We start from the raw sequence: 57671 nt of genomic DNA, 5'->3' as shown, positions 1-57671 counted from the left end.
AAAATACAAGCACGACAACATTTCTACAAAGAGCTGCCCAGATTGTGGAAAACCAATGCTTGAAGTGAATGGGAAAAAGGGCAAGATGCTCGTATGCCAGGATAGGGAATGTGGCCATCGAAAAAATGTCGCACGCGTAACGAATGCACGCTGCCCGCAATGTAAGAAGAAGCTAGAGCTCCGAGGGGAAGGCGAAGGCCAAATTTTCGCATGTAAATGTGGCTATCGTGAAAAACTATCGGCTTTCGAGGCACGCCGTAAAAAGGAATCAAAGGGGAAGGTAGATAAGCGTACTGTACAAAAGTATTTAAAGGAACAAAATAAACAAGAAGAACCAATCAATAATGCATTAGCAGAGGCGTTAAAGGGATTAAAATTTGATTAAGTGGTTCATTTCTCTTTAATGTTGGTACTTTTCTAAAAGAGAGTTGTTTGAATACTGTTTGCTAAAAAGCCTAATCTTTTAAAAACACTTTACTCTGCTAACAATCTAACTTGTTAAAATTTTACAATTATTCATTGACAATAAATCCGCTCTGATCGTAAAATTAATTATATTCGGAAAATTTTCGATTGGAATGATTGCTATGACTTGTCAATTAGTAGCTCGTTCATACAAAAAGGCTGTATTTCAAACGCTTGTTTGAAGTACAGCCTTTTCTTTATCTCACTAATGTATTGAGGAGGAAGGAAATGGTTATTTTATCTGGAAACACATTAACTTTAGAGGAAGTAAAAAAGGTTTTATTCAATAATGAACAGGTTTCCGCATCTGAGGAAAGCATGGATCAGGTGAGGAAGAGTCATGACGCTGTTAAGAAGATCGTAAATGAGGAAAGAGTAGTTTATGGAATTAATACCGGATTTGGAAAATTTAGCGATGTTCTCATTGATCCGAATGATGTGAACGATCTTCAGCTTAATCTTATTCGTTCTCATGCATGTGGAGTTGGGGAGCCATTTCCTGAGCTTGTGTCACGTGCCATGGTGCTTTTACGGGCTAATGCGTTACTGAAAGGATTTTCAGGGGCACGCCCTATTATTATTGAGCGTCTGATTGAATTAGTTAATAAAGAAATCCATCCAGTGATTCCGCAGCAAGGATCCCTTGGTGCTAGCGGGGATCTTGCACCACTTTCCCATCTAGCACTCGTTCTAGTAGGAGAGGGAGAGGTTTATTATAAGGGGGAAAAGAGAGCATCTAATGAGGTTCTTATGGAAGAAGGAATAGAGCCTCTTACTTTAGAAGCAAAAGAAGGACTAGCATTAATTAATGGTACACAGGCAATGACAGCGATGGGGGTTGTCGGCTATTTGGAAGCAGAGAAGCTTGCCTATCAAAGTGAATTAATTGCTGCGGTAACGATGGAAGGCTTGAACGGCATTATTGATGCATTTGATGAGAAAATTCATCTAGCAAGAGGCTATAAACAGCAAGTAGATACGGCTAGGAGAATACGAGAATATTTATCAGGAAGTGCTTTAATTACTAAACAGGGAGATATTCGTGTTCAGGATGCATACTCCATTCGCTGTATTCCGCAAGTACATGGGGCTTCATGGCAGGCTCTTGATTATGTAAAGGAAAAGCTAGAAATCGAAATAAATGCTGCAACCGATAATCCGTTAATTTTTGATGATGGGAATCATGTCATTTCAGGCGGAAACTTCCATGGACAGCCAATTGCTTTTGCTATGGATTTTATGAAGATAGCTGTTGCGGAGCTTGCAAATATTTCGGAGCGTAGAATTGAGCGTTTAGTTAATCCGCAGTTAAGTGACTTGCCGCCATTCTTAAGCCCAGAACCTGGTCTTCAATCAGGTGCAATGATTCTTCAATATGCTGCCGCTGCACTTGTATCTGAAAATAAAACATTGGCCCATCCGGCAAGTGTGGATTCAATTCCGTCCTCGGCAAATCAAGAGGATCATGTGAGCATGGGTACAATTGGTTCAAGACATGCGTATCAAATTGTGCAGAATGTAAATAATGTCCTTGCGATTGAGCTAATTTGTGCACTTCAGGCAGTAGAATACAGAGGAATTGAGAAAATGGCAGATAAAACAAAGCAGTTTTATGAAGCGGCACGTAAGATTATTCCTTCCATAACTAAGGATCGTGTCTTTTCTAAGGATATTGCAGCATGCTCCGCATGGCTTAAGAATGGAAACGTAGACATATTATAAAATGAAATGAAAGAGGGTCTAAATGAATTAGACCCTCTTTTTTCCTGCTATTATCTATCTTCATCTTCCTCTAAACGATTTTTGAAGGCTTCCTGCACAACAAGAAATTCTTCATCCTCCTGTGCTTCTGTTGCTGCACGTTTTTGTGTTTCGGTAATGTCTGGGAAATTACCTGGATGATTTTTCTTTTTGTGATTAAAATGTTCACCGCGAGCGATAATAAACACCCCTTTCCTATCTCTTCAAGTATCTTCCCCTTATTCATAAAAACCTATGTAGATTAAATTTAAGAGGCTTTCTTTTAAAAGGAGTGCTAGGTGAATGCTTATTTTTAAGGAATATGTCATTTCTTGGCATGTTTGTCCATTCGATTATTTATTGATTACATATTCTATAGTAATTGAGATGGAAGGAGGGGGAAATTTATGTGTAGTAATTGGGATAACGATAATAACAGACATCATAACAACAATAGACGAGTAATAAATGCTGATCAAGTTATTATTCGAGCAAACAGAGTGTTCGTTATGGGCGCGGAAGATGAAAATAGACACAACCATCATTGCAGAAGAGGAAATGTTGCTGGTGCAGAAGACCATAATAGACATCGCTGCAGAAGAAGATGCTGCTGGTTCTAATGAATGAAAGGCGGAAGCAGGGATGAACGATCCCTGCTTTCTACTATATTGACCTCTTCATTAAATACATAAAAAAATGAAAATAAATTAAAAATGTTAATTTCACCTAAAGCTTATAAGAATTTTGTCGAAATAAGAAATAAGAAATCATTTAATATTATCCTGAATTAAGTAAGGCAATATTGTGCGGAAAAATCATTCATAGATTAATAGAGATAGGTGAGGATATATGGATAAAACATCGTTAATTGGGTTAATACTAGGATTCGTTGCAGTTGGGGTTGGGATGGTTTTAAAAGGGGTAGATTTGGTTGCATTAGCAAACCCGGCAGCAATCTTGATCATCCTTGCAGGTACAGCAGCAACTGTAATTATTGCGTTCCCGACTAGTGAAATCAAGCGGGTTCCCAAGTTATTCGGAGTCATTTTTAAGGAAAGAAAGCAAATGGATCCGATTGATCTAATCAAAATGATTTCTGAGTGGGCGCAATTAGCTAGAAAAGAAGGACTGCTTGCTCTTGAAGCTAAAACGAGCGAAATAGATGATCCCTTTTTAAAGAATGGTTTGTCACTTGCGGTTGATGGACAGAGTGCTGATTACATACGTGACGTTTTAAGTGAAGAAATTGAAGCGATGGAAGAAAGACATTCTGCTGGTGCGCTAATTTTCACACAAGCTGGAACATATGCTCCAACACTGGGAGTTTTAGGTGCAGTAGTAGGATTGATTGCAGCATTAAAAGACATGAGTGATACAGATGCTTTAGGACATGCAATCAGTGCTGCCTTCGTTGCAACGCTACTAGGAATATTCACTGGATATGTACTTTGGCATCCGTTCGCTAATAAGCTAAAACGTAAATCAAAACAAGAAGTGAAGCTTAAATCAATGATGATTGAAGGTGTATTATCTGTCTTAGAAGGTGAAGCACCAAGAGTGATTGAGCAAAAATTAGCTTCTTATTTACCTGTTGGTGATAGAAAGAAATTTCTTGAAGAAAGCAGTGTGAAAAAGGATGAGTAAACGAAAAAAGAAAAAGGGTCATGACGAAGGACATGTGGATGAATCTTGGCTTCTTCCCTATTCTGATTTGCTCACTTTATTGCTAGCCTTATTTATTGTTCTATTTGCTTCCAGTTCTATTGATGCTGTGAAGTTTCAAGCGATTTCAAAAGCGTTCAGCAGTGCACTTACAGGGGGGACGGGGATGATGGAGTTCCCAAGTCCGCTGCCTGAAGGACAAATGCAGGCTGATGAAGAGACAGAGGATACAGAAGCAGACGATCCGAATGGATTGAAGATTGATAAGAAGTTACTTCAAAAGGTTGATCAGAAGGAATTGGAAGCTATCCAAGTGAAAGTTAATAAATTTATTGAGGACAATCAGTTAACAGGGAAACTGCAAACATCATTAACTGGTGAGGGATTAATGGTTTCCATTAGAGATAATGTATTATTTGCACCAGGAAGTGCAGATGTAAGACCAGAGGATTTAAAGATAGCAAACGAAATTGCTGAACTCCTTGTTATGGATCCGCCAAGAAATATTATTATTAGCGGGCATACAGATAATGTCCCAATTGGAAATGCTCCATTTGATTCAAACTGGGAACTAAGTGTTATGCGGGCAATTAACTTTATGAAGATTATTTTAAAGAATCATGAGCTCGATCCTAGAATGTTCAGTGCTAAAGGTTTTGGAGAGTTCCAGCCTGTGGCTTCAAATGATACTGTTGAAGGAAAAGCTAAAAATAGAAGAGTTGAAATTTTAATCTTACCAAGAACAGAAGCTAAACCTGAATAGGTTTAGCTTTTTTTGTAATTGTATATACATTGTCCTGAAAAAACTGCTGAACTCCTTTGGAAAGAGAATCATATCCTTTTTTACAAAAAAAGAGCCCTTAAATGGGCTCTTTTTCTACAATGAAATATCAGCTTCCGTATGCAGCATATTCTGGTTATTTGATTTTTTGCCGTGAAGAAGATAATACGCAAGAAAGGCAAGAAGGACCACCCCTGCAAGAACTAAATACAGGGTGGACAGATTCGTATATACGGCGATCACACCTAGTGCATAGGAACCGATTCCAATCCCTGAATCGAAAAATGTAAAGAATGTAGATGTAGCTAATCCCCTCTTGGAAGGGGCTGAATTGTTAATGGCAACAGTTTGTAAACTTGGTGATAGACTTCCATAGCCCAGTCCGATAATAGCTGCTGAAAATAGGAATAGGAAGGTGCTATTTGCCTGACTTAACATGATCATTCCGATAGCAAACAAAATAATAGAAGGATACACGATTTTATTTTCCCCATAGAGATCAAACCATCTTCCTGTAAATGGTCTAGATATCACAATGGCAACTGCATAAACAACAAAGAAAAAGCTGGCTGCTTTAAATAAACCTAATTCTTTTGCGTAAACGGAAATAAATGAAAGGATTCCTGAATAAGCAAGTGCTAATATTCCCCCTACAATGGATACTGAAATAGCATTCTTCTCGAAAAAGCTGCCAATCGAAAATGTGGAATGTCCTGTTTCTTCAGGGATTGATGCCTCTGGAATACGAACAATAAGAGATAATAGGAGTGCAAAGAAAGCTAAAACAGTGCACAAAATAAAGAGAAGTTTAAAGCTTGTTATTTGGATAATCGTTAGTCCTGCAAAGGGACCAATTACCATGGCTAAATTCATAAATAAAGCATAATAGCCGAGTCCTTCCCCTTTTCTTTCATTCGGAACAATATCAGCTATTATTGCCCCAGTTGCGGTTGTTGCCATTCCAAAACCGATCCCATGTAAGAACCTGAGTCCAAGCAGCAGAGGAATAGAATCTGTCCATGCATATAAAAAACTGGCGAAGGAAAATATGATTACGGAAGAAAGCAGGATTTTTTTTCTTCCAATTGTATCAATCCATTTTCCAGTAAATGGACGGCATAGAACGGCAGCAATTAAAAATACCGCAACAATTAATCCTACCTGGGTTTCATTTCCATGCAACTCGTCTAATACATAAATTGGCAATGTCGTAAGCAAAATATAAAATACAAGAAATAAAAATAAACTTATAAAGGATATTCCCAGAAAATCCTTTGTCCATAATGGCTGTTTCTTCATGATGACCTCCGTTAAATCGTAAGTATGTTAACTAGATGTTTTTTGAGTGTGAATGTTAGCTTGAAGTCTGGAGTTTGACGAAGACAAAGAAGCAATCGGCAGGGCACCGATTGCATAGATCATACTAGAGCTAAGCATATTCAAAACAGTTTGTATTCAAAGGTTTCTATTCATTTTTTCAATGATATCCATTGTTGTGGTAATTTCTTCGTCACTAACATTTGTTAATATATTTTTCTCACATGACCGAACCGCTTCAAGCCAAACTTCATATTTTTGAATGGAAGCGTCAGTCAGAATGATCTTTTTTTCCCGTTTATCCGTGCCGGTTATTTTTGAAATCCAGCCTGCCAACTCTAATCTTGCTAAAGTACGAGTCATTGTTGGTGCTTCCACTCCTAAATAAAGAGATAGTTCCTTTTGTGATGCGGGTCCTCTTGTTTTTAGAAGATAGATAATGGTCCATTGAGCGGAATATAAGCCTAGAGGGACGAGAGCCTCATTTAATGACTTGGAAAAATGACGAGTGAATTGGTTTATCGAATGAAAGAATTTACTTTGATTTTCGCTCATAAAATCACCTAGTTTAAATTAGTTACCTAGCTAAGTATATTCTTCTCCATTAAATTTGTCTAGTTTTTTTATGGAAAACGCTGTGATGTTTGAAGAAATAAAAACATTGCTTATTAACAAAACATATGTTTATAATATAGACATAAGTTTAAAAATGATAGGGCTGAGCTACGATGAATGAAAAAGAATCACTAATACTGCAGCTTATTAAAGCGAACCCATTTATCTCACAAATTGAAATAGCTGAGAAAACACAGCTTTCAAGATCTGCTGTTGCAGGATATATTTCCTCTTTAACAAAAGAAGGAAAACTGCTTGGCAGAGCCTATGTTCTTCCAAAGAGAAAAGATATTGTCTCTATTGGGGGATCGAATATCGATAGAAAAATCCAAACGCTGAGTAACCTTCAGTTAGGAACATCTAATCCTGCTGAAAGCTCCCAATCTTGTGGCGGGGTAGCAAGAAATATTGCCGAGAACCTAGGAAGACTTGGCTGTGATGTGGCACTTATGACAATTGTCGGAGAGGATCATGAGGGTGAATGGCTGCTTGAATATACGAAGTCATTTGTTGATATCAGCCCTTCTCAAGTATCACCGAATGCGGCGACTGGCACATATACAGCTATATTGGATAATGAAGGAGAAATGGCTGTTGCCTTAGCGGATATGGCAATTTATGACTCCATCGATACAGATTTTATTGAAAAAAGATGGGGATACATTGCATCATCAGCAATGGTTGTCATGGATACGAATTTTCCAGATAAGGTGCTGAAACAGGTGATTAGCAGATGCGAGGAGGAAAATATTCCACTTTGTATTACACCTGTATCTTCTCCAAAGGTTAAAAAGCTTCCGCCTAATCTTCAAGGCGTCACATGGCTAATTGCAAATAAAGATGAGGCTGAGGCTTTGTCCGATATGAAGATAAAAGATGAGGGAGATTTTTTCAAGTCTGCAGAGAAAATCATGGAAAAAGGGGTAGAAAAGGTCGTTATTACTCGCGGTGACAAAGGCTTAATCTATTTTACTAAAAAGGGTGAAGCGGGTGTTGTGCTTCCGCCAAAGGTTAGTGTAGTAGACGTTACTGGTGCAGGAGATTCACTCGTTGCGGGCATAATGTTCGCTCATTTAAAAGGGTTAAACACAGAAGATGCTTGTAAGATTGGGGTCGCATGTTCCATCTTGACTCTCGAGTCACATGAAACAGTAAATCCCACATTAAATCATATTCGTCTGCAAGAAACATTTAAAAAATTCTTTAAATAAGGGAGATAACACATCATGATGGAAAATTATTTAGAATATTCTGCTGAGGTACAAGAAGCTAAGAAAGCAAACAAACCCATAGTAGCATTAGAATCAACCATTATTTCACACGGGATGCCTTATCCGCAAAATGTTGAAACGGCAAAGGAAGTAGAAGAAATTATCCGTAAAAATGGTGCAGTACCAGCAACAATTGCGATTATAAATGGAAAAATAAAAATTGGTCTTTCAGATGAGGATCTTGAGTTTCTAGGAACTAGCAAAGATATCGAAAAAGCAAGCCGCAGAGACCTGCCTTATTTAATCGCCAATAAGAAAAACGGAGCGACAACGGTTGCCTCTACAATGATTTGTGCACAGCTTGCAGGCATTGAGGTTTTCGTTACAGGAGGAATCGGCGGTGTTCACCGTGAAGCGGAAACGACAATGGATATTTCTGCTGACCTACAGGAGCTTGCTCAAACAAATGTAGCGGTTATTTGTGCAGGCGCCAAGTCAATCCTCGATCTTGGACTAACATTAGAATACCTAGAAACACATGGTGTGCCTGTTGTTGGATTTGAAACAGATGCACTTCCTGCTTTCTTTACACGTACAAGTCCTTTCAATGTTAATTACCGTGTGGATACTGCAGAAGAAGCAGCAGCGATGATTCGTACAAAATGGGAATTAGGGTTAAATGGCGGTGTTGTGATTGCTAATCCAATTCCAGAAGCGGATGCGTTGGACGAAGCATTTATTACAAATGTCATAGAATCTGCATTGAGGGAAGCAAAGGAAAACAATATTGAAGGCAAGAAAGTGACGCCATTCCTTTTAAGCAAAGTAAAAGAATTAACAGAAGGAAAGAGCTTGATTGCAAATATCGCTTTAGTGAAGCATAATGCTGAGGTAGGTTCAAGAATAGCTGTGAGTTTGCAGAAATAAAGAATAGGATTATTTTAAAATTAAGGCTAGTCTAATCTTCAAAGCAAAGGTTAGACTAGTCTTTTTATGTTCGATGGTCGGGTTTATTAATTTTAAAATTAAGAATATTCGTTATAATGAAATTTATATTAGAGAAAAATTCTGATTAAATATTGAGAATTTAGAGTTATTCAATGTTTTTAGTCCTTTATAACGAAAATTGTTTTAACATTTGTGATATTTGGATTACAAATATAATATAATTCCGTAAAAAGGGCTAATAAATTGGGGAGGAATTCATGAAAAAATATTAAAAAAGAACATTTTTCTGTTGAAATGTTCTTTATAATGAACTAAAATGAACGTACAACTAAGTGATTATTTTGGTTGAGTTGATCTTTATTAAGAACTTACCGAATCATTCAATTATTTAAGTATATGAATATATTTTTTACTATTTTCGTTCTTTATTGGGAACGAAACGTTCTTTTATATGCTTTTGAGGTGATGTCTCTTTACCGTTATCAATGGAGGCACTCGGCTATATTGTGGGTTGAAATAACCTTAGACGCGAGTCGTCAAAAGTATGGTGTGAGGACGGGTTAGATGCCCACTTTTTTAAAGTTTTTAATTATGAGGTTTTTACTTAAGACCTTATAGATAAGGACTTTAATAATTTGAAAGGAGTATTTGAATGGATTATAGAAATAGATTTTATTTTTTATTTTTATCTGATTCATTTGTTGTACTTATAGCTATTTTCCTGGGTATTTTTTTATCAAATAATTATCTCGAAATCACGACTAAGGAATTATTATTTAGTTCATTTATATTAGTAATCACTCACCACCTTTTTGGATATCTTTACAAGCTTTACAAAAAATCTTGGGAGTATGCGAGCATTGGCGAACTTATTATTATTTTTAAAATTATTACTTTATCAGTCCTAACGACTGGAGTAATCCAGATAATTATATTTCAAGACGCATACATTCGTTTGCTAATGATAACCTGGATGCTTCATATATTATTAATTGGAGGTCCACGTTTTTGTTGGAGGGTAGTAAGGAACAGAAAAACTAAAGAGTTTCATAATAAAAAAAGAACGTTGATAGTTGGTGCAGGATCAGCAGGGATGATGGTAGTTAGGCAGCTTTTACAAAATGTGGATGCTGAATTATTACCCATTGTATTTATTGATGATGATGTTAAAAAACATCAACTAGAAATACTTGGGATACCAGTAATTGGAGGAAGAAGGCAAATTGAAAGAGTTGTTAGGGAATACAATATTGAAAATATTGTTATTGCAATCCCATCTCTTAGGGGAAAAGAATTAAATGAAATTTTCCAATTGTGTGTGGAAACCAAAAGGAAAACACAAACAATACCGATGCTTGAAGATTTAATGACTGGAAAGATTTCTATAAATCAATTTCTTGATGTTCAGGAAGAAGACTTGTTAGGGAGAGAACCTGTTGTATTAGATGTTGATGGGGTATCTGAATTTATCAAGGATAAAGTCGTTTTAATTACAGGAGCTGGAGGGTCAATTGGTTCAGAAATATGTCGGCAAGTTTCATTATTTGATCCAAAAAAACTCATTTTGTTAGGTCATGGTGAAAATAGCATATATTCTATAAAAATGGACTTGGAAGAGGAATATTGTCACAAAAAAATTGAATTTTGTACTGAAATAGCAGATATCCAAGATTACGAAAAAATGATGTTTGTTATGAATAAGTATCGTCCACATATTGTATACCATGCAGCAGCGCATAAACATGTTCCTTTAATGGAATGCAATCCAGAAGAGGCAGTAAAGAATAATGTGATAGGAACTTTGAATGTTGCAAATGCAGCAAGCTGGAATCATATTGAGAATTTTGTGATGGTTTCTACAGATAAAGCTGTTAATCCAACAAGTGTTATGGGTGCTACTAAACGCTTAGCGGAGATACTTATTCAAAATATGAATAGTAAAAGTAACACAAAATTTGTGACCGTCAGATTTGGCAATGTACTTGGAAGTAGAGGGAGTGTCATTCCATTATTTAAAAGGCAAATTCAAAAAGGAGGCCCTGTTACTGTTACCCACCCAGAAATGGTTCGATATTTTATGACCATTCCAGAAGCTTCTCGGCTTGTACTTCAAGCAGGAGCATTGGCTAATGGTGGTGAAATTTTTGTTTTAGATATGGGAGAACCGGTAAAGATAATTGATCTCGCAAAAAACTTAATTCGGCTTTCAGGAAAATCTATTGAAGAAATTGGTATTAAATTTACAGGAGTAAGGCCTGGGGAGAAATTATTTGAAGAGTTATTGAAAGTAGATGAGGTACACGAGGAACAGGTGTATCCAAAAATTCATATTGGAAAATCAATCGGTCAAGATGTTGAATCTATTATGCAGCTATTAGAGGAATTTACACAAATGGATAGTGAAATGTTAAAAACAAGATTGCTTTTTCTCAGCAATACTCACGTTGGTAATAGAAGGCTAGCGGTACTCTAGAAGAAAACTTGGTCCTATTACCGTTTAACCGATTGTTGATAAGCCAGCCATCCAATATATTGTGGAAGGAGCAACAGAATCAGGAACTTAAAAATATATGAAAATGATGTTTTAGTTTATTTTTTTGAAAGGATTGTTGGATTACAAAAGAACTTATTTAGTTCATTTTTGTTAATAAGTGATTACTAATTCTATTTTTTTAGGAGGTGATTATAGTGGCAATCCTCATAACTGGAGGTGCTGGCTACATAGGAAGTCACACATGTGTCGAACTAATTCAGGCGGGTTATGACATTATAATAGTGGATAATCTTTCAAATAGCAGTAGAGAATCTGTCAAACGAATAGAATTAATTTCAGGAAAAAAAATCCTATTTTACCAGATTAATTTACTCCACCAAACTGACATTGAAATCGTATTTCTAGAAAATAGAATTGAAGCAGTTATTCATTTTGCTGGGGTAAAAGCAGTAGGAAACTCTGTAAAAGAACCTCTTCAATACTACCAAAACAATGTAACAGGAACAATTATTCTATGCGAAGTAATGAAGAAATTTAACGTAAATAAAATGGTTTTTAGTTCATCGGCTACTGTATATGGTATACCTGAATTTTTGCCAATTCGGGAAAACTGTAAAACAAACCCGACCAATCCATATGGCCGTACAAAATTAATGATAGAAGAAATGTTAAGAGATTTATATATATCAAATAACGAATGGAGTATAACTATTCTACGCTACTTTAATCCAATTGGTGCCCATAAAAGCGGGCGCATAGGTGAAGATGCAAATGGAATTCCAAATAATCTCATGCCTTTTATTACAAAGGTTGCGGCAGGAAAGTTACAAACCCTTCAAATTTATGGGGATTGTTATCCGACTATAGATGGCACTGGTGTGAGGGACTATATCCATGTTGTTGATCTCGCCAAAGGCCATTTAAAAGCATTAGAAAAAACACTTAGTACTTCGAGTGTAGAGACATATAACATCGGCACAGGTGAAGGAAATAGTGTATTTGAATTAATTACTGCTTTTGAATCAGCTACTGGAGTTAGAATACCTTACAAAATAACAAATCCAAGACCTGGTGATATAGCGATCAGTTATGCAGATCCATCTAAAGCGAAGCAGGAATTAGGATGGCAGGCAGAAATGGGAATTGAAGAAATGTGTGAGGATGCATGGAGATGGCAATCTAATAATCCTGATGGTTATCTTAGTAATGCAGCAGAATTAATTTCTGGCAAAAAATCCTAGCATAATGAATCGCGAGGATTTTTTTTGTTGAACAGATTCAAAAAGGGTGAATTGAGATTGAAAGTGGGTAAATTCAATCAAGAATACTTCGAGAAAATATGATCAGATGATTATAATCGTGGAAATGCAGAAGACAATTATTAATAGAAATTAAGCAGTACTTGCTGTAAGTCAACGTTAGAAAATGAAATTTAAAATTATCGTAAAAGGAATCCTCCTTTATACAGATGAGTTGGGTGTGAAGAGATGAAGAGATTAATGGATTTTATGATTGCATTAATAGGATTAATCATTTTGTTTCCCTTTATGTTATTGATAACCATTTTGGTCAAATGGAAACTCGGCTCTCCAATCCTTTATAAACAACAGCGACCTGGCTTGAATGGAGCCCCTTTTTTTCTGTATAAATTCCGGAGCATGAGTAATGAAAAGGATAGTACAGGAAGATTATTGCCCGATCATATACGCTTGACTCCCTTTGGTTCCTTTCTTAGACAATATAGCCTTGATGAACTGCCTCAATTAATTAATGTAATAAAAGGTGACTTAAGCTTAGTTGGACCACGTCCATTATTAATGGAGTATCTTCCATTATATTCAAAGGAACAAGCAAGAAGGCATTTAGTTAGACCAGGCATAACTGGATGGGCCCAGGTAAATGGCAGAAATTCGATAACGTGGGAAGAAAAGTTTGCACTAGATGTTTGGTATGTGAACAATCAATCGCTTTTCCTAGATATAAAAATATTATTGTTAACCATAATAAGGGTACTTCGATCAGATAACGTCCATATCAATGAGCATGATTTTGAAGGAACAATGAGAAAAGAGAGTCATGGGTAATTTATATAATGGGATTGGAGCCATTTGGCTCTTTCTTTATTTTGTTTGAAAAATAAGCTGATTCTAAAATTAGAACTGGAACTTTTATGAAGAAGTATTGAAGTGATTGGATAGTAGACTCCAAAAAGAGTAGAGGTAAATAGATGATCGGAAAAAATATAGCGAGGATTCGAAAAAAGAGAGGATACACACTCTCAGAGTTTGCAGAGCTAGCGAATATATCTAAGTCTTACTTAAGTAATATAGAAAGGGATATTAATAAGAACCCATCACTTGAGGTTATGCAAAAAATGGCAAAGGTATTAAATGTAGATCTAATTACACTATTGAAACCAAGCAAGGACTTTGACAAACATCTTTATATCGAAAAAGAATGGGTGAATTTTTTTAAAGAACTAAAAGAATTAGGAATAGAAAAAGAAGAGATACAGCAATATAAACTGTTAATTGAATTTATTAAATGGAGAAACGAAAGATCCGAATAATTTTCTTCTTGTGACTTTACTATTCAATTTATCAAAGTAAGAACGAAGGTTTAAATGACACATGCTCATGAGATGGGCAAAATTTTGTTTCATTTTAATATACAATCTTATGAGCAGTGTGAATAAAAAGAAACATGGAATTATTGTTGAGGCATCACCTCGTGAAGCCTGATTAAGTTATGCTATTACTGGAAAATGCAATTAGTATATAGCTGGGAGGGCAGGCCTGTCATTTCCCAGATAAAGCAACACTTGAATTAGATACAGTTTTCAAGGGATGTTTGTTTTTTATTTGTAAATGTATTGATTGAAGAACCCATACATCTAAAGTTAAATATTAGAGAGAAAGTAAGCAAAGCTATGTAAGAACAGATTAGTATAAGGAAGTAGAAATGAATGCATTCTAAATTAATAAAATCGATACAGGCAAATTCAAATTCTCTAGGCATCAAAATAAGGCGTGGGATCCCCCTATTTCTATTTTTTTTAGTTTTGGCTTTTTACACTATCTACGACAACAACCGCATCATCAGCATAAAACAAACCATTCAAATTGAAAATCTGCCAAAGGAATTTGAAGGATTCACCATACTTCAAATTTCGGACTTGCATGAAAGGGTATTTGGGGATAAACAAGAAAAGTTATTAAACGCAATTAATTCACATGACTATGATGCAATCGTTTTTACAGGGGACATACTTGATAAACCTTCAAGTACAAATTACGAGCCATTTTATACATTATTAGAAGGTATATCGAATAAGGAGGTTGCCCTTTTTGTACCTGGGAATAGAGATCCCCAAAGTTTTATCCTGGATGAAGGAGCCACATTAGAAAAAGGTGAATTTATCAAAGGAATGGAGGAAAGGGGAGTTAATCTATTAAACTCTGTTCAGAAAGTTGAAAAAGGGAATTCAATGTTATATTTTACATACTTTGAAAACTCTATTTTAAAAGGTCAAATAAAAAGTAGGAAGGGATCGATAAATAAACTGCAAAAAGAGTTAACTACCCTAGATACATTAATTGAATCTGATATTTTAATTGCATTAAATCATTACCCGATTCCGGATGAAAGAATTGATTATCTAAGGAGTAAGAAGGAATATAATTTTAGAAAGTATGATTTAATTATCGCTGGTCATTATCATGGGGGGCAATTTCGGGTTCCGCTAATTGGGGCACTCTTCGTTCCTGAACAGTATTATTTATGGGGGGGCATTTTCCCGCCACGTGATCGTGTCAAGGGATTGTGGGACTATAAGGGAATAAAGCAGTATGTTAGTGCTGGACTTGGCAGCAGTGATGCACTCCATTTTATGAAATTCCGATTTTTAAATCCACCTGAAATTAATGTGCTTACAATACAGGGGAAAAACGATTAGATAAATGAAAATGATTTAATAAATATTATTCTGAATAAACATAAGGGCTAAGTCTATTATTTGCTAAATGCATTAATTGGGTTTGTCCCTTTTCTCTTGCGATGGAGGATTTAGGAACAAAGGCGTTGCCGTAATCGCTCTTCATAAAGCATTTGTGAAATAGGAAAGAATTAAGAGGTAATCAACTAAAGAAGAAAAAGTATTATTTTTGCCTAACTCGTGCTGTATAAAGAACATTTGATTTCTTATAAGAAAATGATAATGAAGTCTCCTTACCATTATTAAGGGAGGGTCTCGGTCATCCTGTGGGTTTTATGAACCTTAGACGCATTGTTATCGAAAGGGTGATGTGAGGGCGGGGTAGATGCCCGCTTTTAAATAAAGCTTTTAACGAGATGGTTTTAATAAAGCCTTTTCGTTAAAAGCTTTATTAATTTATTTGTTCTCAAAATAAAGGAGGAACTTGAATGCCATACCTTCAAAGGCTGCTATTATTATTATCACTTGATTCATTTTTAATAGTTGCAGCAATTATGGGGAGTCAGTTTTTACTTAGTCCGTATACGGCGGAAACAAACGTTATGGCAAGTGCAATCATTTTGCAAATAATATTCTACAAATTTTTCTCTATGAAATATAAACTTTATAAAAAAGTTTGGGAGTATGCAAGCATTGAGGAATTAATAGCTATTTTAAAAGTGGTTACTTTTTCTTTTGGTCTCGTTTTAGTAATTGAGTCGATAATCTTACAAGAATTATTGTTTCGTTCATTTTTTGTGAGTTGGCTTTTGCTATTAAGTTTTGTAGGCGGATCAAGATTTTATTGGAGAATGTCAAGGCATAAACTAATTGGAGGCAAGGAAAGTAGAAAAAAAGTGTTAATAATCGGAGCGGGTTCGGCTGGTATCATGGTTGTCAGACAACTGCAAAACAATAAAGACGCAAGCCTATTCCCTATTGCATTCATTGATGACGACAGAAAGAAACATCATCGTCAAATACTGGGTGTTCCTGTTGTTGGAGATAGAGAATTGATCGAACATACCGTAAAGGAATTAGGGGTTGAGCATATTATCATTGCCATCCCTTCCCTTGATAAAAAAGATCTGAACACGATTTTTCAAGAATGTATGAAAACAAATGTGAAGACGCAAATTTTGCCTTTGCTAGAGGATTTAGTGACAGGGAAATTATCTGTAAATCAATTTCGTGATGTACAAGTGGAAGATTTGTTAGGAAGAGAAGAGGTTGAGATAGATATAGAGAGCATCTCCGGCTACATAACGAATAAAGTTGTTCTTGTGACTGGTGCAGGGGGGTCAATTGGATCTGAAATTTGCCGTCAGATAGTTCAATTCAACCCTGGAAAAATTATTTTATTAGGTCATGGTGAAAACAGCATATATTCAATAGAAATGGAACTTAGAAAGCTTTGTGAAAAAAGTGCTATTCAAATTGCGACCGTTATAGCCGACATTCAAGATGAACGGAAAATGAATAGAGTGATGGGCCAGCATTCACCGGATGTTGTCTATCATGCAGCTGCACATAAGCATGTACCTCTAATGGAACAAAACCCAGAAGAGTCGGTAAAGAATAATATGATTGGAACATTGAATGTTGCAATGGCAGCGAGTATTCATCATGTTTCCACCTTTGTGATGGTTTCATCAGATAAGGCAGTCAATCCGACAAGTGTGATGGGAGCAACAAAGAGATTAGCCGAAATGATTATTCAGGATATGAACCAAAAAAGCCAGACTAAATTTCTCACTGTCCGCTTTGGAAATGTATTAGGAAGCAGAGGCAGTGTCATACCATTATTTAAAAAACAAATCAAAGAAGGCGGACCAGTAACAGTGACTCATCCAGATATGGTTCGCTATTTTATGACCATCCCAGAGGCATCGAGACTTGTTATTCAAGCGGGGAGGCTTGCTAATGGAGGAGAGACCTTTGTGTTAGATATGGGTTCTCCGATTAAAATTGTCGATTTAGCTAAGAGTCTTATAATCCAATCGGGAAAATCAATTGGAGATATTGGGATTGTTTTTTCGGGTATGAGGCATGGAGAAAAGCTATATGAAGAATTATTTTATAAGGATGAAATCCACGAACAGCAAGTGTATCCGAAAATTTACACTGGGAAATTGTCAGCCAATGCATTCATGCCTGATATTGAAGAATTGCTTTTAACTTTCTCGACTATGCATAAAGATCAGCTAAGAGAGGCTTTACTGAGATTAGCGAATAAAGAAGTTGTGGAAGAAAAGATTTTGTCAGTGACCCATTAATAGATGAGGAGTAAAAAAGTGTTCCGCGCAGAAAGGGTCTTTCATTGGAATATCAATTTGCTGCCTGATGAATACACTTAACACCATTTGGGTTTTCCGTCAGAAAGTTCAGCCTCAGATAAGGATACTCGGAATTTCATTAAATGAGCCTAGGAGTTGATTAGATTGATAAAAACAATACAAAAAAACAGGATTGCACTTTCTGTTCCGCATATGAGCGGGAATGAAATGAAATATATTCAGGAAGCTTTCAATTCCAATTGGATTGCCCCTCTTGGATCCAATGTTGATGCTTTTGAAAAAGAGATGGCGGACTATGTAGGAGCTAATGGAGCTGTCGCAGTGAACTCGGGAACTGCGGCGATCCATTTAGCTCTTATTTTATTGAATGTAAAAAAGGGAGACACTGTATTCTGCTCAAGTCTGACATTTGTTGCATCAGCAAACCCTATTTTATATGAGGGAGCAGAACCGGTATTTATTGATTCAGAGCCAGAAACATGGAATATGTCACCAAATGCGTTGGAAAGAGCATTTCAGGAAGCGTGCGAAAACAACCAGCTTCCAAAAGCAGTCATTATCGTAAACCTTTTTGGGCAATCAGCAAAAATGGATGAACTGGCTTTGATTTGTAAGAGGTACGGCGTCCCAATCATTGAAGATTCAGCGGAGTCATTAGGGTCTGCTTATAAAGGAAAAGCAAGTGGCACCTTTGGGGAATTTGGTATCTTCTCCTTCAACGGAAATAAAATTATTACGACATCCGGCGGTGGAATGCTTGTCTCTGATAATGTAGAGGCGTTAGAGAAGGCACGCTTTCTAATAACACAAGCTAAAGACAAAGCTCCATATTATCAGCATAGTGAGAGAGGGTATAATTACCGATTAAGTAATATATCAGCAGGGATTGGCCGTGCACAGCTTGAGGTATTGAATAGCCGAATAGCGGCAAGAAGAAATGTTTATCAACTATACGAACAGGAACTAGGGAACGTGCCGGGTATTACCTTTATGCCCGAATTGGAGAATACATTCTCAAATAGGTGGTTAACAGCCTTGATGATTGATGAAAGGGTTAGAGGAGTGACAGTACGGGAGTTGATTACGGCTTTAGAAGAAGAAAATATTGAAGCACGTCATGTATGGAAACCAATGCATATGCAGCCGCTTTTCGAGGGTTGCAAATATTACAAGCATAACGAGAATGACAACATTTCTGAACAGCTCTTTCGATCAGGAATCTGTTTGCCTTCAAGCTCTAGTTTAACGGTAGAAGAGCAGATGAGAGTCGTTGAATGTATAGGAAATAAACGTAAAATTTTCATGCGGTGAATGAAATTTTTGTGCAAATAAATGGAGGTAGTTATGGAAGAAACCGTTAGTATAAAAGACATTATGAAAATTATGTTGAAGCGATGGAAGCTAATTATATTAATTACGTTACTTTTTACTTCAATAACGGGTGTTATTTCATTCTATTTCATAACACCCATTTACAATGCATCTACACAACTACTTGTAAACCAAAGGAATTCCGAAAACCAACTTGATTTCACTCGTTTGCAGAGTAATGTTGAGTTAATTAATACGTATCGTTTAATCATTAAAAGCCCAATCATTCTTGATAAAGTCATTGAAGAATTAAAGCTTGAGCAGAGTGAAGGAGAGCTATATGAAAGTATTAATGTTAAAAGTTTTGAGGGATCTCAAATCATCCTAATTGAAGTAGAGAATAGTAGTCCTGATAGGGCAGTGGAAATTGCAAATTCAATTGCGAGCAATTTTCAACAAGAAATAAAAAACATTATGAGTGTAGATAATGTCAGTATTTTAACTAAGGCTAAATCGAAGGAAGAACCTTTACCTATTAAACCAAAGCCAATTGTAAATATCGCTATTGGAATAGTAATAGGAATAATGGTAGGTATTGGGTTATCTTGTTTATTTGAATTCTTAGATAAAACGATAAAAACCAGTGATGATATTGATATACATCTTGGAATACCAGTGCTTGGTATAATTCCAAAAATGCCACGTGGGACGGGCAAAGGAAAGGCGTCAAAAAAAAATATTGTGCTCCAAAGAGCAAAGGAGGATTCAGTTGAAATTTAGCAAAGGAAAAAAGAGGAAAAAACTGATACATCTGATTGCGCATATGAATCCAATGCTCCCAATTACTGAACAATACCGGCAAATAAGAACGAGTATTCAATTTTCCTCAGTCGATAAGACAATAAAATCTATTGTGCTTGCTTCAGCACAATCAGGTGAAGGGAAATCTACTACAGCTTCTAATTTGGCCATTGTATTAGCACAACAAGGGAATCAAGTATTACTAGTTGATGCAGATTTAAGAAAACCCTCTATTCATTATGCGTTCAGGGTAAGTAATATAGAAGGATTAACTAATGTTTTAACAAAGGAAGTAGAGTTGGACAGGGCAATAAAACAAACGGCTATTCATAATTTATCTCTGTTAACAAGTGGGTCAAAGCCACCAAATCCATCAGAAATATTAAGCTCAAATTCTATGGAAATATTAATGGGCAAGTTAAAGGAAATGTTTGATTTTGTTATCTATGATACACCACCAGTATTAGCAGTTACAGACTCTCAAGTTCTAGCTAATAAATGTGATGGTGTAATTTTGGTAGTAGCAAGCGGGAAAACTACTAAGGAACTAGCACTTAAATCTTTAGAGGTATTGAAACAAGCAAGAGCCCATATATTGGGTGCTGTTGTGAATGGAATTGAACTTTCAAAAAAAGAATATTACCGTGAATATAAATGATGAACAGCAACGATATTAATCTTGTTTTACAAAGAGGAGGATAAAGTAACTTGATTGATTTACATTGTCATATTCTCCCATTTATTGATGATGGACCCAAAACATGGTCTGATTTTCTAGAAATGGCTAGGCATGCAGGAAAGCAAGGCATCAAGGTTATCTACACGACACCACACCACATGAATGGATACTATATAAACACGAAAAATGACATACTTAAATATGTGGAGCAATGTAATGAACAACTAAAAATGGCAAATATCCATGTTCAACTTTATCCAGGTCAGGAGGTTCAAATTCATAAGGAACTATTTACTGCATTAGAAAAAGATGAAATATTGACGCTTAATAATGGAAAGTACTTAATGTTAGAACTCCCCTCAGCCTATGTGCCAAGTTATACTCATGAAGTGGTTTATGAGTTATTGCTTAAAGAGATTACGCCAATCATTGTACATCCAGAAAGAAATCAGGGTTTTATAGAAAATGGCCAACTGCTATTTGATATTGTTCTAGAAGGTGCACTCGTGCAAATAACATCTGGAAGTATGATTGGATTATTCGGAAGAAAGATAAGATCCTTTACTGAGAAAATAATTGATCACCGTTTAGCTCATTTTATTGCAACAGATGCACATAATACAAGATCACGGACATTCAATCTTAATGAGGCTTATGAAATAATTACTAAGCTTTATGGAATTCAGCAAATGTACTATTTCAGGGAAAATGCAGAATTACTTCATAACGGTAATCAAGTTCAGGTTGAACAGCCTATCCCAATGAGGAAGAAAATTTTAGGTTTGTTCTAACAAGGGGTAATCGGAGGGATATATATTAAACAAGATGGTATAGAAGTATTAGTATCAACAATGAATCAAGTGGACTTTTCTTTAATAGATAAAATGAATATAAAGGGAAATGCGCTTATTATTAATCAATGCCAGGTGAATCAGTATCATGAGATTGCGGACGAAAAACGTACGGTTAAATTCTATTCGTTTAATGAAAGAGGTGTCGGGTTAAGCAGGAATAATGCTTTAATGAGGGCCTCTAGTGATATTTGTTTATTAGCTGATGATGATGTTGTTTATCATGATCAGTATGAACGTTTGATTATTGAAGCTTTTCTTAAAAAACCACAAGCTGATGTGATTATTTTTAATGTACCAAGTTCAAATGAAAAAAGATCTGGGCCAGCAGAAATTTTGAAAAATTCACCAGTTCATTATTTGAATTTTATGAGATATGGGACTTATAGTATTGCTTTTAGAAGAGAAAAAATATTGAAAGCAAATATCTATTTCTCACTATTATTTGGCGGAGGAGCCAAATATAGTGCTGGTGAGGATACTTTATTTCTTTTTGATTGTTTAAATAAGGGACTTAAAGTCTGGACAAATACGGCAGAAATAGGAATTGTACATCATAATCAATCTACATGGTTTAAAGGCTTTAATCAGAAATATTTTTTTGATAAGGGTTTTTTTTACGCAACATTGTCAAAAAGGTTTTCAAGCATCCTAATTTTACAATTCGCGATCAGAAAATACAAAATATTTAAAAATGAAATGGGATTTTTACAAGCGATTAAATATATGCTTGCTGGCAGAAAGCATTGTTTAATAGAAGGAGTATAGAAATGAGCAAGGCAAAAAAGAAAATCCTCATTGTTAATAATAATCTTGCAACTGGCGGAGTCCAGCGTGCCTTTATTAATCTACTACAGCAAATTGAAAAAAAATATGATATAACAGTGTTTGTTTTTAGTAAAACAGGTGACTATGTTAATAAAATTCCATCGAGTGTTAAAGTGCTTGAAGCATCTTCATACCTAAGGGTACTTGGATTATCACAGAGACATACAATGAAACTGGGATTCAAGCATTATATCATCCGGTTTTTATGTGGGGTATATACAAAAATATTTAGCAATCATTTTCCTATTGCATTTTTGCTTACAACTGAAAAACGACTTTCTGGATTTGATGTAGCGATTTCTTTTTGTCATAGTGCGGAAGAAAAAGCACTTTATGGAGGCTGTAATGAATTTGTTCTAAAAAGGGTTGATGCAAAACAAAAGATCACGTTTGTTCATTGTGACTTTTTAAATTATGGAGGAAACACAATAAAAAACCGAAAAATTTATAGGCAGTTTGATAAGATTGCTGCTGTGTCTGAAGGCTGCAAACGCAGTATTATTCAAGCAATCCCAGATGTATCGGAGAAAGTACATTGCGTATATAATTGCCACAACTTCTCGGAATATAGAAAGTACGCAAGGAAGGATCCAAAGAATTATAGCAAAGAAAGTATAAATATTGTCACAATAGCCAGATTGAGCCCTGAAAAAAACTTACTTAAGGGAATAAGGATTATATCTCAACTAATAAAGGATGGATACAGTATTTGTTGGCATATCGTTGGTGATGGAGCGCAAAAGAATGAATTAACCAAGGAGATTGCCAATTATGGATTGCAAAATTATATTAACTTACATGGGAATCAAGAAAACCCTTATAAATATCTACTAAATGCCGATTTATTTCTATTAATTTCCCTACACGAAGCGGCTCCTATGGTTTTTATGGAGGCTAAATCATTACATGTCCCAATTATAACGACAAAAACCATTTCCGCTACTGAATTGGTAAGGGATGGACACGAAGGGATTGTATGTGAGAATAACGAAACAGCCATATATCAAGCAATTAAAGGGATCCTACAGGAGCCTTTTTTTATTGAAAAATATAAGCAAAATTTAAGGAGCGTTTCCTTTACAAATGAGCTTGCAATTAAGCAATTCAACCAATTGATGACAAATAGGAGTAAAGAGGCATGTATAGAATTAAGCAGGGCGAAATAAGACTCTTATTTCTATCGATAGCATGTGTGTTCATTTTATCAGTAGGGCATGCTATTAGTTCAATAACTCTTATCTTAATGGCGATAGCATTATTTATGGGAATGACTTTGTTTATGGATAAAAGGTATTTTTTACCGATTATGCTCTTTTTTCTTCCATGGTCACCTGTTTTAAAATTTTCGCCAGGTACACATTCTTTTTATTCCATGATTGTCCCCTGTTTATTTATGCTATTAATCTTAGAATATTTTATTAAAAATAAAAAATATAAATTGAAATTTATTTTTATACCATTATTTTTAAGTGCTTATACATTAACAATCAAGTTAGTTAATGGAATAATTCCAGGTAATTCTTATTTCTTTTTTATCTTGTTAATTATATTCATTCCTATGTATTTGCATAAATATAAAGATGAAATCAATTTTGAAACATGTGTCCTATTTATCACTGCTGGAGTGCTATCTGCATGCTTTGCTTCAAAAATTCTGATGACTTTTCCACATATGTTTGCCTATATTAATGTTTATACATGGAAGAGAATGGGGTTAACTAGATTAAGTGGCTTTTATGGAGATGCGAACTTTTATTCAGTACACATACTAGTAGCAATTGCCTGCCTGCTAATAACTTTAAAAAACACAAAAAAAACCATATCTATTATGGTTCAATTACTTTCCGTTATTACACTCATTTACTTTGGTATGCTTTCAGTTTCAAAAATGTTCATTTTATGCTTGGTTTTTATGGGCGGAATTTGGTTTTTCTGCTTTCTAATAGATAGACAGAGTTTAAAGTATAAACTAAAGTTCGTATTATTTTCTATTGTTCTCCTAATTGCATTTTTCTCTAGCAGTTTATTTTCTGAACAATTAAATCAATACATGATTCGATTCAGTATGGTTTCAGATGCACAATCCTTGACAACTGGTAGAAGTGAACTAGTAAATATGTACGTTGAATATTTTATGGGAAATGTAAATACATTGTTTTTCGGTATGGGTTTATCCCCAGTTTATGTAAATGGTTATAGTTCACATAACACCATTATACAAATGATTTATCAGCTTGGTATATTGGGAAGCATTTTAATGTTTGGCTGGTGGAGAATGGTTTATAAGGGGGTATCAAATAAAATAAAGTTATCATTTGTTAATAGTACGTATTTATTCATGATTGGATTGGCTTACTTTTTGCCATGGCTTTCACTTGAAATGCTTTATTTTGATGAATTCTTTTATATAACAATACTAGTTTTCGTTTCGAAAAATTATTTATCAAGTTCTCAAGCTGTAAAGGAAATAGAAGGGGGCGCATAGCCACTTCGTTTTTTAATTTTTAATTGTAAGGATGAGTTAAATGAAAGATATTCTAATTGTTGCTCATTTTACACAAACACCTGGGGAGAAAGGAAATGGGAGATTCCATTATATTGCAAATCTGTTAGCACTTGAAGGGCATAAAATTGAAATAGTGACGACAAATTTTTCCCACGATTGCAAGAAGCATAGGGAGTTTCAGCAAGGTTTATTTGAGCAAGTGGATTATAAAATCGCGATGTTAGAAGAGCCAGGTTATAAAAAGAATGTATCGCTTAAAAGGATATATAGTCATTATACTTTTGGGAAAAACCTGAAAAAATATTTAGCCACAAGAGTTAAACCAGATGTGATTTATTGTGCAGTTCCTTCAATAGATGCAGCTTATATGGCGGCAGAATATGCAAAAAGGAATGGAGTTAACTTTATTATCGATGTACAGGATATTTGGCCAGAGGCATTTAAGATGGTACTTAAGCTTCCGTTAATTAGTGATCTGCTTTTTTTTTCAATGATGAAAAAGGCGAATTATGTATATCGTACAGCTAACAAAGTTATTGCCGTTTCCGATACATATGTGAATCGAGCAATGGATGTAAACAGTAAATGCCAAAAGGGTATGAGTGTATTTCTTGGAACAGAACTAACATATTTTGATCATTTAGCAAATAAGTGTAGAAATGTAGTGAAACCGATGAATGAAGTTTGGCTAGCTTATATTGGAACTTTAGGACATAGCTATGATTTAACATCCATTATGGATGCGCTGCAATTGTTAAATGAAAAGGGATATTCAAATTTTAAATTTATTATTATGGGTGAGGGCCCCTTAAAACAGAGATTTATTCAATATGCAAGGGATAAAAAGATTCCCTGTGAGTTCACAGGGATGCTTGATTATTCCGAGATGGTGAGCAAATTAATCCAGTGTGACATTGCTGTTAATCCTATAGCAAAAGGAGCTGCAGGAAGCATAATTAATAAGGTTGGTGATTATGCTGCTGCAGGATTGCCAGTCATTAATACGCAAGAATGTCAGGAGTACCGGGATTTGATTACCAATTATTCAGCAGGGATAAATTGCGAAAATGGAAATCCAGAAGACATTGCAGAAAAAATCTTGTTTCTCTTCCAGAATGAAAACAATCGAAGGGAAATGGGGAGGAATAATCGTGTGTTAGCAGAGGAGAAATTTGATAGGGGAAAAACCTATCCCACTTTAATAGCTGCTATATTAGGAGAGTGAAGATGGACATTCTTGTTAGTGTTAATTGCATTACCTATAATCATGAACGATACATTGGATCAACAATTGAAGGCTTTTTAAGCCAAAAAACGAATTTTGCTTTTGAAATTTTAATTGGCGAAGATTGTAGCAAGGATGGAACGCGAGCAATTATTGAATCATATATGAATAAGTTTCCTGGGAAAATAAGATTAATTACATCTTCTTCAAATGTGGGTGCAAAAAAGAACAGCGAGCGCTTGGTGGAAGCTTCGAATGGGAAGTATATTGCCTTATGTGAAGGGGATGATTTATGGATAAATCCACATAAATTACAAAAACAAATTGACTATTTGGAAAACCACCCAGATTGTGTCCTTTGCTTCCATAGTGCGGAAATTGTAAATGGAATGGGGAAACCATTGAAACAATATATAAGACCTTACAAGAAGACAAGAAATAGTCCGGTAAGAGATATGATTGCAGGCGGTGGGGGATTTTGTCCTACCGCTTCTTTAGTTTTCAGAAGGGAAATAATAGACCCCTTACCGGCACTTTTGAAGGAAGCACATGTAGGTGACTATGCGCTGCAAATGTGGGCAGCAAGCAAAGGAAGTATCCACTATATAGATGAAATGATGTCAGCTTACCGAGTGGGAATTGCTGATTCATGGTCTACTAAGTTAAATTCAGGCTCAAATATGATTGAGAAAAATATTGAAGTAAAAAAGTTAGACATCCAACTGTTAAATCATTTTAATCAAGAAACAAGCTTTCGGTATTCTGATGAAATTGAAGGAGAGGTTTTGAAAAAGGAATTTGAAATCTTGTTATTGCAAAAAAACTTTAAAGTTATGAGGACAAACAAGTATAAAAAGGTAGTTAAGGAATTAAGCAAGATCGATAAAACGAAATTGTATTCAAGGATGTACTTCCCGGGTATTTATCAAAAAGTAGTAGAAATGAAACATTCGCTGAATACAGGAAGAAAATAATATGAAAAGTAGGATTAAATATGTCAGAAATCAGCCCTATTAGAGGAAAAACAATTACAGGGTTAGTATGGAGTTTTATCGACTTATTTGCAAGCCAGGGGATTCAGTTTATTGTGCTGATGATTTTGGCAAGATTATTGGCACCAGAATTTTTTGGATTAATCGGGATGGTTGTTGTCTTTATTGCCATATCTAATTCCCTCATTGATAGTGGATTAACACAGGCGCTTATTCGTGAAAAAGATACAAGTCAGGCTGACTATTCAACTGTCTTCTTTTTTAATCTATTCATTTCAGTTTTATTGACAATGATTCTTTACAGTATTGCACCAACGATCGGTCATTTTTTTGGAAATGATCAGCTATCTATGATATTGAGAGTCTTGTCTTTCACCCTTATTATAAATTCTTTAGGCATTATTCAACGAGTAATGCTAACGAAAAAAATAAATTTTAAAACGCAAACAAAAATAAATTTGGCTTCTACTATCTGTGCGGGAATGGTTGCTTCCGTTTTTGCTTTTTTAGGATTTGGCGTGTGGAGCCTTGTTGCACAAACAATAACAATGCAAACAATGCAAACGTTCCTGCTTTGGATTAGCAACAAATGGGTTCCTAGTCTTGTATTTAGTATGGCTTCATTCAAAAGACTCTTTTCATTTGCATACAAATTATTGATTTCTAGTTTGTTAGACACGGCATATAATAATGTGTTTTCATTGATTATTGGAAAACTTTATTCCGCTGGCCAATTGGGTTTCTATACAAATGCTAACAAATTGAAAGATGTAATTACAAACTCGGTAACAAGTGCCATTCAAAGGGTGACATATCCAGTACTGAGCTCTATACAAGATGACGAAAATCATTTGCAAAGCGCCTTTCGAAAAATTATTCGAACAACAGCATTTATCATGTTTCCAATGATGATGGGACTAATTGCGATTGCTGATACATTAATTCCTATATTACTTGGGCCTGCTTGGACGGAATCTATCGTATTTTTTCAACTCCTATGCGTTATAGGAATGATTTATCCAATCCATGCAATTAATTTAAATATTCTTCAAGTAAAAGGAAGATCAGATTTGTTCCTGAAATTGGAAATTATAAAAAAAGTCCTTATTACAGTTTTAATAGCGATTTCGCTAATTTTTTCTTTAGGAATTCTCGGATTAATAGGTGCTGCAATAATTAGTTCTTATGTGTCCTTGTTAATAAATGCGTTTTATTCTGCAAAAGAAATTGATTATTCTAGTCGTCAGCAGCTTAAGGATATGGCACTTTTTTTCTTATTAGCTAGTGTGATGGGGATATCAGTATATTTTTTGGGAACTATATTGGCACTCAACTTGTTTATTAAATTGGTTATTCAGATACTATTTGGTATGTTGATTTATATAGCTCTTAGCTGGGGGCTGAAAAATCAAGAATTTAAGTTCGTTTTGGAAATCTTGGTTCAGCTTTCGAAGAAAACAAAAAAGAATATCATAAAAGCACATAGTGCATAAGTATATAAATAATTGAGGTTGATACAAAGGGAAAGGTGAGGGAATGAAGGGGATTATTCTTGCTGGCGGCAGTGGAACAAGGCTCTATCCAATTACACAAGCTATTTCCAAGCAGTTACTGCCTATCTATGACAAACCAATGATTTACTATCCTTTATCGGTGCTTATGCTGGCAGAAATTCGGGAGATCTTAATTATAACAACTCCACAAGATGCACCACTATTTAAAAATTTGCTAGGGGACGGATCGGATTTTGGAATTAGCCTTGAATATAAAGTGCAGGAGCATCCGCGGGGATTGGCGGATGCTTTTATTATTGGAGAAGAGTTTATTGGAACTGATCAGGTGTCTCTTATATTAGGGGACAATATTTTCTATGGAACAGGTTTTACTCCGTTATTAAAAATTGCTGCTAGTTTAAAGGAAGGTGCAATTATATTTGGCTATCAGGTAAAAGATCCAGATCGGTTCGGCGTTGTGGAGTTTGATAAGGATCATAATGCGATTTCTATCGAGGAAAAGCCGGCGAATCCAAAATCACCTTATGCAGTTACTGGCTTGTATTTTTATGACAATCATGTAGTTGATATTGCGAAGAGCATTAAACCTTCTTCTAGAGGAGAACTCGAAATTACAGATGTTAATCAGGAATACTTAAGAAGGAACCAGCTGAAGGTTGGTAATCTTGGACGTGGATTTGCCTGGTTAGATACTGGGACAGTTGAAAGCTTTCTAGAGGCTAGTCAGTTTGTAGAAACAATTGAAAAACGTCAAGGATATAAGATTGCTTGTTTAGAGGAAATAAGCTATCGAAATAATTGGATTTCAGCAGAAGATGTAATGAAGAGGGCAAAAAAGTATAAAAATGAGTATGGTGCTTATCTTACAGATTTAGTGTTTGGGAAATTTAGTAATAGTTCCAGCTTAACACCTTTGTCTGTATTGAGTCGTTAAGTAAATAAGGGTGGGAAGAAATTTGAAGGTTAAAATAGGTTGTTTGGAAAAATATCAGGACATTTTCCAACGAGATAATATTAATATTGTTCTCCTTGATAAGGATTTAGATGCTATTGAGAGAGTGAAAAACGTCCTAATTGGAGTAAATTCAAGTTATTTATTTCCGACAGATAACAGAGAGCTGCTTTATCAATATATAAAAAAAATAATTAATAATGGATATAATTTTATTTTGGCAGATGGGGTTCAAGATATCGGCATGATGTCGCTTTATGCCAATGATTTTGTCTCGAAAACGGCTTATACTTCAACGATCGGGTTAACACCTTCACATCGTGGTGGAAGCCTAATCAGAAATCTAGTTGAATTTTCATTTGAATTTGCTAAAGAAAAGGGAATGGAGAAGCATAGGGCTGAGGTTCATAAATCGAATGAAAAATGGTTGAATTTCTTATTGAGATGCAAATTTGAAATTGAGAGTGAAACAGAAAATGATACCTATATAATTGTGAAAGATTTATGAGATGTAAATTCTAGGGGATTTTTATCTATATCAAATTGATCATTTGGAGAGAGTGTAATGAATTTACTTGTTACAGGTGGAGCCGGATTTATAGGCTCTAATTTTATTTTATATATGTTGGAGAAGTATAAGGATTTTAAGATAATAAATATTGATAAATTAACTTATGCAGGGGATCTAAAAAATCTTAATGAGGCAATTAATGATCCACGGCATATTTTTATAAAGGGAGATATTTGTAATCCCTTACTAGTAGAAAGTATTTTTAAGGAATATGAAATTGGAGGTATTGTTCATTTTGCAGCTGAGTCACATGTAGATAATTCCATTAACAATCCAAAGGTCTTCATAGAAACGAATGTGTTAGGTACCTTTACATTGCTTGAGGCGGCCCGGACGTACTGGATGAATGGAGTGAATGCCTATAAGGATTCATACAAAAATGCTAGATTTCATCATATTTCTACTGATGAGGTATATGGGACACTGGGGATGGAGGGTTTTTTTACAGAGAATACAGCATATGCCCCGAACAGTCCATATTCGGCGAGTAAGGCGTCTTCTGATATGCTTGTTCGCAGCTATTATCACACATACGGCATGAATGTTGTGACTACAAATTGCTCAAATAATTTTGGCCCAAGACAGCATCATGAAAAACTAATTCCCACGATCATTCGAAAGGCCATTTCATTGGATGAAATCCCTATTTACGGAAATGGTCAAAATGTTCGTGATTGGCTCTATGTTGAAGAGCATTGTCGTGCAATTGAAAAAGTGTTTCATTCGGGTGAGGCCGGTGAGACATATTTAATTGGCGGACATAATGAAATGACAAATTTGGAGATGGCAGAACTTATATGTACTAGGCTTGATAGATTAATGCCAATAACTAGAAAAACTAGTGGAATAACTAGTTACAGAGAGTTAATTACATTCGTTAATGATAGACCTGGTCATGACTTTAGATATGCCATTGATGATACGAAATTAAGAAAACAGCTAGAATTTCAGCATGAAAGGGTATTTTTACAATGTATTGAGAAAACAATATTGTACTATATTGAGTTAGAATCGGGTGTTTATTTGTAGGTCTGTAAGCTGAAGGGATGACGAGTATTTGAAAATAGCGATTATGCAACCGTATCTATTCCCGTATATTGGATATTTTCAATTGATAAATGCAGTAGATACATTTGTTATATATGATGATGTTCAGTTTGTTAATCGTGGCTGGATAAATCGCAATCATATTTTAGTAAATAATGAAAAATCTATGTTTACATTTAGTTTAAAAAAGGATTCATCAAGGCTAAAAATTAATGAAAGATTTTTTTCAATGCATTTTAAATCGGATAGAGATGCATTTTTAAAGAAATTAAGCAGTAATTATAAAAAGTCACAAAATTTTGTTGATGTCTACAACCTAATTGAGGAAATCTTAGACGCAATGGATCATGCTGAAGATATCTCCAAGCTAATAGTACGGAGTTTGCAAAGGATTTGTGATTACTTAAAAATACACACTCCTTTTGTTGTTGCTTCAGAGTTGGAGATTAATCCCGAAGCAAGAGGAGAAAATAGAATAATTGAAATAAACAAGCATTTAAATTCTACACAATACATAAATCCGATAGGGGGAATAGAATTATATTCTAGTGAACATTTCTTGAACCATAATATTAATTTGCAATTCTTAAAACCTAGGTTAACAAAGTATAGGCAATTAAAAGATGAATTTACACCATGGCTATCTATAATAGATATACTAATGTTTAATTCTAAAGAAGAAATTAGTGAAATGCTAACGGAATTTGATTTGGTACATGGAAGTATGATTCATAGTATTTAAAATAATCAGTGAACAGTCATCTGCATTGGAAAATCCGAATGATTGGATTGAGATTATTGTTGAATGGGACAAATAAAAGCAACGCTATCAAAAAAAATGTCTATAGTTTCCTGTTCATTCTTTCTATTTTGGTTTCAGTATGGCTTGGATTAAGCCAAATCAATGGACCAGATGTGGTAGAACTAGATGCGGATAGAAGAAATTTTTCTGCGGAGAGGGCTAAGACTTATCTAAAGGAGATTGCTGCAAATCCCCACCCTGTTGGTTCAAACGAACATAAACGAGTAAAAAGTTATATCGTGTCTGAATTGGCGAAATTGGAAGTAAAACCAGAAATCCAAGTGGTTGAAAGTGGTTTATATATTGGTGAAACACCATATGAAGGGAAAATTGAAAATATTTTAGCCTATATTAAGGGTGAGGAACCCAGTGGCACTATTATGCTTACCTCACATTATGATAGTGTTCCTGGAAGTTTTGGCGCTGCGGATGCAGGTGCAAGTGTAGCTGCAATTATTGAAACAGTAAGGGCGCTATCACATTCCCCTGAGCTAAAGAATAATTTAGTCATCCTCATTTCCGATGGGGAGGAAATAGGATTATTAGGTGCACAAGCATTTGCTCAATTTCATCCTTGGGCACATGAGGTTGAAATGGTTCTTAATTTTGAGGCAAGGGGGAGCAGTGGCCCTTCTGTGATGTTCGAAACTAGTAATGGAAATGACAAATTAATAAGAGAATTTATTAACGGAACCAATTATCCATTAGCCCATTCTTTTATTAATGAACTTTACAAAACTATGCCAAATGATACGGATTTATCAATTTATAAAGAAGCAGGGAATTCTGGTTTGAATTTTGCCTTTTTTGGTAATGTCCACACTTATCATTCTGCTGATGACACAGTAGAAAATTTGAGTTTACGCAGTTTGCAATATCAAGGGGAAAATATGTTGGACCTTGTTCGATATTTCGGAAATATGAATGTAGTATCCAAAGATAATGAAGAGAATAGGGTTTATTTTAATAGTTTTGGAAAGAAGGTTATTTCCTATCCAGAGTATCTCGTTATCCCGTTTATGTGTATGGCTATAATTTTGTTCTTCTTAACAGCAATCGTTGGCATTATACGAAGAAAGCTGACTATCTTGGGTTTGTCAGGCGGAATAGCACTGTTTCTGCTCATGCTGGTTATGGCTTATTTTCTAGGCAATATAACCAAGAGTTGTGTACAAACCATTCTTTCCGAAAGCAGCTGGGCGATGGGGTTAGATTTAAGAATGAGCCATCCATTATTCATTACCATGATTCTAGTAATGATGGGCTTATTTCTTCTAGCGTATAAATTAGCTCAAAAGAAAATCAATGTAAATAATTTAGCGGTTGGGGCATTTTTTGTTTTGATGTTCATCGTAATCTATACGAGTCTATTGATAAAGGGGTCTAGCTATATTTTTCTTTGGCCCACGTTGATAGGGCTAATTGGTTTAAATGTGCAATTTTATGTGAAAGGTATGTGGAAGGGGTTTGGCAGAGGGATTACATTAGTGATTACATTCCTTGTCATCATGTTTATTACCCCTATCGTGTATATAATATATATGCTGCTAACCCTTGATCATGTGGAGGTACTGTTAGTATGTACTGCATTATTATGGGCTTTTTTCATTCCACTTGTAAATTTTAATCGGGGAGACGAGTCTCTATGCGAAAGCACTTAAACTTGATTCAATTTTCTCGGGCTTTTGTCCCGATTTTTGTAATTCTATTTCATGTAAAAGCATTTATGATGGTTTATTTTCATTATAACTTTCTAATGCTCCCTGACATTCTGAAATCTGGCGGTGTATATTATTTTTTTGCTCTGTCGGGTTTTATGGCTTATTATCTGTATCATAATAAGTTTGGTAATCGGGAAGTGATAAAACATTTTCTATACAGTCGGTTTATTAGAATCTATCCAGTTTATTGGATTGTGACCACGGCTGTTTTCGTTGTCATTATGTTATTTCCTAGTCTTGCTCCTGAGAAGCAAAAAGGGATAGGTGATATTATTTATTCATTTCTTCTTATCCCCAATGGATCTAATTTGGTGCTTGATGTGGCATGGTCATTAGTTCATACTGTTTTTTTCTATTTGATTTTTACGATTGTTTTTTTCAAAAAGGTTAAAATAAATATAGCGGCAACCATCCTTTGGGCAGTGATTTCCTTAGCTTTTAGCATCCAGCTGCTAAGTAGTCCCAATATTCTTCTAAACTATTTATTTAACAGCTACAATCTAATATTTTTAACTGGAATTGCTTGTGCGTATATCGTGTTAAAGGTAAGACTAAATCTGTATGTATCATGGATTCTTGCGATTATTGGTGTTGCTGGATTTCCGCTCTCTTGGATAAATGCCCAATATGGATATACTGCATTAAATATCGAGATTGCAACAACGATTGCTTCTGTTTTTATTATCATAGGATTTTCCTCCATTGACCTGCAAAAGGACTTGAAGATTCCAAAAGTCGCACAATATTTAGGTGATGCATCTTTTTCTATTTATTTAACACACTACTATTGTATATCAGCACTTACAATCATTTTTCTTCAGCCTATGTTTAACCCACTTTCAAATATCGTCATAGCTATCTTGTTTATAACCCTATCAGTCATCTGTGGTTGTCTTGTTTACTCATTTATCGAAAAGCCAATAAACAAAAAACTAAAGCAGGTGCTTAAGAGGAATCAACGTTATGAGTCTAAGTCAATAGTGAAAGAATTAAAGGAGAATGCACAATGAACATGACTCCCCGTACAGCATTTATACTGCAAGTTCATAAAAATCCTCAGCAGGTAAATAAATTTATCCAGCAGTTAACTGATAAAGAACAAGCTGATGTCTATATTCATATTGATAAAAAAAGTTATGAGGGAATGAATAATCAATTAGTTAAAGGTTCAAATATATATATCCTAGAGAATCGTGTTAATTGTGAATGGGGTGACATCAGTCAAATTGATGCCACCCTTTTATTATTAAAGGAAGTTCTGGCATCTGGAAATGAGTACGATTTTGTCTGCTTAAGGAGCGGGCAGGATCTATTGGTTAAGAATGGGTTCAAAGATTTTTTGAGAGCAAATAGGAATAGCATTTTTTTAGACTATAGAGATATAAGTCAGGGAAACACGGGACTAATGAATATTAGTTGGCCTAAAATTATGAGAAAAAGGTATACAAATAGCCATCCATTACGAATGATCCGCAGAATTCTATTAAGCTTATACGGGAAAGGAATTAGTCTTTTCCCTAATAAAAATTACTGGCCACGGGAATATTCCTTCTACAAAGGTTCCCAATGGTTTACTATCCCCTTTGATGTTGCGAAATATATCAATCAATTTTTAGAGGAAAATCCATGGTATTACTCATTTTTTACAAACTCCTTAGTCCCAGATGAAAGTTTCTTTCATACGTTAATTTTGAATTCAAAATATAAGTCAAATGTAGTGAATAATCATTTGTTTTTTATTAAATGGGGAGAAACATTAAGTGAAAGAAATTCTCCACAGGATCTAATAAGTGAAGACATAGCACGAATAGAAAAGTCAGATCAATTTTTTGCGAGAAAGTTTGAAGAAAACACAGATGAAGCGATCATTCATTATTTCCATCAAAGAGTAACACTTTCAAAAGATATAAATTATTTAAAGAGAGGAAGTTAAGGGGATTTTGACAACTATACAATCAGGGGAACGTAGTAGGGATGAGCAAATGAAATTAAATTATGCAAAGATCTTTCAATTAGAAGAAGAATATGGTTCTTCCTTTTATTTACTGGATGTAGATAAATTGAAAGGAAACTACCGGAAAATGGAGGAGGCTTTTACAAGTCAGTATCCTAAATGCATCATCGGGTATTCCTATAAAACAAATTATCTACCTTTTTTATGTAAAGAATTATCAAGCTTAGGAGCATATGCAGAAGTCGTTTCTCGCCTGGAGTACGATTTGGCAGTAAAGCTTGGAGAAAATCCAGAACGGATTATTTTCAATGGACCAGTAAAAACCAAGGATGATATTTTTAGGGCTTTACATAATAAAAGTATTTTGAATATCGATTCCCTTTATGAGATTGAGTATGTAAAGGAGTATTGCTTCAATCATCCAGAAGAAATGATTAAAATAGGTCTTCGATTAAACTTTCCTCTATCAGATGGTGGTGAAAGTTTGCTTCAGGATGGGTATGAAGTAGGTCGATTCGGTATCTGTGTAGAAAACGGAAACTTGCAAACAGCTATAAATATGCTATGTGATGTAAGGAATGTAAAGATTGTTGGCTTACATGGTCATTTTTCAACGAAAACACGCAGTGTTAAAGCATACCGATTGATAACGAAAAAATTATGTGTTCTAGCTAAGCATTTTTTCAAAGACACGATTGAATATATAGATATAGGCGGAGGTTTTTATGGAGAGTTGCCAAAGGGTTTTCATTTAGAAGCACCTAGTTTTAATGATTATGCAGAGGCAATCGGAGAAACAATGATCAAAGAATTTGCCGGTTGGGAAAACAAGCCGCTCCTTATCATTGAACCAGGGATTTCACTGGTGGCTAATGTCTTCCGATTCGCTGCAAAGGTAATTGAAGTGAAAAATGTAAGAGATAACACTTTTGTTTTGGTTGACGGCAGTGTTCATAATATTAAACCAACCATGCATAAAAACAATTTACCCATGCAGGTGATTACACAAAATGAGGGAGGAAACCGAAATAGCCAAAAGACGTTTAGCATAGTCGGTTATACCTGTATGGAGAAGGATTATCTTGCACATAATGTAGTCTCTCCGATTCCTTGCATGGGGGATTATGTTTTATTCGACAATGTTGGTGCATACACAATTGTATTCAACCCACCATTTATAAAAGAGCGGCCTGCCGTTATTGCCATCAAGGACGGAGAAACCATTGTTGCTCGCAAGAAAGAAACGATTAAAGAATTCTTTAATGAAGCACTCTATTTATTTTGATAGTAAAGAAGGAGATTCATATGAACGTTTTAATTTGCAGTGTTGGCAGACGAGTGAAACTAGTAGAAGCATTTCGATCTGAGCTTCAGAAAGTAAATGGAAGGGTCATAGCAGTAGATTGTGTTCCAACCGCACCAGCTTTACACTTTGCAGATATGTATGAAGTTGTCCCTAGAATTGATGATTCTGGCTATATAGACTATCTGAAAAAGGTATGTAAGAAGTATGAGGTAACAGGTATTCTATCACTAATCGATCCGGAATTAAGTTTGTTAGCAAATCATGTGGAGGAATTTGAGAAGGAAGGAATATATGTCATTGTGTCGGATAAACAAACAGTTGATATATGCTTTGATAAATATTCTACCTCACAATTTCTGAGCGACAATGGATTACCATGTATTCCAACATATATAAATATTGATGAGGTTATTCGTGATTTTAAAGTGGGGAAGTTGGATTTTCCACTTATCATAAAACCAAGAAAAGGCAGCGCAAGTATTGGAATTAACAAAGTGTATACGTTGGAAGAGCTGCTTATTTATAAAAATGAAACAGCAGAAATTGTTATCCAGCCGTTTGTGAATGGTCAAGAATTTGGCGTTGATTGCTATATAGATATATTTTCTAGAAAATTAGTTAATATGTTCATGAAAAAGAAGATTGTGATGAGGGCTGGCGAAACGGATAAATCCATTTCAGTAAAGGATTACGACCTAAAGCAGCTGATTGAAAGACTAGTCAATGTATTAAAACCGCTGGGGCCAATCGATATTGATTGTTTTCTTACTAAAGATGGTTTTGTAATTTCCGAAATTAATCCACGGTTTGGCGGAGGATATTTGCACGCACACATGCAAGGGCAGAACTTTGTTGAAAATATTGTAAAAAATCTTAGCGGGTTTACAAATCAATTACAAAATATTGAGTATGAAGAAGATCTAATCATGGTTAAATACGAGGATGTAAAGTTAATGAAAAATGTGGATAAAGGAATAGGAACTGGGCAAATATAAATGATTTTAAGTGTTAAAGATAAACAAAGGTTTGAAGCGGAAAGCTGATAGGAGAATAGAAGAAATATGTGGTGAATATAGGAACCGGCAAATTGGAAATCCTAAAGGTTTTATTAAAAATGTCCCCTACTAGCAAATGAAGGCTCATTACAACCATTTTCTTCTGTTGTAGTACGTGGTAAGACCCTCCAAGCTGGTGAGGGAGAGTCTAATTTTCTTTACCCGTTCCCTATTGAATCTAAACAGTATTTTTGTCAATAGGGAATGGGTATTGTGTTCTTCTATGCAAAAAAAGGCCACTGTAATAGAACACCACGGATAAATGAGCATACAATAGAATTGAGCAATACTATGCCAAAAATGAGAGGTGGAAGAATAAAAGTGGCTAAGGCATTGTACGTTAATTCTACAAAGGGGAGTAATAGTTATAATGGGTCGTTAAGTCAGCCTTTCAAAACAATTCAATATGCCATTAATTCGGCTCGTGCTGGAGATGTTATTTATGTACAAAACGGGACGTATAAAGAGCGTATTCAATTAAACAAATCAGGTACTTCGGATAGCCCCATAAAGCTTGTAGCATATCCAGGTCATCGTCCTGTTATAAATGGAACAGGAATAAAATGGGCTGGAAATGGAAATTGGGGTGGACTCATCAACTTTAATAGGCAGTCCCATTGGTTTTTTGAAGGAATTCACTTAGAAAATGCTTATGGAATGGGTTTCGGAGATGACTATCAGGAGCCAACAACAGTTGGTTCAAGAAATATCCAAGTAAAAAACTGTTCTGTAACCAAAGCAGGTGGTTCAGGTTTTTTTGTAGAATTTGCTGAAGATATTCTCATCGATAATTTTATTGCAAAAGAAACAAACAAAAATTTAGGTCAAGAGGGCATTTCCTTATTAAATGTTAATAGGTTTGAAATAAAAAATTGCCAAGTCCTTGATTGCTACAAAGAAGGAATTGATGTAAAGGATGGCTGTAAAAATGGTACAATCCATGATTGCTATGTAAATAATACGGTCAGAGTAGGAATTTATGTGGATGCCTTCTCGAGAGATTCATCTAATATTCAGGTTTATGATAATATTGCAACGGTTCCTAACGGTGCTGGGTTTTCAACAGCAGCAGAAGCAGGCGGGAAATTAGAAAATATTTTATTTAGAAATAATATCGTCTATGATTCACTAAGAGGCTACAATATTTCTTCTAATAATAGCGAAACAAATCTGCCGTATATGATGAAGAATATTACACTTCAGAATAACATTGCTTTTAACAGTGGATTTACCGGGATATTTATAGTTGCTAAGGTTGCAAATCTCTTGATTGAAAATAATATTCTATATCCAAGCCTGAGCCATCTTTCAAATTGTATTTTTGTATATGATTTAAAGATGTATGATGCCAATACTGCGATTATTCGAAACAATCTATTAGCAGCGATAAATACAAATAAAAATGTAATTAGGGGAATCGACTATATTGTAGAAGCGAAATATAACTCTGTAATGATAGATCCTACAGGAGTTCTAACTGGTACTAGAAATTTTGGGCTAACCAAAAACTCAATTGCTCGAAATGCTGGTTACCAAGGCGTTGATATGGGCCACATTTAAGAATCCTCACCCAATCCCCCAGAAGAAAATGTTGAACCGAAAGAAATAAAAGTAATTAGTGATATTTATTTAACGGGGCCAATGTTATAAATAATTTTTTCTCCATTTCAATTCCTCTATACAACTATTACTACCGAAAAAGCAATGAATAATCTAATTTGCTACTCCAAGCTGTTGGGGTTTTAATCACTTATATATTAGTCAAATAATTTCAGAATCTAATCAAGAGTACCAAAGAATTGGAACAACTGAGAGATGGATTCGATTACTCTTTCAGAAAGCAGGTGGACGAATGGGAGTAAACAATAACACTTGCTCGTAGTTGAACATAGAAACTACTCTTTCACATCTATAACTGTTAGCGATTCCAACATATGTTGCGATTCTATTGGATGATGGACCAGGCTTTGAGAATTCTTAGGCAGTAGCGATATGATTTCATTTATGACAGTTCGCTTGATAAATCCTCTAGAGAGTAACATGCTACATTTAAAGAATCAAGTTGTGATTTATCCTGCAGTGTGCACAAAGGGCAGTTCATTCTTTGCAAAATGTAAAGTTTGGACTGGCCTTTTTTTGGTTCACTGTTCATTCTAAATGCAGTTCATTCAAAGCATACGGACAACTCCTATGAATGACACCTCTTATTACTAGTTATTTTTATTCCTACAATGAATGGGGGTTGGCATCAAGATTTGATAGGGAAGTCAGATTAGAAGTGAACCTGCCAGCAGTAAAAGTGCTGGGTGAAATAGATACATGTATTTAATAATCTTCATCCGGACATTTCGCTATAAAATCATAATTTCATTATAAAGAACGGATAGTTCGATAAAAAACACAAGAATGTAAGCAAATTGAAGAAATTGGGAGGAAACAGATAAAAAACGTTCTTTATAACGTAAAAACAGCTGAATTTCAACTTTTTCAAAATATTACATTTGAACTATACTCAAATCAATAGGTTCGTTAAAGAGAACGAAAAGACTAGTATCAAAGAACGAATGGTGTCTAATAGTTCTCTTGAAAACTCATATTTGTAAAAATTATTTATTTAGGATGGTGTGCATGATGAAGTTTACTTGGAGAAAAGCGAGAAAAATTTTAAGTAGTATCCTTACTGCTATTCTATTTATTAATTTAGTGGTTATGGCCATTCTAGTAATCTCATCAAAAGCTTCTAGAGGAGAACCACAGATTTTCGGCTATCAGCTTAAATCAGTATTATCAGGCTCAATGGAACCAACCTTTTTAACAGGTTCTATCATAGCAGTCCAACCACTTGAGGGGGAGGAAAAGAGAAGCCTTAAAGAAGGAGATGTAATTACTTTTATCGATAGTGAAGAAAGATTAATTACCCATAGAGTTATCGGGATTAAAACAAGCGGTGAACATGTGATGTACGAAACAAAAGGGGATAACAACAATGCAGCTGATATAGATCCAGTCCTTTCAGATAACGTACAGGCCATTTACTCCGGCTTTACGATTCCTTATGTAGGTTATTTTATCGATTTTGCTCAGTCGAAAGAGGGAAGTGCAATATTACTGATTACTCCAGGGCTATTACTCTTAGTTTATGCAGCTTTTAGCATTTATCAAGGTCTTAAAGAACTTGATCCCCAAAAGAAAAAAACAGACAGTGATACAGAAGAAAAACCAGCTTAATTCGGTTGTACTCCTTGTAAACATACAAGGGTCAATATAAAAAATTATACATACCCCAAGGGTAAGAGGAGGAAATTGGAAATGAGCATTAAGAAAAAATTAGGTTTAGGAATCGCATCAGCTGCACTAGGTATTTCTTTAGTTGGCGGAGGAACATTTGCTTACTTTAGTGACACAGAAGTTACAAATAACACATTTGCTGCTGGTACTTTAGATTTAGCAGCAAATCCAACAACTATTATTGATGTAACAAACATCAAGCCTGGGGATACGATGGTAAGAGAATTTAAGCTAGAAAACAACGGGACTTTAGACATTTCTAAAATTGACCTGAGCACTGTATACAATGTTGTAGATGCTAACAATAACAACGTAGATGATTTTGGCAAACATATTAAGGTACTTTTCCTTGAAAATGCAGACAAGACAGGTGATGGTTGGGTTATTGATGATTACAACGACGTAATTTCTGAGACAACTTTATATGATCTTCAAAATCAGACTCCTGATGCAGTGGAAAATTTAAATAGCTACTGGACTTGGCTCCTTGGCTTAGGTGGAGAAGATAGCGGTCTAAAAGCTGGCACTGCTGATCAAATGTACGTAGCGTTTGAATTCGTTGATAATGATGCAGACCAAAACGAATTCCAAGGTGATGCGTTAGAACTTGAATGGACATTCACTGCTCATCAAACAGAAGGTGAATCAAAATAATATATTAATAACAAAAGGCGGGAATTCGTTCCCGCCTTTTGTTAAAAATTAAATGGAGAAGTTATGCCATGGAAACTAGAACTATATTGGCTAAACCAACGATAATCGCACGAATAGCCGTCATGTTCCTATTAATGGTAGTCGGAGAGACAAGCGTAAAGGCAGCTGATAAAGAAATTGATATACATACGAAAATGAATCCCAACGGCTACATTTTTGAAGTAGGTAACTTAAAACCCGGGGATTGGATGCCTAGGGATATCGTTATATCCAACGCTGGAACTCAGGATTTTAAATATATCGCGATTATAGGAGAGAAAAAGTCTGTTAAAGGACTGTTAGAAGAACTAGACTTAATCATTAAAAAAGATGAGGAAGTATTGTATAACGGGAAAATGGACAAGTTTACAGGATTTAATCCTAGAAATTTAGCAACAGGAAAAACTGAGACACTATTTTTCCAAGTGACAATGCCATACGTTTTAGGCAATACATTTCAAAGTTCTGGAGCGGAAGTAGAAATATTATTTGTTGCTGAAACCTTAGACGATATTGGTTCAGGTGATTCGGGTGAAGGTGATTTAAGTGACAGAGATCCTGTTGTAGGCGACAACAATGAAGAAGGTACAGATGATAAACACCCCAATGAGGAAGAGGAAGTTGCAGAAAACTCCAGAGAAGAGCCAGACGGTGAAGTGATCGAAACAAACAGTTCGAACGGTACAATCATTGTTTCACCAGAAATTAGAGAGAATCTCCTACCCATAAGAGCGACGAATACTTATAACATTCTATTTGTTGGCAGTATACTTTTTGTCACTGGAAGTATCTTACCATACCTATATAAACGTAAAAATCGGAATAGCGGATAATTTTGTACCTGAAATAAATATAAAGTTTATGAGGAGGATTCTAGTCATGAGTATTAAAAAGAAAATAGGTTTAGGAATTGTAACTGCAGCACTAGGTATTTCATTAGTTGGTGGGGGGACATTTGCATACTTTAACGATGTAGAAACAACAAATAATTCCTTTGCTGCTGGAACATTAGATTTAGGGATCGATAAAGAAAGAATTATTAACATTGATAACATTAAGCCTGGAGACCGTTTCTTTAGGTACTTTCAGCTATCAAATAATGGGTCTCTTGATATGAAGGAAATCCTGCTAAACTCCACTTATAAAGTGCTTGATAAAAAAGGTGATAATGCGGGAGAAGACTTTGGGGAGCATATTATGGTGGAGTACCTATACAATGCCTCTGGTAAAGATACAGTTATTTTCCGGAAAACCTTGGCAGAAATAAAGGATAATCCGGTTCAAGTCCTCAAACATTTCCCTGCTGGTGCAAAGAATGCTAAATTTACTGTCCAATTTGAGTTTGTTGATAATGGGGAAGATCAGAATAAGTTCCAAGATGATGGTTTAGAACTTACATGGGCTTTTGATGCTAAGCAACAGGAAGGTTCAAATAAATAGTATTTTAATAACAAAGTTTAAAGGTGGGGTTCAGTTCCTGCCTTTCAAAAATATGGTTTTCCAACATATTCATTGGTTAGGAGGAATCCTTGCATGTACCAAAAAAACTGTGATCGCTGCTGCCGCCCATCATTCAGCAGCAGTGAAAAGGGTGAATGGTTATGCCCAATTTGTGGTCAGGATTTAACAATCTATCCTTTTTTTGATGCGATGACATTAGAAAGGATAAATATTAAACGGCCACCCATTCGAAAAAAAACGGAGGCCTATCGAAAAGGATACGCCTATATGAAAGTATAGGCGTAGGACCGTTTTTTTTTTGAAAAAAAGATGCATAGACAATGGGAGAGGTTAATAAAAATAGATTATCTAGTATAAGATTCCTATTTGGGGGGAACATTGTGTTCGAGACAAAAATAGAGGTCACAGAAATAGATAAAGAATGGCTGCAATTAATAATAGAAGCAAAGAATTTAGGAATAGAGAAAAAAGAGATCTTGGACTATTTAAATCAAAAAATATAAAAAATTGAAAAGAATGAGTAATAGATTAAGTATTTCTGAGAGAAGGCACACCTTTTTCGGAAATGCTTTTTATTTTAGAAAAAATACAAGTGTATCCCCACTTTGCCAAAAAGGATGGTCATTTTGAAATTCATATTTTCTTACCTAGCAATAATAAATATAGCTGATGGAGCTGTTACTTATTGGGGTCTTCAATTCTCTATAATTGAAGAAAGCAATCCTATAATGAGTGGGCTTTATGTTATAAATCCTTTGCTTTTTCTTGGATATAAGTTATTTCTCTCATGTGTTCTTTATGGATTGGTCTTAACAAAGAAACTTCCAACTAATCGATTAATAAAAGCTTTGTCAATTACAGCCTCTATAATCTATACCATCGTTATCGGCTTGCATGGTGTATGGGTGTTGCCATTGATTATTTAGTATTACTAGTAGTAGAAACTTGTAAAATAAAATAAATTGTCAATGACTTAAGCAGGCAATAATAAGTAATATTTTTCGACTTATTTCTACGATTGTTATAATGAATATTCCTTGCAGGCATTTTAAATGTCAATATACGCATAATGCCTTTTTGGAATGAAAGAACAATGTCGAATTAGGGATAAAAAGAGCAGAACAAAAATTTTCTGAATAGACAAAAATCAACACCATTAGTGGTGAATATCATATAAAATTCATAATATAGAATATATTACCTATATATAAGGATATAGAAAAAGGCAAACCTGCTGAAAGGCAGGGACGCAAAGTCACAGGTCTAAGGTATGTTTGATAAATACTAGGATGGCTGGGTTGCCTTAAATACGATTCGTATTTTGGGGGGAACTATGTGGTTGAGATGAAAGTGCTTACGGGGGAATTGGATAAGGAATGGCTAGAGCTGATTATTGAGGCAAAAAAGATTGGAATCGCAAAAGAAGAAATTAAAGAGTTTTTTATGAAAAGCGGGGTTAATGAAATAGTACTTAAAGGGTGAATGTGAGGGGGACAAGTTTTAAGTATTTCTTGCGAGAATTATCTCAACTAAGAAATACTTTTTATTTTAAAATAAAAGGCCATGGAGGCTAATTAATACAGCTCCCCTGACCCTTCTTGTATGTTAAAGTACTTTATTTATTTTGATTTTGATCAATTCGCCATTTATTAAATGCTAAGAACTCTCTAAATTGGTCTTTAGAAACGCCAGAATTCATGGCTTCCTGTACAATTTTCATCCATTCTGAGTCCAATTCTTCTTTATTCGGCTGTTCATGAATTAAATGATCGACAGGGACATTTAACACTGCAGCAATTTTTTCAAGAAATTGAATCGAAGGGTTTGTTTGCAAGTTTCTCTCGAGCGAACTTAAATATGATTTTGCCACGCCAGCTTGTTCGGCAAGCTCGGATAAGGACATTTTCTTTTCCTTTCGTAGTAGTTTAACTCGTTCACCGATCATCCAATCTCACACACCTTACTATAATATGTAATATAATCATACCAAAAAACAACGGGAAGTTCCATATTAAGAACAACAGGTTTGAAAAGATATTAGTATTTTATCATAAATATACGAGCTTCTTTTATAATATCTGTCCGTATAATTAAAAATCTCAAGAAAAAATGCTCTAGGTTAATTGGCTAGAGCATTTTTTGTATGAAATAGCTGCATAATTCCCTTAACCGCTGATTCGGTATTTTCTGCATCGATATGATGAAAGGGCTCGCTATACTCCATTTGTTTATGTGCGTAACGGGGATCATAATAATCTTCAAGAAGAATTTGGATGACAGTTTTGTACTCTCTAATGGACGCTGCTTCGTTAAGAGAAGCAATAATTTCATGGCTCTTTATACGTTTCTTTATGAAAGAAAGACGTTCAACTACCTTTTCGTGAAACCAATCCTCGTGTACATATGGCAAACAATAGTCATTATAAATACGCTCAACCCGTGATCTCATTGAAGCATGTAAATGAATATTGGTACCATGCTGCTTTTTCTTTAAAAGTTCATCAGGTAATACAACCTTACCAATTCGTTTACTTTCAGCCTCGATAATGAAGAAGGGGGAGTCAATCATTTCCGTTAATGATTTAAATAGAAGGGAATCAAACGTTTTTTGATTGTTTCCAGGGAATAACCCGAAAGTACCAAAAATAGACCCTCGATGCCCTGCTAATCCCTCTAAATCAATGACAGGCAATCCTTTATTGTATAAACCCTTTAACACATCCGTTTTACCAACACCTGTCATTCCATGAAGGGTAATTGCCTTATCTGGGAGCAGGGATGGAATTTTCTCAAGAATATATTGTCGATACGCACGATACCCGCCGATAAGCCGAGGAATAGAAAGGCCTGCAAAAGTGATAAACGTGGCTACTGCCTTGCTCCTCATTCCACCTCTCCAGCAGTATATAACCGGTTCAGATCCTTTTTCATGCATAGCTTTAATATCCTTTAAAATCGATGGAATCTTCGGCGAGACTAATTCCATCGCTTTCCACTTTGCGACATCTGCTCCTTCATGTTTATAAATTGTACCAATAATAACCCGCTCTTCATCTGTAAATAATGGAATATTGACGGCTCCTGGAATATGAAATTCTTTAAATTCTCCAGGTGAGCGAACATCAATTGAAACGGCATTATTCAATTGGACGAATTGATCAACAGTAATTTCTCTCATGAGTGTTCCTCCGAATTTACATATATAAAGACTATTTTAGCCCTTAATGTTAATAAAGAAAACCTCCTGTTAAAAATTGCATGCAGACAATGGAAGGTTCATATAATTCTCCTTTTTAGCAAGGTATTAAATCATAAATATTCGATATAGTGAAGGTGGGTCTTTTGAGGGAGGTGATTTCCTATGAAAATAAAATGGTATTTTTTCTTATTTACTATTATGGTGCTTTCTATTATTACTTTCCCCTTTATAAGTAATAAAGATCAAAAGCCTTTGAAAATTGGCATTATTATGATTGGGGATAGCAGATATGAAAAGTTAATCGGCCTTAAAAAAGGGATGAAGGAGTTAGGATATGATGATTGGTCAACCGAATTTTTGGTGAAAAGCGGGAGAGATCAAGAAGCAACACTCGCATCTCAAATTGAAGATTTATTAAATGAAAAGCCAGCATTAATTGTTGCTTTAGGCGGAATAGAAACGTTGAAGTTGAAGGAAATAATGGAAAAGCAGAATATACAAATTCCTGTTGTGTTTGCTGGAGTGGCCGCTCCAAAGGAAATTGGTCTCATCAAGGATTATCGTTCACCTGGAGGTCTCTTTACAGGCATAAATAATTACCATACAAGCTTATCAGGAAAAAGGCTGGAGATCTTCCGTGATTTAGTGCCTTCGATTAGTAGATTTCACATTCTTTATGATGAAGATATTGAAGTGAGTAAACTGAGTCTTGAGAATGTGAAGGCAGCAGCTGAAAGACTTTCATTAGAAATCATCCCATGGAATGTAAGTGATTCAAAAAACTTTTTAAGCGAAATGAAACATAAAATACATCTGAATGATGCGATTTTGGTTATGCCAGGATTTAAGATGGAGTTACTTTCAAAAGAAATTGCTCAGTTTTCAAAGGAATATCATGTACCTGTAATGGGATTATATGAGAATGAAATAGAAGATGGGATTTTAGCAAGCTATGGTACCAGCTATTTTGACCAGGGATACCAATCAGCAAGATTTGTTAGTTCAATTATTCAAGGAAACTCACCAGCAGATATTCCTGTTGAGATGCCTGATAATATCCGATTTATCGTTAATCAAAAAGTAAAATCTGAACTCGGAATTAGCCTTAATAAGGATATTATACATTTGGCAGAGTTTATTAATCCTAATGCAGAAGGGATGAGCCAATAATAATGAAGTCAATCATATATTGGCTACACTCTCAGCCTATGCGAGTGAAAGTATTGGTTTTTGGGATTATTATGTCAACAATTCCGCTTTTATTAATCAGTTATTACTATTATAGCAATGTCAAACCAGATCTTGAAGAAAGAATCATAAGTAAACAAGAATTGGTGCTCCAAAATCTAACAGGTGAAATTGAATTAGAATTTAACCAGATCTTTCAGCAAGTTCAAATGTTTTCGATTATTAATGATAAAGAAGATAAGCAGCCAATATTTTATGATTTATTAATGAAAAATACTTCAATAGAGGAAGTAGTCATTATAAATGAGAGTGGAAGAATAGAGGAAAAGGTTTCTAGATATGATCTTAACATTCTAGAATCTAATGAGCGGTGGTTTTCTGATGAAATGTGGGATGTCTTTCAGTCTGATGACCGCATATATGGGGAGGTAGAGTTTAATCAGTTTGGACAGCCTGTTATGAAGATAGCTTTAGTTTATAGGGAAAATGAACGTAGAAATGCTGTGGGTGTCACAATTCAATTACAAAAAATAATAGGGCAGATATCATCATTAAAACAAGATGATTTATCTTATCTATATTTACTAGACCGTGAAGGGAAAGTAATCGCCCACCAGGACTATAGGAAACTATGGCATCAAAGTCCAGAGGCAGATAACAAGGAAATGTTAGGAGTTAGGGAAGAACTAGTTGATCTAGGCTGGACAATCATAATGGAACAGCCTAAAACAACTGCATACGAGCCAATCAATGATATGTTTATGAAAGGATTAATGGTTGCAGTAATTGTTACACTTTTTGTGAGTTTAATCAGTATTTATGCTGGTCTCTATTTTACAGCTCCAATCGTTCTTCTTGATAAAGAAATGAGGAGATTAAAAGCTGGACATGTTGCTTCACCAATTATATTAAATAGAAATGATGAACTAGGACAACTATCCCAGTCTTTCAATGAAATGAGTCAAGAACTTCAAGAGAAATCATTTCGTTTGAAACAGGAAAAGGAGCGGCTAGATGTTGTTGTTAACGGAATTGGTGCAGGATTAGCACTTGTTACAAAGAATTATGAAGTGACTTGGACGAATCCTTTGCTTGAGAGTTGGATGAGTAAAGAAGAAATTGAATTGCCCTGCTATACATTAATTGGCGGTATGAATACACCTTGTGATAATTGTCCAATAACCTGTCCTGAAATAAATGAAAACGCAGACACAATTATGAGGATGCAAAGAGGGAATCGTGAAGAGCGCCTATTTAGGCATCGAGTTTTTCCGCTTACCCATGCTATAAAGGGGGAAGGGGAGTATTTAATTGTGATTGAAGATGTTACTGAGGAAAAACAAATGGAAGAAAAGATGATTCAAACAGATAAACTTAGTGCGCTAGGTTTAATGGCATCAAGTTTTGCGCATGAAGTGAACAACCCTCTTGCAACGATTCATGTATATGCTGAGGATTTAATTGATCGTCTTGAGCAATATGATGATGATTTAGATGAGGTTGAAATGGCTTTGTATTTAAGAAAAATAAAAGAGAATACAGATCGTTGTAAGAGAATTACAGGAAATCTATTAAATTTTTCCAGAAAATCTAATTGGAAGGTATCACAGTTTGATATAAAAGAAATAATTCAAAACAGTATAAGTTTGGTTGAGTATTCCTTGAAAAAGAAGAATGTCCTTTTAGATGTATCTATACAAGAAGAAATGCCATATATGGCTGGAGATAGTATAAAGCTAATGCAAGTACTAGTGAATTTAATTAATAATTCAATTGATGCAATCAATCAAGATGGGACTGTAGCGATCTCTGCTTTTCAGCAAAATAGGAATTTTGTTTTTAAAATAAAAGATAATGGCTGTGGGATTCCTAATCACGAAATGCAAAAAATCTTTGATCCGTTTTTTACTACAAAGCCAGTCGGAAAAGGGACAGGTTTGGGATTATCTGTTTGTTATGGAATTATAGAGGAATTTGGCGGTACGATTATGGTGGAGAGCAAAGTAGGTAAAGGGACTATGATAATAGTAAGCATTCCAGCTGAAACAAGATTTAAGGAGGACAAGCAATGAATTCAGCTCGATTATTAATTGTTGACGATGAGAAAGACTTACTGGAACTTCTAGTAAAAAGGCTTATTCGAAAAGGTTATGAAGTGAAGTGTGCAGAAACTGCAGAAGATGCTCTCCTATTATTGAAGAAGCACATGTTTGATATAGCGATTTACGATATTCGTTTACCGAAAATGGATGGAATTGAACTTCTAAAGAAAACAAAAATCATTCAGCCTGAGACTGAAATATTAATGTTAACAGGCCATGGAACGATTGAAACAGCGATAGAAGCAATGAAGGTTGGTGCATTTGATTATTTGACCAAACCGTACAATCTCTCAGAACTTGAAATCACCATTCAGAAGGCGGAAGAAAGCAGGAAATTGAAACATAAGAATGATAGTATGAAAGAAATTATTAAGCAGCATAATGAGTTTCAAATTATAGGGGAAAGTCCGATATTTACTGAAGTTCTTGAGCTTACTCGCAGGATTGCTGATAGTAATGTACCAGTTCTTATTGAAGGTGAGAGTGGAACAGGGAAAGAACTGTTTGCAAAAGCTCTTCATTATTGGAGCTGTCGTGCGGATGAACCGTTTGTTGCTGTAAATTCAGCTGCAATACCTGAACAACTATTAGAAAGTGAATTGTTTGGACATGTGAAAGGTGCTTTTACTGGGGCGAATTATGATAAAAAGGGACTAGTTGAAGCGGCAGATGGAGGAACTTTATTTTTGGATGAATTGGGTGAAATGCCAATATTGCTCCAAGTGAAACTACTTAGATTTCTCGAATCAGGTGAATTTAGGCGTGTTGGTGATATAAGGGAAAGAAAAGTGATGGTTCGGGTAGTAGCTGCAACAAATAGAAACATGGAGGATGAAGTGGCTGAAGGTCATTTTCGTGAGGATTTATATTATCGATTAAATGTTGTTAAATTAACAATTCCTCCTCTAAGGGATAGAAAAGAAGATATTCCGCTCTTAATCAATTATTTTATTACTAAAGGGAAAATCCAAGGGAAAAGACTTTCTCCAGAGGCACTTTTTGAATTACAGAATTATGATTTTCAGGGAAATGTCAGGGAACTCCAACATATTATTGAAAGAGGAAATCTATTATCTCGATCCGAACAAATTGAACCTGCAGATTTACTTTTGCCGACCCGGAAATTTGCGCAAATAGAAAAGCTGCAATCATTATGCTCCTTAGAGGAATTGGAAAAGATACATATTGAAGGAGTCTTAAACAATGTAAAATGGAACAAAACGAAGGCAGCTGAAGTTTTGGAAATCAGTGTAAGAAACTTATATCGAAAAATTGATCAATATAAATTAGTTGAGGAATAACACTGACAAAATGGCATATAGCAATTAGTCAAAGCGTGACAAAAAGTCAATTTTTATACGGCGGATAGAAAGAATACTTCTTTCTGTCCGTCTTTTTTTATTTAGAGAATAGGGTTTGCGCATATTTTATAAAAAATATTCGTTTTGGCATGATAGTTGCAAGAGTAATTATGAACATAAATAAAGGATGTGAAGAGATGTTGTCAAACATTGGTATTCCAGGATTAATTCTAATTTTAGTTTTAGCCCTGATTATTTTTGGTCCAAAAAAACTTCCTGAAATTGGAAGGGCTGTTGGACAAACATTAAGGGAATTTAAAAAGTCAGCTCGTGAACTGACAAGTGACATGACTGAGGATGTACAGAAGGATATGGAAGAAGGAAAAGATACAGCATCAAAATAGAAAGGAGTTTATTAATATGGCCATTCATTCGAAAAGTTATTTACAACCTGAAGATTATTCAAAGCTAGCAGATCAATTTGTTCCTAATTCAGATAAAGTACTGGCTACAAGCCCATATGATTCAGAATTAGGGAAGAATATGGCAAGAGATGCTAGAAAGGTGATTAATGGGAAATTAAAGATTGAGGATTTTCATAGGGTGTATTCTGCTTCGCTCATAAAAGAATTTGGTGATCAGTATGCTAGTGGACCTACTGAACCTGGTCGGAACTCTTCAACCTCAGCAGGAACTGGTCCCAAATGGGGGATGGTTATAGATTTAAAAAAATGCGTGGGCTGTGATACATGTACCGTTTCCTGCAAAGCGGAAAATAGAACACCGCCGGGTATGTCTTATAATGTTGTCCTAGAAACGATTAAGGGTGATTATCCGAACTTTTCAATCACTAATCTACCGAAGCCTTGTATGCAATGCGACAATCCTCCATGTGTTCAAGTATGTCCAACAAGAGCGACATATAAAATGGAAAATGGAATCGTCATCATTGATAATGATCGCTGTATCGGCTGTAGGTACTGCATGGTAGCTTGTCCATATGGATCAAGATCTTATGATTTCGGAAATAGTTATGAACAAGAAATGGTCGGATATAATGACGTAACAAGTCCTGAATATGGAATTGAGCGGGGAAAACGCAAAAAAGGAGCTGTTCCTGAAGAAACGGTAAGGAAATGCAGTTTTTGTTATCATCGCCTCCAGCGTGGTGAAGAGCCTGCATGTGTGGAAACTTGCATTGGAGATGCCCGATATTTTGGAGATATGAGTGATCCGAATAGTGTAGTTTCAAAGCTTGCCGCAAGTCCTAGAGCATTTCGGTTAAAAGAAGAGTTAGGTACAAAGCCAAGAGTTGTGTATTTAAGATAACGGAGCATTATTTGAGTACCAAAAGGAGGAGTGAATTTTATGAGTACGAAGGCAAACTTAGCTAACAATATGCTCACCCCTGAACATAAGAAAAGGAAACTTGAAAAAATATACTGGATTTCCTTATTCATTGTATTTGGTATAGGGGTGTATTCAATAATTACCGGCTATTTTATGCAAGGAATGGAGTCTACTTATCTATCTAATATTGTACCATGGGGCGGTTGGATTGCTTTTTATATTTATTTTATTGGTTTAAGTGCTGGTTCATTCTTATTATCTACATTAGTTTATGGATTTGGTATGGAAAAATTTGAAAAAATCGGTAGAGCTGCATTACTTTCTGCGATTGTTTGTATGATTACTGGTATTCTATTTGTTTTTTTGGATATTGGTCGTCCAGATCACGTCATGAATGCTGTAATCTATTGGAATGTAACGAGTACCATGTCATGGGAAATTCATTTCTATATCGTCTACCTAATTCTATTAGTAGTTGAATTGTATTTTTCTATGAGAAATGATCTTGTAAAAGTAGCAAAAAGCAAAAATTTCAAAGGGAAACTATCAAGATTCCTCATTTTCAATAAACAGGAATATACGGATATTGATAAAGGAAAGGATAAAAAGCGCTTGAAAATAATGGGTATTATTGGAATCCCGCTTGCGATTTTTGGGGTTCATGGTGGAACAGGTTCCATCTTTGCAGTTCTAAAAGCACAGCCTTATTTAAATTCTGCACTGTTCCCATTAATTTTTATTATATCTGCGTTAGTATCTGGCACAGCATTATCCATTGCAATCTATGTGATTAAATGTAAAGTGAAAAAACAACAGGCAGATCATTCAATGATTCGTTCCTTGGGAAGTATGCTCGCCCTATTTATCGGAATTGAAATTATCATGGTCTGGTATGAATTTTTAGTTGGATTCTATGGGTTAGAGCATGAAGAAATTGGAACGCTTCAATTAATAATGGGCAGTCCTTATTCATGGTCTTTCTGGATCTTTCAAATGGGATTTGCCTTGTTGTTCCCGCTTATCCTATTAGTAATCAAAAAAACACGAGAATCAATTAATTGGATTCTAGGTGCTTCTGTTATGGTACTAATTGGTGTAGTTGGGGTACGTTTCAATATGGTAATACCAACGTTAATAATGCCAAAAATCGATGGAATGCCTTATGGAAATTATTATATGAATCTTTCTGAGTGGTTAACATCTTTTGGAGTCATTGCCATGTGTCTCATTCTTTATACAATTGGTGAGAAACTATTTCCAATAGATGAACTAGACTCTCACGAAAAGGGAGTGAGTAAACATGAGTAAGGAAAAAATGAATCGAAGAGGTTTTCTAAAAGCACTAGGATCAATTGGTGCGGTTGCAATAATAGGTCCTGCATTTATTGGCCCAGTAAAACAGGTCATTAACGGAGTATGGGTAGATGAAGAACATGGTGTTGGTCTTGATTATCAAGATTATACAGCTGAAAATGTCATTTTTACATCGTGTCAGCAATGCAATTCCACTTGTACGATTAAAGCTTATATTGTTGCTGGAAGTGCTGGAGGAGCATACACATCGATTATTAGAAAAATTGCTGGAAATCAATATAGCCCGATAAACATGGTCCCTTACGGTCATATAAACTATGATACTCCACTTGAACAAGCGGTAAAAGGAACTGGAGATGTAGCTAGAAGTGGCAGAGGATTCCGTGGGGGACGTACTTGCTTAAAAGGACAAGCTGGAATACAAACTGCATATGATACATTTCGTGTACAGCATCCATTAAAAAGAGTGGGTGAACGAGGAAGCGGAATATGGAAAACACTAACTTGGGAAGAAGCCTATAAAGAAATTCTAGAAGGAAGCAAGGAATTAAAAACTCCATCCTTGAAAGAGTTATGGGCATTTGCTCCAGAAGAAAAAGTCATGGCTGACTGGGATAAAGTGAAAACAGGGGAAATGGAAAAATCAGCTTTTGATAAAAAATATCAAGATATATTAATCGATACAAATCATCCTGATTTAGGACCAAAATCGAATCAAATTGCAATTATGGCTGGGCATCGAAGGGATTTCATTGAACGTTTAGCAACGAAAAGCTTAGGTACAGCTAATTACTATGACCATGGTGGGTATTGCGGAATCACGAGTGTGATGGGCAACGTTCGTTCTTTCGATGCAACAAAACAGAAAAAACGGATGATCCCAGACTATGAGAAAGTAGAATATGTATTAGTATGGGGTACAAATCCTATGACAGCAAACCGTGGTCCTACTACATTTGCACCACAAATTACAAATGCAATAGAACGTGGGATGAAAATGGTTGTTATTGATCCCCGCTATAGTAAGACAGCTGAAAAAGCAGATGTATGGGTTCCGGTAAAACCAGGTGGCGATGGTGCACTTGCAATGGCCATGTGCAGATGGATTATTGAGAATAAACGTTATGATGAAATATACTTGCGAAACCCGAATGAAGGAGCTGCACATTTAGATAATGAACCAACATGGAGTGATGCGTCTTATCTTGTTAATGTTGGAGATCCGAAAAGACCGTTTTTAAGAGCGAAGGATTTAGGATTAGGTGAAGACGAATTTGTTGTTCTTGAGAAAGGAAATCCTGTTCCGCATACAAAGGGGACAGATGGTGATCTAGAGGTAAATACAACAATCAATGGAATGAAGGTGAAATCTACTTTTACCATTTTCAAGGAGAAGGCGTTTGAAAAAACATTAGAGGAATATTCGGCTCAGTGTGATGTATCTGTAGATGTGATTACCCAAATAGCGAAAGAGTTTACTTCACATGGCAAGAAAGTGGGGATTCACTCCTATCGTGGACCAGCCATGCATACGAATGGATATTACAGCAGCCGTGCGATAAATATGCTCAACCATTTAGTAGGCAATCATGATTGGGTAGGAGGCGACACTGCATTAGGTGCAAAATATAAAACAACTGAAGGACGATATGATTTAGCTTCTGTACCAAATCCAAACATTTCTTGGGGAATACCAGTTACTCGTCATAAAACACCGTATGAAAAAACAACATTATTCGAAAAAGATGGCTATCCAGCTAAAAGACCTTGGTATCCTCTAGGGAACAAACTTATTCAAGATGTTCTCCCGAGTGCTGCAGAGGGTTATCCGTATAAGATTAAAGCGCTTATCATGAACCGGACATCTCCAATTATGTCTGGCCCAAGGTCAGATATGCAGGAGAAATTCTTAAAAGATACAAAAGTAGTCGAACTTGTTGTATCCTCTGATATTGTAATTGGTGAATCAACAAAATATGCTGATTTTATTTTGCCTGATTTATCCTACTTAGAGAGCTGGAATACAGAGGCAATTTTCCCTATATTGAAATATAAATTTGCAAGTGTTATTCAGCCGGTAACTAGAGTTGTACCAAATGCAAGACAGACAGAACAAGTATATATCGATCTCTTGAAAGAAATGGGATTGCCAGGTGTTGGGGATAACGCGCTTGCTGATGGATCTCCAATTAATAGTCCTGAAGATTATTATTTAAAAATGGTTGCGAATATTGCCTTCGATGGAAAGCAGGCAGTAAAGGATGCAAGTCAACAAGAAATGGTGATTTTCGAGAAAGCTAGGAAACTCGCACTGGGGAAATATTTTGATATAAATAGGCTGAAAAGTTCTGTTAAACCAGATGAATGGAAAAAGGTTGTATATGTCCTAAATCGTGGTGGAAGATACGAGGCTCAGGGAGATGAACATATTGGACCGCATATTAAATACCAATGGGCGAATCTAGTTCATTTCTATGATGAAAAAGCCGCAGGATTTAAAAGCTCCTATACAGGTAAGTTTTTTGAGGGAGTGGCTTTTTCAGATGAAATTAGGAAATATAATGGTGAGGTATATAAATCCAATAAGTCATTTCAGTTTATTAACTGGAAATCAAGGAATATGGGAACACATCGAAATGAAAGTAACGCGTGGCTTCGTGAAGTTCGAGACGAGAATTATTTATGGATGAACCCGACAGATGCAAAGAAAAAAGGCATTAAAACGGCTGATTTTGTCCATATCATTTCCAACAGTACGAAAGAAAAAGCAAGGGTACTCGTCACACCAGGGATAAAACCAGGAGTTGTAGGTGCAAACTTTAGCTTTGGTCACTATGCATACGGTTCAAGTGAGGAAAAAATTGATGGGAAAATAATAAAACCGGCAGAGAAGTATGGTCACCTCCCATTTAATACGAATACACCAATGCATGAAGAATCAGGTTATTCAAGAGGACGAGGACAAGGATTCTCTGTAAATGCTCTAGCTGATAAGGATGATAGTTATTTTGAAGGATTTTTAGCGGACCTATTAATTGGAGGGCCAGCCCAGCAGGATGTTTTTGTTGATATTGAAAAAGTCTTAATATAAAAGGTGATCATGATGGAGATGTCGAAAGAGGAACGATATGGTCAACTTGTCTTAACCAATATTTTGTCATGTGTTTGGCTAGGAGAATGGGATCGGTATGAAGAAACTTTTCGAAATATGGATAAAGAATTGATAAAGAACTTCCCTTTCCACACTTATTATAGGAGAGAGGAAGTGAGTTTATGGTATGAGAATCATTTTTTAATTCCAGGTGACTATTTTGTCTCGCCTTACTTTTCCTCTTATATTAAAAAGGGGCATGATGAACACGAGGAACGGAAGAAGGATCTGCTTTGTCTGATTGGTTTATATGAGAAGATTGGTTTCTTATATCCGCTTGAAAAAGAGATTTATCCAGATCATTTTGGATGCATTACTGCTTTTCTTAGTTCTGTAATCCAAGAAAGCATAAAAGCTGATGCTGAAAAGGATGAAGAGTATAAAAGCAAGCTTACTGAATTAAATCATTATATAATTGGCCGTTATATTTTCCCGATTCTGCAAGTACTGAAGAAGAATGCAGAGCCAAAGATTAAGCATCCATTTTTTAAAGAATTTCTAAATTTTTATATTCAGATTATGACAGAGGAAATAGGTAATGCTGCTTGAAAAAATAAGATGATAGTAAAAATACAGCCTAAAAAAGGCTGTATTTTTACTTGTTTTTCCTAAGACTGCCGAGTTCCTCTACTAATGCTTGCATTTCATTAGGACTAAAGGAGTTCTTTTTCATCACAAGATCGTAAATATCTTTTAATTCCTCATACATTTCTTCATCGAAATGCGATGGTTTAATGGCTCCCAAATTTAATACCTTCAGCTTATTCTTAATCTCTTCAATCATGTACTCCACATTCTCAGTTGACTTTATAGTAAGATTCACCTAGACATCCCCTCCCAGAATTATCATATTCAGCTTGTAACGTAAGTATTAATGTTTTTTTATGAAGATAAATGTGTAGCGCAAGCGGTATCGACTATCAAACTTCAGGTTTCTTCCCAACGATAAGTCAAGCACAAATGCGCTATCGCTCTTCGTGTTTCCTTTATCGAAAGAACCGGTCCT

The 57671-nt window shown here is 35.3% G+C and carries 55 protein-coding genes and 1 riboswitch (1 of these 56 cut by a window edge); of the genes, 49 read left to right on the top strand and 6 right to left on the bottom strand.

What is annotated here, in order from left to right; all coding sequences use genetic code 11:
* Positions 1-385 carry the 3' end of a DNA topoisomerase III gene (locus ASU02_RS03250; RefSeq protein WP_057760942.1) on the top strand. It extends 1805 nt beyond the left edge of the window, so only the last 385 of its 2190 coding nucleotides appear in the window; its start codon lies off the left edge, out of view; its stop codon occupies positions 383-385.
* 308 nt (positions 386-693) lie between these two features.
* A complete protein-coding gene (gene hutH / locus ASU02_RS03245) occupies positions 694-2187 on the top strand; it encodes a histidine ammonia-lyase (protein ID WP_057760940.1) in 1494 nt (497 codons plus the stop codon).
* 50 nt (positions 2188-2237) lie between these two features.
* Here the strand turns inward: hutH and ASU02_RS26305 are convergent, their stop codons facing one another.
* The gene (locus tag ASU02_RS26305; RefSeq protein ID WP_157684477.1) at positions 2238-2414 is read right to left on the bottom strand and encodes a hypothetical protein; all 177 of its coding nucleotides are present in this window, start codon (positions 2412-2414) and stop codon (positions 2238-2240) included.
* A 198-nt stretch (positions 2415-2612) separates the two neighbouring features.
* On the opposite strand from ASU02_RS26305, the gene ASU02_RS26300 reads away from it, so the two are divergent.
* The 3 genes from ASU02_RS26300 (at position 2613) to motB (ending at position 4630) form a co-directional block, all read left to right on the top strand.
* Positions 2613-2825 (top strand): hypothetical protein, encoded by a 213-nt coding sequence (locus tag ASU02_RS26300; RefSeq protein WP_131236061.1) that lies wholly within the window; start codon positions 2613-2615, stop codon positions 2823-2825.
* 229 nt (positions 2826-3054) lie between these two features.
* Complete coding sequence (motA, locus tag ASU02_RS03240; protein WP_057760938.1) at positions 3055-3849, top strand: flagellar motor stator protein MotA; 795 nt, start codon at positions 3055-3057, stop codon at positions 3847-3849.
* The gene (gene motB, locus ASU02_RS03235; RefSeq protein ID WP_057760936.1) at positions 3842-4630 is read left to right on the top strand and encodes a flagellar motor protein MotB; all 789 of its coding nucleotides are present in this window, start codon (positions 3842-3844) and stop codon (positions 4628-4630) included. Before motA ends, motB begins: the two co-directional genes overlap by 8 nt.
* Positions 4631-4744: 114 nt before the next feature.
* Here the strand turns inward: motB and ASU02_RS03230 are convergent, their stop codons facing one another.
* Both ASU02_RS03230 and ASU02_RS03225 read right to left on the bottom strand, forming a co-directional pair.
* Positions 4745-5947: an MFS transporter gene (locus ASU02_RS03230; RefSeq protein ID WP_057760934.1), complete on the bottom strand. Its 1203-nt coding sequence runs from the start codon at positions 5945-5947 to the stop codon at positions 4745-4747.
* Positions 5948-6103: 156 nt separating this feature from the next.
* Positions 6104-6520: a MarR family winged helix-turn-helix transcriptional regulator gene (locus ASU02_RS03225; RefSeq protein ID WP_057760932.1), complete on the bottom strand. Its 417-nt coding sequence runs from the start codon at positions 6518-6520 to the stop codon at positions 6104-6106.
* A gap of 173 nt (positions 6521-6693) precedes the next feature.
* On the opposite strand from ASU02_RS03225, the gene ASU02_RS03220 reads away from it, so the two are divergent.
* From ASU02_RS03220 to ASU02_RS25655, 36 genes are all read left to right on the top strand, one after another.
* Positions 6694-7791: a carbohydrate kinase gene (locus ASU02_RS03220; protein WP_057760930.1), complete on the top strand. Its 1098-nt coding sequence runs from the start codon at positions 6694-6696 to the stop codon at positions 7789-7791.
* A gap of 15 nt (positions 7792-7806) precedes the next feature.
* Positions 7807-8718, top strand: a complete 912-nt coding sequence (locus ASU02_RS03215; protein ID WP_057760928.1) for a pseudouridine-5'-phosphate glycosidase — start codon at positions 7807-7809, stop codon at positions 8716-8718.
* Positions 8719-9391: 673 nt separating this feature from the next.
* On the top strand, positions 9392-11212 hold the full coding sequence (locus tag ASU02_RS03210) for a polysaccharide biosynthesis protein (protein ID WP_057760925.1): 1821 nt from the start codon (positions 9392-9394) through the stop codon (positions 11210-11212).
* A 215-nt stretch (positions 11213-11427) separates the two neighbouring features.
* Positions 11428-12474, top strand: a complete 1047-nt coding sequence (gene galE, locus ASU02_RS03205; protein WP_057760923.1) for a UDP-glucose 4-epimerase GalE — start codon at positions 11428-11430, stop codon at positions 12472-12474.
* Between the two features lie 246 nt (positions 12475-12720).
* Complete coding sequence (locus ASU02_RS03200) at positions 12721-13317, top strand: sugar transferase (RefSeq protein ID WP_057760922.1); 597 nt, start codon at positions 12721-12723, stop codon at positions 13315-13317.
* A 143-nt stretch (positions 13318-13460) separates the two neighbouring features.
* Positions 13461-13802, top strand: coding sequence for a helix-turn-helix domain-containing protein (locus ASU02_RS03195; RefSeq protein WP_057760915.1), 342 nt, complete (start codon positions 13461-13463; stop codon positions 13800-13802).
* 396 nt (positions 13803-14198) lie between these two features.
* Entirely contained in the window at positions 14199-15188 is a 990-nt protein-coding gene (locus ASU02_RS03190; protein ID WP_057760913.1) for a metallophosphoesterase, read from the top strand.
* Positions 15189-15655: 467 nt separating this feature from the next.
* On the top strand, positions 15656-17482 hold the full coding sequence (locus tag ASU02_RS03185; protein WP_057760911.1) for a polysaccharide biosynthesis protein: 1827 nt from the start codon (positions 15656-15658) through the stop codon (positions 17480-17482).
* Between the two features lie 165 nt (positions 17483-17647).
* On the top strand, positions 17648-18814 hold the full coding sequence (locus tag ASU02_RS03180) for an aminotransferase class I/II-fold pyridoxal phosphate-dependent enzyme (RefSeq protein ID WP_057760909.1): 1167 nt from the start codon (positions 17648-17650) through the stop codon (positions 18812-18814).
* Between the two features lie 33 nt (positions 18815-18847).
* Positions 18848-19594 (top strand): YveK family protein, encoded by a 747-nt coding sequence (locus ASU02_RS03175; protein ID WP_057760907.1) that lies wholly within the window; start codon positions 18848-18850, stop codon positions 19592-19594.
* A complete protein-coding gene (locus ASU02_RS03170; protein ID WP_232426140.1) occupies positions 19584-20273 on the top strand; it encodes a CpsD/CapB family tyrosine-protein kinase in 690 nt (229 codons plus the stop codon). The genes ASU02_RS03175 and ASU02_RS03170 overlap by 11 nt, the downstream gene beginning before the upstream one ends.
* A 50-nt stretch (positions 20274-20323) precedes the next feature.
* Positions 20324-21085, top strand: coding sequence for a tyrosine-protein phosphatase (locus tag ASU02_RS03165; protein WP_057760905.1), 762 nt, complete (start codon positions 20324-20326; stop codon positions 21083-21085).
* Positions 21086-21145: 60 nt separating this feature from the next.
* Positions 21146-21913: a glycosyltransferase gene (locus tag ASU02_RS03160; protein ID WP_057760903.1), complete on the top strand. Its 768-nt coding sequence runs from the start codon at positions 21146-21148 to the stop codon at positions 21911-21913.
* A gap of 2 nt (positions 21914-21915) precedes the next feature.
* Entirely contained in the window at positions 21916-23139 is a 1224-nt protein-coding gene (locus ASU02_RS03155) for a glycosyltransferase (protein WP_057760901.1), read from the top strand.
* On the top strand, positions 23112-24458 hold the full coding sequence (locus tag ASU02_RS03150) for a hypothetical protein (RefSeq protein ID WP_057760900.1): 1347 nt from the start codon (positions 23112-23114) through the stop codon (positions 24456-24458). Before ASU02_RS03155 ends, ASU02_RS03150 begins: the two co-directional genes overlap by 28 nt.
* Before the next feature lie 40 nt (positions 24459-24498).
* On the top strand, positions 24499-25704 hold the full coding sequence (locus tag ASU02_RS03145) for a glycosyltransferase family 4 protein (protein ID WP_057760898.1): 1206 nt from the start codon (positions 24499-24501) through the stop codon (positions 25702-25704).
* A gap of 2 nt (positions 25705-25706) precedes the next feature.
* The gene (locus ASU02_RS03140) at positions 25707-26678 is read left to right on the top strand and encodes a glycosyltransferase (protein ID WP_057760895.1); all 972 of its coding nucleotides are present in this window, start codon (positions 25707-25709) and stop codon (positions 26676-26678) included.
* A 20-nt stretch (positions 26679-26698) separates the two neighbouring features.
* The gene (locus ASU02_RS03135; RefSeq protein WP_057760893.1) at positions 26699-28189 is read left to right on the top strand and encodes a lipopolysaccharide biosynthesis protein; all 1491 of its coding nucleotides are present in this window, start codon (positions 26699-26701) and stop codon (positions 28187-28189) included.
* Positions 28190-28232: 43 nt separating this feature from the next.
* The gene (gene rfbA, locus ASU02_RS03130; protein ID WP_057760891.1) at positions 28233-29144 is read left to right on the top strand and encodes a glucose-1-phosphate thymidylyltransferase RfbA; all 912 of its coding nucleotides are present in this window, start codon (positions 28233-28235) and stop codon (positions 29142-29144) included.
* 22 nt (positions 29145-29166) lie between these two features.
* Positions 29167-29670, top strand: coding sequence for a GNAT family N-acetyltransferase (locus tag ASU02_RS03125; protein WP_057760889.1), 504 nt, complete (start codon positions 29167-29169; stop codon positions 29668-29670).
* Positions 29671-29727: 57 nt separating this feature from the next.
* Positions 29728-30762 (top strand): dTDP-glucose 4,6-dehydratase, encoded by a 1035-nt coding sequence (rfbB, locus tag ASU02_RS03120; protein WP_057760887.1) that lies wholly within the window; start codon positions 29728-29730, stop codon positions 30760-30762.
* Between the two features lie 28 nt (positions 30763-30790).
* On the top strand, positions 30791-31522 hold the full coding sequence (locus ASU02_RS03115; RefSeq protein WP_057760884.1) for a WbqC family protein: 732 nt from the start codon (positions 30791-30793) through the stop codon (positions 31520-31522).
* A 38-nt stretch (positions 31523-31560) separates the two neighbouring features.
* Positions 31561-33243, top strand: a complete 1683-nt coding sequence (locus ASU02_RS03110; protein WP_057760882.1) for a M28 family peptidase — start codon at positions 31561-31563, stop codon at positions 33241-33243.
* A complete protein-coding gene (locus tag ASU02_RS03105) occupies positions 33228-34313 on the top strand; it encodes an acyltransferase family protein (protein WP_057760880.1) in 1086 nt (361 codons plus the stop codon). The genes ASU02_RS03110 and ASU02_RS03105 overlap by 16 nt, the downstream gene beginning before the upstream one ends.
* Positions 34310-35236 (top strand): beta-1,6-N-acetylglucosaminyltransferase, encoded by a 927-nt coding sequence (locus tag ASU02_RS03100; RefSeq protein WP_057760878.1) that lies wholly within the window; start codon positions 34310-34312, stop codon positions 35234-35236. Before ASU02_RS03105 ends, ASU02_RS03100 begins: the two co-directional genes overlap by 4 nt.
* 49 nt (positions 35237-35285) lie before the next feature.
* The gene (locus ASU02_RS03095) at positions 35286-36542 is read left to right on the top strand and encodes a type III PLP-dependent enzyme domain-containing protein (protein WP_057760876.1); all 1257 of its coding nucleotides are present in this window, start codon (positions 35286-35288) and stop codon (positions 36540-36542) included.
* 20 nt (positions 36543-36562) lie between these two features.
* Positions 36563-37558, top strand: coding sequence for an ATP-grasp domain-containing protein (locus ASU02_RS03090; RefSeq protein WP_057760875.1), 996 nt, complete (start codon positions 36563-36565; stop codon positions 37556-37558).
* 381 nt (positions 37559-37939) lie between these two features.
* Positions 37940-39178 (top strand): right-handed parallel beta-helix repeat-containing protein, encoded by a 1239-nt coding sequence (locus ASU02_RS03085; protein ID WP_057760872.1) that lies wholly within the window; start codon positions 37940-37942, stop codon positions 39176-39178.
* 1071 nt (positions 39179-40249) lie between these two features.
* Positions 40250-40846: a signal peptidase I SipW gene (sipW, locus tag ASU02_RS03080; protein WP_057761112.1), complete on the top strand. Its 597-nt coding sequence runs from the start codon at positions 40250-40252 to the stop codon at positions 40844-40846.
* 81 nt (positions 40847-40927) lie between these two features.
* Positions 40928-41560 carry a TasA family protein gene (locus ASU02_RS03075; protein WP_057760870.1) on the top strand — a complete coding sequence of 211 codons (633 nt, stop codon included), beginning with the start codon at positions 40928-40930 and terminating at the stop codon, positions 41558-41560.
* A gap of 68 nt (positions 41561-41628) precedes the next feature.
* Positions 41629-42432, top strand: a complete 804-nt coding sequence (locus tag ASU02_RS03070) for a TasA family protein (protein WP_057760867.1) — start codon at positions 41629-41631, stop codon at positions 42430-42432.
* A 46-nt stretch (positions 42433-42478) separates the two neighbouring features.
* Positions 42479-43039 carry a TasA family protein gene (locus ASU02_RS03065; RefSeq protein ID WP_057760865.1) on the top strand — a complete coding sequence of 187 codons (561 nt, stop codon included), beginning with the start codon at positions 42479-42481 and terminating at the stop codon, positions 43037-43039.
* A gap of 93 nt (positions 43040-43132) precedes the next feature.
* Positions 43133-43339, top strand: coding sequence for a hypothetical protein (locus ASU02_RS03060; RefSeq protein WP_057760862.1), 207 nt, complete (start codon positions 43133-43135; stop codon positions 43337-43339).
* A 101-nt stretch (positions 43340-43440) separates the two neighbouring features.
* Positions 43441-43563, top strand: coding sequence for a DNA-binding anti-repressor SinI (gene sinI, locus ASU02_RS25660; protein ID WP_232426138.1), 123 nt, complete (start codon positions 43441-43443; stop codon positions 43561-43563).
* A gap of 123 nt (positions 43564-43686) precedes the next feature.
* On the top strand, positions 43687-43986 hold the full coding sequence (locus ASU02_RS03055) for a DUF5658 family protein (RefSeq protein ID WP_057760860.1): 300 nt from the start codon (positions 43687-43689) through the stop codon (positions 43984-43986).
* 288 nt (positions 43987-44274) lie between these two features.
* Positions 44275-44366: riboswitch (cyclic di-GMP riboswitch) on the top strand.
* Between the two features lie 38 nt (positions 44367-44404).
* Complete coding sequence (locus tag ASU02_RS25655) at positions 44405-44542, top strand: anti-repressor SinI family protein (RefSeq protein ID WP_082631688.1); 138 nt, start codon at positions 44405-44407, stop codon at positions 44540-44542.
* 133 nt (positions 44543-44675) lie between these two features.
* On the opposite strand, the gene ASU02_RS03050 is transcribed toward ASU02_RS25655, so the two are convergent.
* Both ASU02_RS03050 and mnmH read right to left on the bottom strand, forming a co-directional pair.
* Positions 44676-45005, bottom strand: coding sequence for a helix-turn-helix domain-containing protein (locus tag ASU02_RS03050; protein ID WP_057760858.1), 330 nt, complete (start codon positions 45003-45005; stop codon positions 44676-44678).
* A gap of 174 nt (positions 45006-45179) precedes the next feature.
* Positions 45180-46238 carry a tRNA 2-selenouridine(34) synthase MnmH gene (mnmH, locus tag ASU02_RS03045; protein ID WP_057760856.1) on the bottom strand — a complete coding sequence of 353 codons (1059 nt, stop codon included), beginning with the start codon at positions 46236-46238 and terminating at the stop codon, positions 45180-45182.
* 183 nt (positions 46239-46421) lie between these two features.
* Between mnmH and ASU02_RS03040 the strand changes: the two genes are divergently transcribed.
* From ASU02_RS03040 to ASU02_RS03005, 8 genes are all read left to right on the top strand, one after another.
* Positions 46422-47429 carry an ABC transporter substrate-binding protein gene (locus ASU02_RS03040; protein ID WP_057760853.1) on the top strand — a complete coding sequence of 336 codons (1008 nt, stop codon included), beginning with the start codon at positions 46422-46424 and terminating at the stop codon, positions 47427-47429.
* A 2-nt stretch (positions 47430-47431) separates the two neighbouring features.
* On the top strand, positions 47432-49519 hold the full coding sequence (locus ASU02_RS03035) for a sensor histidine kinase (protein WP_057760851.1): 2088 nt from the start codon (positions 47432-47434) through the stop codon (positions 49517-49519).
* Complete coding sequence (locus ASU02_RS03030) at positions 49516-50850, top strand: sigma-54-dependent transcriptional regulator (protein ID WP_057760849.1); 1335 nt, start codon at positions 49516-49518, stop codon at positions 50848-50850. The genes ASU02_RS03035 and ASU02_RS03030 overlap by 4 nt, the downstream gene beginning before the upstream one ends.
* 197 nt (positions 50851-51047) lie before the next feature.
* A complete protein-coding gene (gene tatA / locus ASU02_RS03025) occupies positions 51048-51254 on the top strand; it encodes a twin-arginine translocase TatA/TatE family subunit (RefSeq protein WP_057760847.1) in 207 nt (68 codons plus the stop codon).
* Positions 51255-51270: 16 nt separating this feature from the next.
* Complete coding sequence (locus tag ASU02_RS03020) at positions 51271-52179, top strand: 4Fe-4S dicluster domain-containing protein (protein WP_057760845.1); 909 nt, start codon at positions 51271-51273, stop codon at positions 52177-52179.
* Between the two features lie 39 nt (positions 52180-52218).
* Positions 52219-53508, top strand: coding sequence for an NrfD/PsrC family molybdoenzyme membrane anchor subunit (gene nrfD / locus ASU02_RS03015; protein WP_057760843.1), 1290 nt, complete (start codon positions 52219-52221; stop codon positions 53506-53508).
* Positions 53501-56605 (top strand): molybdopterin-dependent oxidoreductase, encoded by a 3105-nt coding sequence (locus tag ASU02_RS03010; RefSeq protein WP_057760841.1) that lies wholly within the window; start codon positions 53501-53503, stop codon positions 56603-56605. Before nrfD ends, ASU02_RS03010 begins: the two co-directional genes overlap by 8 nt.
* 12 nt (positions 56606-56617) lie before the next feature.
* The gene (locus ASU02_RS03005) at positions 56618-57214 is read left to right on the top strand and encodes a molecular chaperone TorD family protein (RefSeq protein WP_057760839.1); all 597 of its coding nucleotides are present in this window, start codon (positions 56618-56620) and stop codon (positions 57212-57214) included.
* A 46-nt stretch (positions 57215-57260) separates the two neighbouring features.
* Here ASU02_RS03005 and ASU02_RS03000 read toward each other — a convergent pair whose 3' ends face one another.
* Entirely contained in the window at positions 57261-57488 is a 228-nt protein-coding gene (locus ASU02_RS03000; RefSeq protein WP_053479034.1) for a DUF1128 domain-containing protein, read from the bottom strand.
* Between the last annotated feature and the right edge of the window lie 183 nt (positions 57489-57671).

It is taken from the genome of Cytobacillus praedii, assembly GCF_001439605.1.
In the GTDB taxonomy this organism is placed as follows: Bacteria; Bacillota; Bacilli; order Bacillales; family Cytobacillaceae; genus Cytobacillus; species Cytobacillus praedii.
Note: the sequence above shows the minus strand (reverse complement) of the source record. Positions and strands in the feature narration are given on the sequence as shown.

Excerpts from the sequence above, each read along its gene's own strand:
- ASU02_RS03210 (WP_057760925.1), top strand. The coding sequence starts at position 9,392 with ATGGATTATAGAAATAGATTTTATTTTTTATTTTTATCTGATTCATTT.
- ASU02_RS03110 (WP_057760882.1), top strand. The coding sequence starts at position 31,561 with ATGATTGGATTGAGATTATTGTTGAATGGGACAAATAAAAGCAACGCT.
- mnmH (WP_057760856.1), bottom strand. The coding sequence starts at position 46,238 with ATGAGAGAAATTACTGTTGATCAATTCGTCCAATTGAATAATGCCGTT.
- ASU02_RS03200 (WP_057760922.1), top strand. The coding sequence starts at position 12,721 with ATGAAGAGATTAATGGATTTTATGATTGCATTAATAGGATTAATCATT.
- ASU02_RS03175 (WP_057760907.1), top strand. The coding sequence starts at position 18,848 with ATGGAAGAAACCGTTAGTATAAAAGACATTATGAAAATTATGTTGAAG.
- ASU02_RS03230 (WP_057760934.1), bottom strand. The coding sequence starts at position 5,947 with ATGAAGAAACAGCCATTATGGACAAAGGATTTTCTGGGAATATCCTTT.
- ASU02_RS03155 (WP_057760901.1), top strand. The coding sequence starts at position 21,916 with ATGAGCAAGGCAAAAAAGAAAATCCTCATTGTTAATAATAATCTTGCA.
- ASU02_RS26300 (WP_131236061.1), top strand. The coding sequence starts at position 2,613 with ATGTGTAGTAATTGGGATAACGATAATAACAGACATCATAACAACAAT.
- ASU02_RS03010 (WP_057760841.1), top strand. The coding sequence starts at position 53,501 with ATGAGTAAGGAAAAAATGAATCGAAGAGGTTTTCTAAAAGCACTAGGA.
- ASU02_RS03195 (WP_057760915.1), top strand. The coding sequence starts at position 13,461 with ATGATCGGAAAAAATATAGCGAGGATTCGAAAAAAGAGAGGATACACA.
- ASU02_RS03105 (WP_057760880.1), top strand. The coding sequence starts at position 33,228 with ATGCGAAAGCACTTAAACTTGATTCAATTTTCTCGGGCTTTTGTCCCG.
- ASU02_RS03220 (WP_057760930.1), top strand. The coding sequence starts at position 6,694 with ATGAATGAAAAAGAATCACTAATACTGCAGCTTATTAAAGCGAACCCA.
- ASU02_RS03090 (WP_057760875.1), top strand. The coding sequence starts at position 36,563 with ATGAACGTTTTAATTTGCAGTGTTGGCAGACGAGTGAAACTAGTAGAA.
- hutH (WP_057760940.1), top strand. The coding sequence starts at position 694 with ATGGTTATTTTATCTGGAAACACATTAACTTTAGAGGAAGTAAAAAAG.
- ASU02_RS03190 (WP_057760913.1), top strand. The coding sequence starts at position 14,199 with ATGCATTCTAAATTAATAAAATCGATACAGGCAAATTCAAATTCTCTA.
- sipW (WP_057761112.1), top strand. The coding sequence starts at position 40,250 with ATGAAGTTTACTTGGAGAAAAGCGAGAAAAATTTTAAGTAGTATCCTT.
- ASU02_RS03060 (WP_057760862.1), top strand. The coding sequence starts at position 43,133 with ATGTACCAAAAAAACTGTGATCGCTGCTGCCGCCCATCATTCAGCAGC.
- ASU02_RS03185 (WP_057760911.1), top strand. The coding sequence starts at position 15,656 with ATGCCATACCTTCAAAGGCTGCTATTATTATTATCACTTGATTCATTT.
- ASU02_RS03050 (WP_057760858.1), bottom strand. The coding sequence starts at position 45,005 with ATGATCGGTGAACGAGTTAAACTACTACGAAAGGAAAAGAAAATGTCC.
- ASU02_RS03145 (WP_057760898.1), top strand. The coding sequence starts at position 24,499 with ATGAAAGATATTCTAATTGTTGCTCATTTTACACAAACACCTGGGGAG.
- ASU02_RS03150 (WP_057760900.1), top strand. The coding sequence starts at position 23,112 with ATGTATAGAATTAAGCAGGGCGAAATAAGACTCTTATTTCTATCGATA.
- motB (WP_057760936.1), top strand. The coding sequence starts at position 3,842 with ATGAGTAAACGAAAAAAGAAAAAGGGTCATGACGAAGGACATGTGGAT.
- ASU02_RS03215 (WP_057760928.1), top strand. The coding sequence starts at position 7,807 with ATGATGGAAAATTATTTAGAATATTCTGCTGAGGTACAAGAAGCTAAG.
- motA (WP_057760938.1), top strand. The coding sequence starts at position 3,055 with ATGGATAAAACATCGTTAATTGGGTTAATACTAGGATTCGTTGCAGTT.
- ASU02_RS03030 (WP_057760849.1), top strand. The coding sequence starts at position 49,516 with ATGAATTCAGCTCGATTATTAATTGTTGACGATGAGAAAGACTTACTG.
- ASU02_RS03070 (WP_057760867.1), top strand. The coding sequence starts at position 41,629 with ATGGAAACTAGAACTATATTGGCTAAACCAACGATAATCGCACGAATA.
- ASU02_RS03140 (WP_057760895.1), top strand. The coding sequence starts at position 25,707 with ATGGACATTCTTGTTAGTGTTAATTGCATTACCTATAATCATGAACGA.
- ASU02_RS25655 (WP_082631688.1), top strand. The coding sequence starts at position 44,405 with ATGAAAGTGCTTACGGGGGAATTGGATAAGGAATGGCTAGAGCTGATT.
- ASU02_RS03040 (WP_057760853.1), top strand. The coding sequence starts at position 46,422 with ATGAAAATAAAATGGTATTTTTTCTTATTTACTATTATGGTGCTTTCT.
- rfbA (WP_057760891.1), top strand. The coding sequence starts at position 28,233 with ATGAAGGGGATTATTCTTGCTGGCGGCAGTGGAACAAGGCTCTATCCA.
- ASU02_RS03005 (WP_057760839.1), top strand. The coding sequence starts at position 56,618 with ATGGAGATGTCGAAAGAGGAACGATATGGTCAACTTGTCTTAACCAAT.
- tatA (WP_057760847.1), top strand. The coding sequence starts at position 51,048 with ATGTTGTCAAACATTGGTATTCCAGGATTAATTCTAATTTTAGTTTTA.
- ASU02_RS03135 (WP_057760893.1), top strand. The coding sequence starts at position 26,699 with ATGTCAGAAATCAGCCCTATTAGAGGAAAAACAATTACAGGGTTAGTA.
- ASU02_RS03020 (WP_057760845.1), top strand. The coding sequence starts at position 51,271 with ATGGCCATTCATTCGAAAAGTTATTTACAACCTGAAGATTATTCAAAG.
- ASU02_RS03075 (WP_057760870.1), top strand. The coding sequence starts at position 40,928 with ATGAGCATTAAGAAAAAATTAGGTTTAGGAATCGCATCAGCTGCACTA.
- ASU02_RS03100 (WP_057760878.1), top strand. The coding sequence starts at position 34,310 with ATGAACATGACTCCCCGTACAGCATTTATACTGCAAGTTCATAAAAAT.
- ASU02_RS03160 (WP_057760903.1), top strand. The coding sequence starts at position 21,146 with ATGAATCAAGTGGACTTTTCTTTAATAGATAAAATGAATATAAAGGGA.
- nrfD (WP_057760843.1), top strand. The coding sequence starts at position 52,219 with ATGAGTACGAAGGCAAACTTAGCTAACAATATGCTCACCCCTGAACAT.
- ASU02_RS03065 (WP_057760865.1), top strand. The coding sequence starts at position 42,479 with ATGAGTATTAAAAAGAAAATAGGTTTAGGAATTGTAACTGCAGCACTA.
- rfbB (WP_057760887.1), top strand. The coding sequence starts at position 29,728 with ATGAATTTACTTGTTACAGGTGGAGCCGGATTTATAGGCTCTAATTTT.
- ASU02_RS03225 (WP_057760932.1), bottom strand. The coding sequence starts at position 6,520 with ATGAGCGAAAATCAAAGTAAATTCTTTCATTCGATAAACCAATTCACT.
- ASU02_RS03035 (WP_057760851.1), top strand. The coding sequence starts at position 47,432 with ATGAAGTCAATCATATATTGGCTACACTCTCAGCCTATGCGAGTGAAA.
- ASU02_RS03095 (WP_057760876.1), top strand. The coding sequence starts at position 35,286 with ATGAAATTAAATTATGCAAAGATCTTTCAATTAGAAGAAGAATATGGT.